The sequence below is a fragment of the Ruegeria haliotis genome, assembly GCF_013377785.1.
Classification (GTDB): domain Bacteria; phylum Pseudomonadota; class Alphaproteobacteria; order Rhodobacterales; family Rhodobacteraceae; genus Ruegeria; species Ruegeria haliotis.
The window spans coordinates 168,463-225,822 of sequence record NZ_JABXWT010000003.1 but is presented as its reverse complement, the minus strand read 5'-3'; the positions used below and the strand labels follow the sequence as shown (position 1 = coordinate 225,822).

Here is a 57,360-nt window from a genome sequence, read left to right as displayed (position 1 = left end):
GATCTACACCGAAGTTTGTGCAGCCTGCCACGGCCTGAGATACGTGCCCCTGCGCGATCTGACGGCGCTGGGTTATTCGGACGAGCAGGTCATCGCCTACGCGGCCGATAACTTCGAAGTGTTCGACCCCGAGCTGGACGACTTCCGCCCGGCTATTCCGACTGATCACTTCCCAATCAACAACGGTGTAGGCGCACCTGACCTGAGCTTGATGGCCAAGGCACGAGCGGGCTTTCACGGTCCTTACGGGCTGGGCATCAACCAGTTGGTCAAAGGCATGGGGGGCGCAGAATACATCGCCTCGTTGCTGCACGGCTATACCGGACACGAAAAAGAAGAGGCAGGCGCGGTTCTTTATGAAAACACCGCCTTCCCCGGCGGCTGGATTTCAATGGCCCCACCGCTGTCGGATGAACAAGTCGAGTTTACCGATGGTCACGAGAACACCGTCGATGCCATGTCTCAGGACGTTGCAGCGTTCCTGATGTGGGCGGCTGAGCCCAAGATGATGGATCGGAAGAACGCCGGTTTTGTTGGGGTGATCTTCCTGACCGTGCTTTCGGTTCTGTTGTATCTGGTCAACAAACGTCTGTGGGCACCGATCAAGGGTCGCAAACACTAAAGCGTCTTTGATCTCAGAATACTGGAACCCCCGCGCCATACGGTCGCGGGGGTTTTTCATTGCAAACGGATGGTCCAATTGACCTCGGGCCAACCTTCCCTTCGGATCCGTTAACCAAGTGAGAGGTCGCTATACGTCAGGCCATCAACTGTGTCGCAGTGGCGCCGGTAATCGTTGCCCGCACAATCTGCCCCTCGGCCTGAGGCGTATCAAAGCTGACCTCGGTAAATTGCTCGGTGCGGCCCATATGGGCGTTTTCCATCAGAATGTGATGCGACTTGCCGATCTGGGCGTCCAAGTGTTTGGCGACCTGAACCGTTCCTGCTGTGCGCAGTCGCGCCGCACGTTCCTTGATGGTCTTGCCGTTCACCTTCTGTGGAATGCGGGCTGCAGGCGTTCCTTCGCGCTTGGAGTAGGGGAAGACATGCAACCAAGTCAGATCGCACTCGGTCACAAGCTTCAGAGAGTTCTCGAAATGGGCATCAGATTCGGTGGGAAACCCCGCGATGATGTCGGCCCCAAAAGTCATATCAGGGCGCAGCCTGCGCGCCTCTTCGGTGAAACGTATGGCATCGTCGCGCAAATGGCGGCGCTTCATCCGCTTCAGGATCAGATCGTCCCCATGTTGCAGGGACAGGTGCAGATGCGGCATCAGGCGCGGCTCGGACGCGATGGCTTGCATCAGGTTCTCATCCACCTCAATCGAGTCGATCGAACTGATGCGCAGGCGCGGCAGATCAGGCACCAGCTTCAAGATTCGCATAACCAGATCACCCAGCTTGGGCTGTGCCGGCAAATCCGCACCCCAAGAGGTCAGGTCAACACCGGTCAGAACAACCTCGTTGTACCCTTTGTCGACCAGGCGTTTGATCTGATCCACAACAACACCTGCGGGGACGCTGCGCGAGTTTCCACGGCCATAAGGGATTATGCAGAAGGTGCAGCGGTGATCGCAGCCATTCTGAACCTGCACATATGCGCGTGAGCGCGTGCCAAACCCGTCGATCAGATGGCCTGCGGTCTCGGTGACCGACATGATGTCGTCGACCTGAACCACTTCGGTCTGGCCAATGAAGTCTGCGGCCATGCCTTTCCAGGTTTCAGGCTGCATCTTTTCGGTGTTGCCAATGACCGCATCGACCTCATCCATCTGGGAAAAGGTCTGCGGTTCAGTCTGCGCGGCACAACCCGTGACGATCAGGCGCGCGTTGGGGTTTTCACGCCTCAGCTTGCGAATCTCTTGCCGGGCTTTGCGCACGGCCTCAGCGGTAACGGCACAGGTATTCACGATCACCGCGTCCTGCAGGCCCGCCTGCTGCGACAGCTCTTTCATCGCCTCGGTCTCATAAGCGTTCAGACGACAACCCAGAGTGGTGAATTTGGGCGGGCTCATCCCAGCGACTCCAGGAATTCAGACGTGAGCGTACCTGAAAACACGTGACAGGTCGGTCCGGTCATCCAGACTCCGTCTTCGCGCCAATCAATCCAGATCGTTCCGCCGTCAAGTTCGATCTGCACCTTGCGTCCGGTCAGTCCCCGTCGCGCGGCAGCAACAACCGTGGCGCAGGAGGATGAACCAGAGGCCAGTGTGATGCCCACTCCACGCTCCCAGACGCGCATGCGAATGTGGTCCTGGCCAATGATCTGCGCTACCTGAACATTGGTGCGCTCGGGGTAGAGCGGATGGTATTCATACCGCACGCCAAATTCTTCCAGAGGAATGGCCTCAGCATTCTCGACAAAGAAAGTGCAATGCGGATTACCCATTCCGGTCGCTGTTGGTGTGCCTTCGATCGGCAGCTCCAGCGTATCCACCTCTTCAGCCAGCGGAACCTCGCGCCAGTCCAACTGCGGTTGACCCATATTGACCGAGGTCAACCCGTTCCCAGCATCGCTGGCAAGCAATGTGCCCCGTTCGGTCGTCAATGTCAGTTCTGATTTACCGGCTTCATCCATCAGAAACCGCGCGATGCATCGGCTAGCGTTCCCACAGGCCGCCGAGGTCGAGCCGTCGGCGTTGTAGAACACCAGATGCGCATCTGCATCGCCATTTTCGATGACGGCCAGCTGATCGAAGCCTACACCGAACTGACGATGTCCAATTGCCTTGGCCAAAGCCGGGGTAACCCCTGCCTCCTGTGCGCGCGCGTCTACAATGACAAAGTCATTGCCCAGCCCGTGCATCTTCATGAAGGGCAAACCGGTGTCGTGTATCTGTTGCATGGCGGGCATATAACGTTGGTTAGGATATGAATCCACCCTGTCGCGCAGATTCCTGAAAAAAGGGGTTGACCCCCTCGCGTCACCTGCCTAATTAGGCCGCCTATCGGGGCGCTGATAACACTTAAAATATCAGCGAAACGAGGCGCAAAATAAGGTCTTGAACCCGGTTGGGGAATTGCTTTAGAGAGCGCCACGGATCAACAGATCCAAAAAAGAGTGGGCCGTTAGCTCAGTTGGTAGAGCAACTGACTTTTAATCAGTGGGTCGCAGGTTCGAATCCTGCACGGCTCACCACTTTTTTCAAAGGGTTAGCAAGAATAGGCGGGAATTTCTCACGTCTACAGCAACCACCTAGCAACCACGCGGCATAGATTGACGTAGAAACGTGTAGAAAACCGTTTCGTCGAACGCGTGGATTTCCTCTTTTGGTGAGTCAGTAAGGTATTGTTATTTTGATGCTTTTTGACAATTCGAAGAGTTTTTGGTACACTGACAAAGTACAGAGCGGCAAGTGACTGTCGCGTGCAACTTCCAAAATAGCACAGATAATTTGTACTGCGACGCTTAGAAAAGCAAAGCTTTGTCCGCCTGTACGTCATCACAACAATCAAAATCCTCAAAAAGCACAGGAGCTTTCCATGACGGACAGCAAAATCTCTTCGCATGTCAAATTGACAGCAGACATGTCCCCCGCTCAGAAGAACCAAGTATTGAACGACCACTTTCGAAAGACAGGTGAAGGTGGGGTTGTCATGATCTCAATGGGGGTACATCTGCTCGGCAGAGCCACCGTTGACATGATCATGAAACAACTCGCCGGAGACGCGGGTGACAAAAGTGTGGAACCCGGCGGAGAGCATGACGTTGGTTCAATCAAGGTCAACAATCGAACCATTGATTGGGAAATCAACTACTACAACAAAGACCTAGATGATGAGTCGCCTGACCCGACTGATCCACAGCAGACAACAAGGTATTTGGCGATTTTGCTTTCTACAGAGTACTGACTCATATGGCTCGTTTCCAATCAAGGAGGCGAGCCTAATTCCTTTTGCGTAAGCTAAAGTGCCGTCCGCGCTAGCTACTTACGAACGTAATCACTTCATCACCACCATATTGGTAGGTGAATCCAATGAGGTACTCTTGTGGTACTTCATACTCATGAGCGTATGACAACTGTTTTGCGAGGCGGCTTGCTTCTCCGGACTTTACCCATTTTTGATTGGGGTCTAGGCCCCGTAAACACATATAGAAAACAGTTCTCAAGTCATCTTCTTCGGAATCCTTTCGAAAGCGACCGCCGTTAGCTACGACCCGACGTTCCATTTCTTCTTTTAGGGCTGAAACCCAACCAGCGTTGTGACACTCGTCAACCAACTGATAAACTAGCCGCTTCAACACACTTTTGGCGTGATAGATGGGCGGCAACCCCATCTCTTCTTTCAGACCTTTGTAGAACTCTACAATCTGAGTAATTTCGACCAAGATGTCATCTATCACAATAGTGAACTCTTCGGTGCTTTCGGGAAAATCTACAAGGACTGCGTTCACGTCGAAATATGACCAATTGGGTTTCTTGTTGCGCGTACTCATGGAAGTCTCAATCATCCTACATTTAAGTTAGCACCACTATATTGCGACTTTTAAAAGTCTCAAGCAAATTTCTCTGATTCGGCAAATTCAGCTAACCTATTGATTATGAAGGTTAAATCATGATCGCTTTCTGTGGATTTTGTAGGATGCGTATGTCACCCTTACTGGGAGGGCTGAGTGTCAATTTCTATATCGGCAACCCAGCCTCTAACCACTGAAGGAAAATCGAAATGACCCAATCTATGGGACTAGGAGAGGTTTGCCAGGTCAAACCTAAGGGAGCGCTGGCTCCAGCTTTCTTGTCGGAAAAGCAAGCCGCATCTTACCTCAATATGTCAGTGCAATGGCTTAGGAAGTGTAGGTCGAACGGAACAGGGCCGACTTGGATGAAGTTTGGCCAAGCTATCCGTTATCCAGTTGCAGGACTTGAATACTACATCTCACAATCGAACCGAAAGTTCACTGGGGAGGATGTTGTCAAAGCTGATCAATGCCTCAAGACATCCAGAGATTGGAAAACCAACTTTGGTACCCGAGGTCGCGAGCACAGCTAGACCAGCACCGATTGAACACCCCAACAACTGCAATGTTGTAGATAATTGGTAGCAGGCTGACCGGAAACACTGAGGAACAACGCGCTTCCGGTCCGCTTGCACCAGATAACCCAAGTCAGTCTCAGACAATGACGTAACGGTCGCCAGTGTGGCCGATGTCTCAGTCGTGCCTGACGGACACTGAAAGCTACTACCAATGAAATCTAAGAACCAAAACTCAAAGGCCAAACCGGAACTAAAACGGACGGCCAAGAAGCAGCGCGAGAAGAAGGAAAAATGCAGTCATGCTTGTAAGGGAATGAAGAACACTGAAAAACAGTCTAAACAGTGGGATAAACTATCTAAACAGGGCACTTCTATACAGGATATAGACACTTTCCATCCTGAGACTGTCCTGAAATTCCCCAAGTATGACAATGATGCTGACCACAGCAAAAAGCGTCATCTCGAAGATTGCAAGAAGCAGAAAAAAACCATCTACCGGTGTTTTAAGTACCGCGTGTTTAAAAACACCAACAAAGACGATTTCTTAGCACTCGCTGGCTGCAAAAAGTTGTTCGCCGACCACATGCCCGCGTGTGATGTATACGCACGGTACAGACTCGGCAGACTTTTGATAGATGAATTTCAGAAACTGCTTCCGAAGTTGATATACGACCGCAACTCGAAAATGTTCATGGTAACCATCGTAGATGACAAACACCACGTCAACGAACGCGGTGGCACCTTTGAGGTGAGCGCATTCAAGGAAAAAGTTCAGTCGGCAATTCGCACGTATACATCCTTCGATGCTGTCGGAGTGATCGAAGTCCACCCTTTTGTGAACTACCCGTTCGAGAGCAAAGGTAAGTCAATCTCTCTGCACGCCCACCTGATATGCTGGGGGCGCGATGCCAAAGAGCTTAAGGTCCTCAAGAAGCGCGCTAAGGGTTTTAAAAGTAAGATCACCAGACTGCCAATTCACTCCAAGAAAATCGACAAAATCGAAGGTCATGTAAGTGGAGCTATACGGTACCTGCTCAAACCGCATTGCAAAGGAAAGGCGGTTGATCCTCGTAAGTTCGGTAAAGGTGAGCGATGCTTATACAATTCACGCGGGTTGAAACTACCCCATCATCTGCGTTTGTTTGAATTTGGGGCAAAGCTCCCGATTGTGCAGACAGTCTTTGGCGTAAACGATGGAGTAGCTGTCAGGAAGCGTGTCGTCGCCAAACTTGAGAGCTGGCACAAAGAAAGACCGGGCACCATGATCGAGCTTGAGCATCGAGTTTATCCGCTGTTTGAGACGTTCTTGGCAGATGACAAAAAGCTTAAGAACTATAGGCCGTTTGTCGTTAACTGGCGCAAGCCTTCACGGTGCAAGAAATCAAAACGTTAAAATTCAAGGCGGGGGTAATACCTCGCCTATAATCATATTTGTTGGACGGCCTGATGGAGCTCAAACCGGCCATTCCTACGCTATGCAGCTAAGGCTGGTTGGATCCTAACTTTGCCTGATACTGCGCTTCACTTGAGTGGCCGGTTTTCGGGAGACGTTGAGAACTTGCCAGAATCGGTCTCTGATTTACCGATCAACTAGCAGACTCCCGCCAAGAATGGATCACAAACAGTGATGGGTGTTGCTGACTAATTCTCTTCCGACCAAAAAATCTCACCGGGTCCATTCGTGCCCGGGAAGGCATATCCGAGTATCGTAACCGAGTTGACTACATCAATTATCAACTCACAAGTGCCAGTCTGAACTTGGGTCAAGAAGGCAACGTCTATCGGATCAATGAGCGACTTTTTCGACCTACGCTCCATATACTTCAAACGAGACGCGCCGGAGCCATTCGGCAAACCCCAAGACCCATGACAGAGTGCATTTCTCAGTTTAGCACCATCCCTCAACCTTTGTTCAAGTTGATCTACGTCTGCAACAGGTTTCGATGGATGGGCTTTGACCGACTTGATAAAGACGTCCGTCAATGGCCCCAAAGGATCGCTCAATGCCTTTTCCAGTTTGGCAATCCAGTCATCCGTTTCAGTCGCTATCTTGTCATCGGGAACTGGCACCGTTCCGGTAAAGAAGAAAATTGCGCGGCGCAATGTGTCTTCCAAGAAACCAAACGTCGCGACAGTACGCCCTAGCGCCTCCCAAAAGGCTGCATCATGGTTCTGCGTTGGAAAAAAATCGGGCAAATGCTCTTCGTCAATCAAGTAAGACATCTTGTATTCTCATCTGGAAACTTCAGCCCGACACTCGAAGAAAAAAGTTCTACTTTCAACGCCAATCTAATCAGTGGGAAAACTGCCATCTGCGTATCCCAATGCGCGCTGGTCTCTGGACTTCCTAGCTGACAGCTTCGGGGCATCCCGGAAATTCCGCATTCTGGCGCTGATAGACGATTGCACCCGCGAAAACCTGTGCCTGATTGCTGACACCAGCATCTCCGGCGCACGTGTTGCGCGTGAGCTGGATGCGCTGGTGCGGATCTACGGTAAAACACCAACCGCGGCTCAAATCATGGCAATGTTGCACTCCAGTTTCTTACTGCTTCAATCAATGCCTGAAACTTACTCGGGTTGAGAACAAAGTACCCGCCAGCCGCAGGAATGCTCCACTTGATCGCTGTATCAATTGCCAAATCAGCCTTCCGCCCCACCCAACTTAAGCAAGATTTCAAAGCATCCGTAAGCTTCTTTAACGTAGATAAAATTAATGACTTGTCCGGCTCCTCAGCCTCGGCTTGTTCGGCGATTTCATCGACCGCCGCCCAAATGATTGCATAGTTTTCTCGTAAGGAAGATGGCAGCTCAACTTCTTCGGGGGGGTTGTTTCCACCTATCCCTAGCCGACTGTCAGAGATTACTGCAGTCCGGTCTTTTTCTAGCTCAGACAATGATTGCCTTACAGAAAATAGAGCCTCGATTTTCTCTATCTCCCGAGCCACGTGTGCGGGCCCCGATTTCCAATCTTGATCAGATAGCGTTGAAGCAATCAAACCGCTCAGTTCCCAAGGCATAGGCTTGCCATCGTGGATTGCCTTGAACCATCTTAGCCAAAACCCCCATACGCCTTTGTCAGAAACAACTAGATCATCCAGGTTCGAGTAGTCACCCAAGACACTACTTGGGCGTCCATTAACGTCCCATAGCGGGGGCCACTCTCCTAAAGCCGCTACGTCTGATTTGGCTAGTTTGGCCGCATTTTCAGCACCAGCCAACCAAGCCAACTCCCAGAAACCTCCCCCATATTCAACTGAAGGGTCTGGCTCACTGAAGCCGACTGCCCAAGCTAGAGCATTGCTAATTGCATTCTCGGCAACTTCCCTTCTGAGAGATCCTGCCGGTGGCTGTTCATCTCCATACAAAACTTGATTTTGACTTGGATGCGGTGAGGCAAAAAACAACTGATCATTGTAAATCTGTTGGGCCGAACCTGCGTAGCTCACACTACCAAACGCAAAGCGTGCGGCTTTCCTAGCAGCGCCCAAATCGAAACTAGCAACGGTAGCAATGAGTAGGTGGTGCAACAACCGTAGAGTATTTTCTTGATCAAATGGCGCTTCCCCAATCGCTGCAGGAAATGATCTTAGAGCCATACGTGCTACAAACCGAACCCGAGTTTGTCGATCTTGTTGTGATAGCCAAGATCTAGCGCTCTCAGCGTCAATAATCTCAATCAAAATGCATTCCTATTGAAGAACCTCGACAGACTTGAACCCGTTTGCGTTTGGTGTTTCTCGCCAATAGTACTGCATGGGTTTCAAGCCTTTGGCTTGCTCTATCTTTGTAGATTGCCTCGTTAACCACAATCAACAACGTCGGATCGACGGCAAAAACTTCATACACGCAGACTGCCATTCATCGCTCCGAAGGATATAAACTGTGGCACATCACGCTGAACTAGTAGATGGTCGCGACACGCAACGCTGATCAAGAATACAGTAGTAACGCTACTTTTCGAAGCGATGCTAGTTTCTGAAATAGAATTGTGAGGCTGCGAAGCATGCGGGTATGTTTCGCGGTGTTTTGGCAATGTGACCGCGGTGATATTTATGGTTTTGCCATCTCGGTAAGTATTTTGCAGAACGCATCAATGCCGGTAGTTGCGTCTGCCCACCTCGCAAATTCAACCACATCCATCCGTCTTTCACCCGTTTCGGTCTTGGCGACGAACGACTGAACCGTGCCTAAACGTTCAGCAAGTGCAGCTTGAGTCAATCCTGCTTGGAGCCTGGATTCTCTAAGGCCAGCTATCAAAATTTGATGCTCTCTGGTTCTGAGGGATTTCAATGTCAGGTGCCGTATTGATCAGTCGTTGGCGACCTGATAATCCCAAGTTAGAATAATCCCATTTTGGAATAAGGCTGCCTAACTTGCTGAGAAATTTACTTACATTCCTTCTGCTTGCTTTCGCAAATATTGCCTCTGCTCAGACAGCAACGGAGCGTCACAACCTAGAAACTGCATACCGTTCCCTCGACCAAACTTCGCGCGAAACGGCGCAATTTGAGCTTCAACATCAGAACTTGTACTTACAGCAGATTGACGGCCTCTGGGGTGCTGGAACTGAGCGGGCTCTATTGGCCGCGTTGTTTATGTTGAACGAGGTTGGAACGGAGGTTTCGGTAGAGACGGAGACCGACGCACAACATTTCCTCGACTTCATTATAGCTGGTTCTGCACAAGGTCTCATTTTTGGTGAAGCTGATGAGCCTGATGAGAGTATCGGCTTGCCAAATTGGCTGGCAAACCACCTATCGTTTGACGCAAAGATCGCTGATTGGCGACATGCAACTTACCAGATCAAAGTCGCGTCTGCCGCAAACTACTACACCGCTTTGATTTCATCCGATGCCCAAGTTCAGCACCTGATCCAGTCCGGACAGTTGCAGATGATCGCGGAACGCATCGCCCCATGCATGGATGAAATGATCGAATTCGGTGTGCAGACCGGGCAAAAACGCGTGTCTGATCCTGTCTACCCTGATTTTTCGCAGGTGTGTGCAGCTTTGGTTCTTCAATAGACCCCAATACTTGCTGGTCTTTATCTAGTCCGAACCTTCTACCCCACTAAAACAGGATACGAAATGAAGTTCTTAATCGGCGCGGCCGCCATGATGGTCTGTTTCTATTTGGGCCAATCTATGCTTCGCAGTGGAATGCAGTTGAAGAGCAATGGTCATAAGATTAGCGGCTGGTTCCGCATAATCTGTTCAATCCAGTTCATACTAGGTCCACTGATCGGCATGGCGATGATTTTGTCCGCCAAGTAGCCACTGACCAACGAAATGGCCGAGCACAAGGGTGCATTGTGACTTGTGCTCGGCCGGGATTGATCAAGCCTCAAGTTCTGCACCCCGCTGAAAATGCGAACCAAGATTGCCACGGTGCACTAGCAGAAACCTCTGGCTCGAACAAACAGTCAATTCAGACATAAAAAGAGTAGTGAACGATGGCCTTAACAACCTGCTACGAATGCGAAGCAAAAATCTCCGACCAGGCCGCAGCCTGTCCCAACTGCGGCGCACCGCAACATGCGATTGAAGACAATGTATCTACGAAAAGCACTGCACATGAGCTTGTGAGGGTAGTGGCGGGTTTCGTGGTCGTGAGCTTTATCTTGACTTATGGCTTGAACTGGTTGTCCCAAGGTGAGCCGCCAAACCCTGTTGAAATGGTCACGGACCTCTTGCGACAAATGGATTTTGAAGTCGGCGATCTGGATTGCGAGAGTATCCACGATGAAGTCATGGCGCTTTCCAAAGAGCATGCAATTCAGAATAGTGGTGTCACGATGCAGGCCCTCGTGAACATATCGACGGAGTCTCAGTCGCCAAAGGAAGTCACATGCATAGGTCGCGCGACTTGGTCGAATAGCACCAACAGCAGGGTCGAATACTCAAAAACATACAGGGACGGGCAAGCTTGGCTTGAGTTCCAAGAACTGTTGTTTTGACGCCTCGCGTAGCCTCAAATGCTTTCGCACGAATACAAGGTAGCGAAAGTGCTAAGCCATTGTTGGCAGAGAGTAAGTGCTGAGCGGCATTCTAACGCGCAGAGCATGGTCGTTCAGCAATTTCACATAGCATTGCAGCATTGCCATTAAGTTTGTGCGTCAGCGCCGCGTCTCGTCATCTCAATTGGACAAAAGAGCCCTTTGCTGCCTTTTCTGTCGAACTTGGATGCTGTCAGTGCATTAGGCAGCTAGCAGTGCAAAGCAGGCCTTGGATTCCAGCACTTACTGCAGGGAGTAGTCATTCGCTTCATCCGCACAATACGATTCAACCCTTTCGAAAGCGAACCTTAGGCTCCAGGCTTAGGGCCACCGTCTTCTTTTTTGACCGGGCGTGGTTCACGGACCATCATTTGCTTTTCCTTGTGTTTTTTGGAGGTTTGGCAGGAGGCTTAGGTCGTGGCTTAGGTTTGGCCGGTGGAGACTTGCCTTCGTTCATAGCGCCGCTGCGGCCTTTTATGATTGGGTCGGGTTCTTTAGCCACGCGGAATTCTCCAATTTCGCATCTATTCCTAAATTACATTGAGGAACCTTGGCGCTATTCTCAAGTAAAAACCAGTAATTTAGTGTCTGCGGGTTCTGGTGCGTCCGCATGGTTAACTTCATGGTGCATAGATGTGATATTGATTATCCTTTCGATTCTGAAACGGAGCGTGCGTTGTGTCAAAGAAGGACGATGACAACCGAAATTTAGTCTTCGCTGAGGCCTATCGGCTTAGTGAACGCCGGCTTGAATCGCAGTTTACTTCCGCCCTTGCTGCTGATGGGCGCGCCATGGGATTTGCAGGATTATCCGTCGCAGCCGCCGCAGTATTGTGTGGGTTGGCCACAGATGCGCACGCCCCTATCGCACTTATCGTTGGCGCAGTCTTTCTGGTCATCGCAGCAGGCTTGTCTGCTTACAGCGCGCGGCCCGTGGATTTCTATTCCCCAGGCGCTCAATTCAATGATCTTGGCGATGATATGGAGAAGAACATCGATTATTCTGCTGTTCTTAAGGAACTTGGCGACTTCAATGACAAGCATTCATTGGCCAATGATAAACTTCTTGCTGGAAATTCCCGGTTTTTGAAAACGGCCATCTTTTGCGCTTTGCTGGGGCTCACAATCTCAATTGTGCCCCAAATACCGTCCGTTATGCATGACGCGAAAATAGAGCATGATGCGGAGATTGCTCCGGTCGAACCTGTCAGTGTTGCGCCGCAAGAATAGCGTTCGCCCCTAGGATGTAGACCTGCCCCATCTGGTCGCTTAAGGTACCTAGATTGTTAACTACTTTCTAGAGAGAACGCTATGTCAGACCCACGTGCATTTTTAAGCTTTGATTTCGACCACAATGCCAGTGACAAACTGCTTTTTGCAGGGCAGTCCAAGAACTCAAAAACACCCTTTTCCGTAGAAGATTGGTCTGCCAAAGCCTCAATGCCACAAGCACAGTGGGAAGCCTTGGTGAGCGCCAAAATCAACAAATGCAATATGGTGATTGTTCTTGTGGGCAAGACGATGGCGAGCGCAACGGGTGTTGCCAAAGAAATCGCGATGGCCAAAGACAATAATGTCCCAGTTTTTGGAGTCTATGTGGATGGTGCCAATACCACCAGTAATCTGCCCACTGGGCTACCGCGTGGGCGCGTCATTTCTTGGAGCTGGGACAATATTGCGTCTGCGATTAACCAAATGATGGGCGAAAAGAAGAATAAGTGAGCCAGTTATGAGAAAAGCACTTGTTGTTGGCATTAACGACTATCCCAATGCTCCACTTGATGGCTGTGTAAATGACGCCAATGCAATGGCAACGACCCTCGAGTACAACGGTGGAGGGTCGCGTAATTTTGCAGTTGAGGCGTTGCTCTCACCGGGCAATGAAGTTACGCGCGCTACACTTCGGGGTGCCATAGAAAAACTGTTCAGCGGTAGCCCTGATATGGCTCTGCTTTACTTCTCTGGTCACGGGTTCATCAAAAGCGACGGTGGTTATCTCGTCACAACGGACGCTCAGCAATACAGTGAAGGGTTGTCGATGAACGACGTCCTGCAAATCGCAAATGCCTCGAGTGCCCGCAACAAAGTTATCATTCTTGACTGTTGTCATGCCGGGGCCTTGGCAAAGCCGAATCTGGCGGGCTTGTCGATGACAACGTTGTCTGAGGGTTTAACAGTCCTGACGGCCAGTGCTGATGACGAGACTGCACTAGAAATCGATGGTGCTGGTGTATTTACCTCGTTGCTGGTTGATGCGCTTCAAGGTGGAGCCGCCGACATTCGCGGCAACATTACACCGGGATCTCTTTATGCCTATGTGGACGAAGCGCTGGGAGCATGGGATCAACGCCCGATCTTTAAGACCAACGTCTCTTCTTTTGCTGTTTTGCGCACAATTGGCCCCAAGGTCCCATTGGATACGCTTCGCAAGCTCACAGAGTATTTTGAGACGCCAGACACACATCACGATCTGGACCCAAGCTATGAATTCACTGAAGATTCGGCGAATCCCGACAATGTCGCAATTCTGAAAAACATGCAGAAATTTATGGCTGTCGGCCTTGTTTTGCCAGTTGACACCGAACATCTTTACTTCGCTGCTATGGAATCCAAGGCGTGCCGCTTAACCGCATTGGGATATCAATATTGGCGACTGGTGGCTGAAAAAAATCTTTAAGGCCAATCCGAAACGGTAGGTCTTTCCGAATTTTGGATGCCCCAAAATTGTGCAGCCATTGTATGTTCAATGACAGCACTGACTAGCTTTGCCGAGGCGTCATGAAGGTAAGTCGAAGGTCCGGTTTGGGCGTCCATTCGATATTGCGAAGTCCGGTATCTGCGCAAAGCTGCCATCCGTGATGTTTGCTGCTGCAAGTAAAGCGAATGTCTGCTTGGTGGCCACAGGCCCACGTCATTCAGAGCCTTATCAGACCTTAGAGGTATAAGTTCACCTCGCTTAAGCCGCACGTCGCGAACCGCACAAACCGGACACTCGCATGAGCCATGCTGGAACCGGGAAAATGCTGGGTAGGGACACGGCAAATGGTCCAGTAAAGCCGCGACACCCCTGCCGCCCGCCTATGCGGCGCGGCGATCATGTGTGCAGCGCCATTTTTGGGCTCAGCCTCATCGGGTTTGGCCTGCTCGCACTGTCAGGCTCACGCTCGATCAGTGCGGAATACCCGGCTTGCATTCCGGCGGGATTTCAGGCCAAGGATGGGCAAACAACCTTGAAGGGAATGGAAATGAAACGGATCGTGGCGCTCTTGCTGTCGGGCGTGTTGCTCGCATCCTGCTCGGAAATGAAGGATTATTACCCGGACGCGCAGACCGTTGAAATTGACGGGCGCAGCTTCTTTGTTGTGGCGCGGCCCGCCAATGGCGCGGGCGTCTATCTGGCCGGGCCGAATGAGCCGGGGTTGAATGAGGTCCTGCTGTCGTCCGACATGACCCTGCCGGTTGCCAATGTGGCGGCGATCGAAAAAGTCACGGGGTGCCCGGTGCTGCGGGAAACGATCCAGAACCAACAGGTCGGCACCACCTTCGCAGCGGTGCGCTGCAGCTGAAAAAACCGGAAAGTGGGCAAATTGAGCCCTTACGAGACTTTCACCGTCGTTCGGAGTTTCGAACATGCGGCATGTCGCGAACACTGCGGAAACCGGGCATTGGATGTACCGGTCAGGAAAGGCAAAATACCACAAACACTACCTATGAGAGAACGTAACGCGTGACTTTCATGGAAAACTCGTACTAGTGTCGCCGAAAGCAATTCGAGCAAAGCTAAGTGCCTGTTTCAGGTGGAACAAAACAGTGTCAAACAAACGACGAAATCTATCTAATGCGCAACAACTTGCTCTCATTTCACAAGTTGATCGCGTATGCCCTTTGGATGCGGAACCTCTGTTCTACACGAAGGGTCAAAAATCCTACAAAAATTACGAGATCGCGCACATTTACCCACTAAACCCGACGCCCTCGGAAGAAACTCTTTTGCAGTATGAAGAACGCCTTGGAAAAGACGTAAATGATGAAGACAATCTGATACCGCTTTGCAGCTTGTGTCACACTCAGTACGACAAGCCCCGAACAATTGAGGAGTATAGGGAGCTAGTTGCAATAAAAAAGAGGGCTATGGAACGAAGCGGACAAGAACAGCTTTGGAAAAAGCACCATATCGAGGAAGGCATACTAGAAATCGTTGACGCCATCTACTCTGATGCTGACGAGGACATTGAGGCGGAAATTATTTTCACTTCCGTAAAGGTCGACGAGAAACTCAATGACAGTATTTCCAAGCCTACTCGGAGAAAAATCAAAAGCAATGTAAGCTACTACTATACGTTTGTCAGAGAGAAGCTAGCTCTACTTGACTTGGCTGGTGATTGCACTTCCGAGATCATTTCCTCCCAAGTTAAAACGTTTTACCTCACTCAAAAAAGTAAAGGTGTTAGTCAGCAAGCTGTATTTGAAAATATCGTCAATTGGTTAGACGCCAAAACAAAATCCGAAACAAAAGACGCTGCAGAGATTATTGCCTCGTTCTTCATCCAAAACTGCGAGGTGTTTGAGTGATTTGCCCCGACAAATTTACATCTATTGACAACTCCATTATCGGAAAATCCTCCAGATTGCTCATGGACGTCGGAACAAAAACAACAGTTGGCCAGTTGCGAACTGAAACAGCCAAGCAGTTTCCAGACGTGGCGGAGTTTATCTTAGCCTTGGACACGCTTTTTGCACTCCGCAAAATCGACTTCGACGAGAGCACGGGAATAATTACCTATGTTGACTGAAATCCGTTGTAACAAATTCAAGACGGGAACTATTAAGTTTCACCCCGGTTTTAATGTCGTTCTCGGCGACCAGGCCGCCACCAACTCTATCGGGAAGTCCAATCTACTGATGATCGTTGACTTCGCCTTTGGCGGAGACAGCTTTCTTCGGCACAACAGCGATGTTCCCAAAGAACTGGGGCATCACGACTATCGCTTTTGCTTCCGGTTCGGAGACAAACTTGTCCACTTTGTTCGAAACACCGCCACACCAAACCTAGTTCACCAGCTATCGGAGGATTCGGAGGATGAGACACCTATTTCAATAGAAGACTATAGAACCTTCCTGAAGGCTGCATACTCTTTGGACGACGTGAAGCTAACATTTCGATCCATAACGTCTCCTTTTTCCCGTATATGGGGTAAAGACAACTTAGATGTGAAGCAACCGCTACATTCACACGCCAAAGAAACGTCCGCCAGTCGGATAGACAACCTGATTAAGCTCTACAAAAAGTACGACGAGATAGAAGCATTGTCGGATTCCGTGAGGAATCTCGCCGACAAGAAAAAGACGGTCAACAGCGCATACAAACAGAACTTAATTCCCAAAAGCACCAAATCAGAATACAAAAACAACCTACAATTATTGTCAGAAGTTGACGCCGAAATCAAAGACATCAAAAACAACTTGGCCAAGTATGCGATTAGCATTGGTGAAATTGTAAACCGCGAGGTTTTGGAGTTAAAAGAAACTAGAGACGCGTTGCTAGGTGAAAGAGACAGATTGTCTGCCAATCTCTCTAGGGTGAAGCGAGACTTAAGCAAAAATAGGTACATAAAGAGCAAGGCGTTCAAGAACCTTGAAAAGTTCTTTCCTGAAGCAAACTTTGATAGATTTGGTCAAATTGAAACCTTTCACTCTAAGATTGCTAGCATTCTTAGAGACGAGCTTAGGGCCAGTGAAAAAGAACTGACTAAAGGTGTTCAAGAGATCGAAAATTCTATCGCTTCCGTAGATCTAGAGATTAGCGAAGCACTCGGGAATGTCGACGAACCCACGGTCATTGTTGATAGAGTCCACGAATTAGCTGTCCGACGCAGTAACGCTACGAGAGAGATAGATTACTTTGAAACTGACAAAGATGTGACGGAAAATCTACGCGACGAACGGATGCGCCTAGCCGAAGAGAGAAACTCCATCTCGGCCCATATCTCCAACATCATAAACAACAAAATCAGAAAGCTAGTAGACGACGTTTATGACGAGCATAGAAAGAGTCCGACGCTGGAAATCGCCAACAATAGCTACAGTTTCTCTGCTGTTGAAGACACTGGGACGGGTAAAGCGTATTCCAACTTAATTTTGCTGGATCTGGCGATCCTCCAAACTACCGTCCTCCCATTTGTTATACATGACTCGGTACTCTTTAAGAACATCGAAAACGAGGCAGTGGCCCGTCTAGTAGAACTTTATGTTTCGTTCAACCGTCAGACCTTTATCGCAATTGACGAAATACAAAAATATGGCGCGAAGGCTGAAGCAATATTGACAAAACAAAAAGTGATACAGCTTTCTAATGAAAACCAACTCTACATAAAGGACTGGAGAAGCTAGCGGCAATGAGCCGCTTCTGCAACTTTTCAATGTCTGTTTTCCTAGGCAAAGCTGCCGTCAACCACTACTAGTGCTGCAACCGCAGCGAATGTCCGCTTGGGTGGCCAACTCTCCTAAATTCCGCGCCAAGCTGTCCCGATTGTTCTGTCCCTATGTCCCGAAGACCACGCCTGGCAATAGCCAAAAGCGCAGCTTTTTAGTAAGGGTTTTACCTTTGTTCCTTTGTATTTACTTGCTTCTTCGTCGAAGTCGCCGAAGATTGGAGTCGTCTGAACGACCAAAAAAACTGCGAGGCATTAATGGGTAAAGCGGGAGAGCAGCATGACTGGCCAGTGGGCTCGTCATTCAGAACTAAGGTTGTAGAAGTATTTGATCCGAACATCGTGCATCTAACCAAACTTTTAGATACAGATAACCAACATGGAGTTTATCGCGATCTGACAGATGAAGTTTGCTATGTGCAACTGACATATCGGAATGACCCGTCTTACTCCATTGTCCGGTGTATGGGGAGGCATGGAGCCAAAGAACTTATGAAGGCCGCCGGGAAACCCCCAAGTCTTCATTCGCTTTACAATCCGTTTGAAGAGGCAGGCAACGTGGATGGTGCTGCTGCTTTAGGCGACCATGAGGCCGGAGGTGGTGGGCGAACATCATTGTCCAACTGGAATGCCGAAGTGAGAGACGCAATCGGTTTGTTCTACCTAGTTTTTCCTCCAAAAGAACTTAAGCCAGAATGGCCTAGCACAAAGTTCCTGCGCGACATTAGGGAAAGCCCAGAAGTTGATGTATTGCCACGGGATCGTGTAGCAAAGGCCATTAACACGATCTACCTTCGGCACAAAACAACGGTTGATGAACTCTACGAAACGATTGAAGCTCGTGGTCGGCACTGCAGACTACGAACTTTCCCGCAAATCAATGCGGAACTACAGAGACATCAGAACGTTGCAGCCGAGGAAATCTGTGTTTGGTAACCCTCGCTGTCATCGGCTCTTGAACTGATAACCGTAGCGCGGCGAACGGCAGCTCAGTGGCCCGACCTCGCTCAGGAGTTGTCAAGTTGTCCGGGAAATTGTGGCCACCAAGTCTATTTAGTTTCGGCAAACAATATGCTTCGACCGTAGCCGCAGGTAAGAAATGTTTGCCCAGCGCTGAGACTGGGCATCTTAAGTGTCCATCATCATCGAGCTTTGTGTCTATCCGATAGAGCCACCAACAGCATTGCCAATTGCGTTGGCCGCAGCCAATGCAGGATCGCTGTCTACGTGTGCATAACGCGCCGTCGTTTGGGTTTGCGTATGGCCGAGCAAGCGGCCGATGACCGGGAGACCAACACCTTGGCCGACTGCAATACTTGCTGCGGTGTGGCGCAGATCATGTATCCTGATACCTTTCAGTTCTGCCGCCCCGCAGATTAACTTCCAAGGTTTTGACAAGTTAACTAGCGGGGAATTCAGCTTCTTGCCGGGAAAAACGTAAACTGAATCAGGGTCGCGGGTAGTGACCTTCTGTGATTGTAAGACCTGAAGTGCGCTATCCCCCAAGAACAGTGGTTTTGCCCCGGTTTTGCTATCGGGCAGAGAGATTCGCTTCTGTTCCCAGTTGACCCAGCCCCACTCACACTTGGCGATTTCGTTCCTTCGGGCACCTGTCAGCAATAGGAGCCTGATTAGATTGGCTACATCCGGCCAAATTGCGCCTTCATCTACCAGATCGCGCATTGCTTTACCGAGCCGTTCCAGTTCGGGGTCGGACAAGAACCGTTCCCGAGATTGCTCTTCAAACTTCTTAACATAGCGGCATGGGTTGGTTCCTTGCTCTCGCCACTCCCATGCTTCGCATCTGTTCATCAACGACGACAACAAGGCCAGCATCCGGTTTGCCAGATATGGGGTATCACTCAACGACTGATGCAAGCGGCTTACGTCTGAACGCGACACATCTACTGCTTTGGTGCTACCCAACTTTGGGCCAATGTGCCGCTCCCAGCATGAGGTATAGTCTCGGATGGTCGCGGGCTTCTTGTTGGCCAGCTCCTCGCGTTCGAATTTCTCCCATGCATCTAAAAGCTTTGGTGCGCCGCGTATGGCTAGTCTTTCTCCCTGCGGATCTGCTCCACGTTTCACGGCCGCCAATATTTGTCGCGCGTGCTCTTTTGCTTGGTCGAACGGGATTTGGCCATGAATGCCAATCGTCACCCAGCGTTGTTTGGCACTGCGCCCACCACCGTAAGAGCGGTATTTTACGACGTACCGCTTTGAGCCGGTCGGCAAAAGTCTCACGCCAAAGCCGGATAGCGTGCCATCCCAAAGATAAAGTGTCTTATCTTCGCGGCATGTGGCGTTGTCGATTTGTCGTTTAGTCAATTTCATCAGCTTTGGTTCCTCAAAACAGCCACAGCAACCACCTAGCAACCACCGGGCATAGCACTTTGTGACAAACAGTATGAGGAGAGTGTGGGTGAATCTCAATAAAAACACAGGTATTTCAAATGGTTATGCACCAATATAGCGCAACGTAGAAAACCGTAGAAAAGCCATTTGAACTAACTTTTAATCAGTGGGTCGCAGGTTCGAATCCTGCACGGCTCACCACTTTTTCAATGGGTTAGCAAGAATAGGCGAGATTTCCTCACGCCTACGGCAACCACCTAGCAACCACGCGGCATAGATTGACGTAGAAACGTGTAGAAAACCGTTTCGTTGATGGCTTGTGTTTTCTTTTTTGTTGAGGTCGTAAAGCATTGTTATTTTGATGCTTTTTAACACTTTGTAGAGTTTTCGATACACTGACAACCTACAGCGCGGCAATTGCACAGTTGCATGCAAATTCCCGAAGGCGCAGAAAAGCGTAGCTTTGTTTGCCTGTACACAATCAAAAAACTCTAACTCAAAAAGCACAGGAACTATCCATGACGGATAGCACTCTTTCAACGCATGGCAAGTTGACGGCAGACATGTCACCCACCCAGAAGAACCAAGTTTTGAACGATCATCTTCGAAAGACGGGGGAAGGTGGAATTGTCATGATCTCTATAGGGGTAGGCGACGTCGAGAAGCACGCCTTAGACACTCGGGCGACGACCGTTCGGCTCGTTTCAAAGGCCGTATTCTCACCAAAACTGTTTGGCTTATGTGTGTCGATGGACCAAAGATCTGGGTGAAAGCGCCGACCCAAAAATCTGCCCGTTCGGCTTTCAATGGAAAAGTGGTGCCGCTGATAGGACTCGAACCTACGACCCCATCATTACGAATGACGTGCTCTACCAGCTGAGCTACAGCGGCAACCTTGTTGGCATCTGCGCAAAACGCTATCGCAACCGGATGCGACGGCTCGTTTAAACGCTCAGAACACTGTGCGCAAGCCTCGATATGGCAACGCCTCTTGCGCCTTTGTGCCGAAATTCAACCCGCTTTCCACAGATGTAGATACTCGGACCATCTCGTTTCATGAGAAAACAAACCTCATCAACGCGATAGGTGATCTGGCAACAGGGATTCAGATGAAGCTTGACGCATAGTCAATATTTCGGTATTTCATGAAATATGACAAAAGAAGTTACTGACCAACTGGCAATTCTGGGCCACCCGCAGCGCATCACCGTGTTTCGCATGTTAATGCGACGGTATCCTGACACGGTTCCTGCCGGAGAGCTGGCATCCGAGCTGGGTATCAAACCCAGCACCATGTCGAACTACCTCAACGCGTTGCAACGATCGGGGTTGGTGTCTCAGAAAAGGGAGGGAACTTCCCTGCTCTATTCGATTGAAATGACGGCCGTGCAGCAGATGCTGGATTTCCTGATCGTCGATTGTTGCCGTGGTCGCCCGGACCTCTGCATGCCATTCACTCAGGGTAATGCCCCCATAACAGACCGGACATTCAACGTGCTGTTCATCTGCGTGGGAAATTCAGCCCGCTCAATCTTTGCAGAGTCGCTGCTGCGCGACATCGCAGGGGAAAGGTTCAACGTGTTTTCCGCTGGCACGAAGCCCAATTCCGATCTGAACCCGTTTGCCATGCAAGTATTGAAGGACAAGGGGCATGATACCTCGGCCCTGCGATCCAAGCATATCTCGGAATTCATCGGGCCGGATGCGCCGGAAATGGATTTCGTCTTTACCGTCTGCAATCAGGCCGCAAACGAGGATTGCCCGGCGTGGGATGGCCAACCGATCAGCGGCCATTGGGGCATGGTCGACCCAGTCAGAACAAAAGGCACCGATGCCGAAAAAGGCCTGGCTTTCCAAAATGCCTATGGCGCGCTCAAGCGCCGGATCGAGGCTTTTACTTCATTGCCGGTCAAAAGCCTCGACCGGATTGCGTTGCAAACTGCTGTCGATGACATCGGCAGATCGCCTGTCGAGGACATGAAATGACAACCTACGCTGTGAACGGTCTGGGTCGGATCGGAAAGCTGGCCCTGAAGCCGCTGCTGGAAAAAGGAGCCCGGATCGCCTGGATCAACGATACGGTCGGCGACCCGGAAATGCACGCGCATCTGCTGGAATTCGACAGTGTTCACGGGCGATGGGATGCCACGTTTGAGCATGACACGGATAGCGTCACGATCAACGGCGCGCACCTGCCATACATCGGAACCAAGGACCTTAATGCGCTGCCGCTGGACGGGGTTGATGTGGTCATCGACTGCACCGGTGTCTTCAAGACCGAGGCCAAGCTAGAACCCTATTTTGAGGCTGGCGTGAAGAAAGTCGTGGTCTCGGCCCCGGTCAAGGACGGCCCAACCGCAAATATCGTCTATGGCGTCAACGAGAATACCTTTGATCCGTCCGCGCATCACATCGTGACGGCGGCCTCGTGCACCACCAACTGCCTTGCCCCGGTGGTGAAGGTGATCCATGAAAATCTGGGAATCCGTCACGGGTCCATGACCACGATTCACGATGTGACCAACACCCAGACCATTGTGGACCGCCCGGCCAAAGACCTGCGTCGCGCGCGCTCGGCATTGAATTCGCTGATTCCGACCACGACCGGATCTGCCACCGCCATCACACTGATCTACCCCGAGCTCAAGGGCCGTTTGAACGGCCACGCCGTGCGGGTCCCGCTGCTGAACGCCTCGTTGACCGATTGCGTCTTTGAAGTTGAGCGTGAGACAACGGTCGAAGAAGTGAATGGCTTCTTCAAAGCCGCTGCCGAGGGCGATCTGCACGGTATTCTAGGCTATGAAACCCGCCCACTGGTATCGACCGACTATACCAATGACAAACGGTCATCGATCATAGATGCACCGTCGACCATGGTGGTGAACGGCACCCAGGTAAAGATTTACGCGTGGTACGACAACGAAATGGGCTATGCGCATCGTCTGGTCGATGTGGCGCAGATGGTCGGGAACACGCTGTGACCGAAAGGCACGAGGGTCTGTCAGCGTATATCGCCGTCACGGCGGCTTATTGGGCCTTCATGCTGACCGATGGTGCGCTCAGGATGCTGGTGCTGCTACATTTTCACATGATGGGCTTTTCACCCGTTCAGCTGGCCTATCTGTTTGTGCTGTACGAGATCGCCGGGATGGGTACGAACCTTGCCGCCGGCTGGATCGCAGCGCGGTTCGGGCTGACCCTGACCCTCTATGCAGGGTTGGGGCTACAGGTGGTGGCACTTCTGGTGCTGACACAGCTCGATCCCACCTGGGCCATACCAGCCAAGGTTGTCTTTGTCATGATCGTACAAGGTGCTAGCGGAGTGGCCAAGGATCTGGCCAAGATGTCCTCGAAATCCGCCGTGAAGCTACTGGCCCCACCCGAAGACGGAGCGTTGTTTCGTTGGGTCGCCATCTTGACCGGGTCAAAAAACGCCGTGAAAGGGCTGGGCTTTCTGCTCGGTGCAGGGTTGCTGGCAACACTCGGATTTACATGGGCCGTTCTTGCCATGGCCGCGGTTTTGTCCGTGATCCTGATCGCGGTTTTCCTGTTCATGCCGCCTGGCCTGCCCAAAGGGCGCAAGGGTGCAAAATTCTCTGAAGTGTTTTCCAAATCGGCCAATGTGAACTGGCTGTCTGCGGCGCGGGTCTTCTTGTTCGGGGCCCGGGACGTGTGGTTTGTGGTCGGCATCCCGATCTATTTCTACGCGGTGCTTTCGGACGGAACCGAGGATGGGAACCGGGCCGCCTTTTTCATGATCGGTACCTTCATGGCGGGCTGGATCATCCTTTACGGGGGCGTTCAGGTCAGCGCACCACGAATATTGCAAGCCTCTGAGCGCTCGGAAGGTGACCTGATCCGCGCCGCACGCAATTGGGCGGCGGTGCTGATTTGCGTTCCTACCGCCCTGACCGCCGCTGTTTTGCTATCATCTGGCCCTCAGCCCTGGCTGACTATGACACTGGTCATCGGGCTTTTGGCCTTTGGCGCCATTTTCGCGATCAATTCCGCACTGCACTCCTATCTGATTCTGGCCTTCACACAGGCCAAGCGGGTCACGATGGATGTCGGTTTTTATTACATGGCAAACGCCACCGGACGGCTGATCGGCACCCTCCTGTCCGGTTTGACCTATCAGATCGGAGGGCTACCGTTGGTGCTGGGGACTGCGACCGTCATGGTGGCGCTGGCGACGTTGACATCCGAAAAGTTGAACGCGGAGGACATTGGGGCCGTGCACTGAGTATTTTCGATTGAACTCTAGCGAAGCTCTGGCCACGGTGGTCGGTATTCTGATCGAGGTCTCAGTGATGTTATCGCTGGTCACGTTCGCCAACCGCACCCGATTTCCTAAGGCTGCACGACAGATGAGCTGGCGACCCCGGCAGGATTCGAACCTGCAACCTGCCCCTTAGGAGGGAACCGTTCATAGCGTTATTCCTTCTTTGATTTCTGTTGCTTGGGTGTTTGTACAGGGTCGTCCTGTACATGGTTTGTACGAAAACGGGCCCTGACATCGGCCTCATCCGTCTCCGCATGAGCGTAAATGCGCATAGGCAAATTGGGGCCTGACCAGCGGCCAGCCTTGGCCGCTGTGACCGGATCGACCCCCTGTCGCACAACCAATTCTGTAAAGAACCCGTGCCGCCCTGCTGGGTGCGAGGAAAGGTACTTGATGCCCGCACGCTTGCAGATGGTCTTCCATCGGGTGTTGTAGCCAGTCGAGCTGCCATAGCCGAACACACGCGGTTTCATGAATTTGCCAGTCTTGCGGTTCTTTGGCCGTTTCGGTGGCAGGGCCAGCAGCTCGTCCATCATTTCAGGCGAAACAGTTATCCAGCTTTCAGGGTGGCCTTTCTGAGCCTTCACCCTGACCTTGTTTTCGGCGGGCCGCAGATCGTCTGGCTCCAATGACACGGCCTGATCGATCCGCGCGGCCGTCTCGAACATGAACCGGACCAATGCGGCGTTGTAAGTATCGGCTGCCCGACAGAAGGCTTCTATCCATTCCCTGTCCGCTGGAGTGCGCTCGACGCGGCTTGGCTTCCCTCTGCGCTTATCCTGCGCAATCCGCTCAAACCTGTCATAGGGCTTCACTCGGATCAGAGGTGTTCCAATCAACTCGTGCGCGTTGTTGATCACTGCACTAGCAGGCGTGACAATCTCCCGCCACCACGTGTCGGTTGAGGCCATCGGTTTCCATTTTGGTCCGAGCCCCTTCAACAATGCGCCCGAGATTGCATTCAGCGGCGTATCGCCAATTTCTTGCACAATCGGAATGAGCCTTTCGGCATCATCTTTCGATGCGTTGTACAGCAAGATAGCATCAGAGAATGTCTTGCTGACTTCGTCGCCGACCACATGGCGGCGTATCTGTAATTCTGTCTCAAGCGTTATCCAGTCCCGCGCGCCTGCTTCTGTAGATGCCTTAGTGCTTCGCCGGTATGGGCCTGCGATGCGCCTGCCGTTGTACTCGACCCAACCCTTTGCCCAATAGAAGCGACCCCTCTTGTAGATCTCGAGCGGCATGCCTGGCCTCCTTCAAAAATCGTATCGATCTGCGCGGGCGTGATCAGCATGGTCCGCCCAAGCCGATAGAATGCGCCGGTGTCATTTGCCCGTTCGCGCAAGGTGCGCTCGGAAATTTCAATCTCTCGCTCAGCCATGATCTCAACCCATTGAGCTGGGGTTTTGCCAAGTCCCAGGATTTGCGAGCTGTCTGATTTTTCAATTTCTGCCATTTCATTCGTCCTTGTCCGCTAGGTGTGAATAGGTTTGCCGCATGGAATCGCTTGTTCAGCACCATCTGACGTGTTCAGATGGGATTAACCGTAATAGTTCGTCATTTTTTGCGATATTCGCGAAAAATTACGAAGTCGTCAATTGGAAATCGAAGATGGCGCAAAAACATGCTGATTTGTTTGCTGCTATGGGTGCGCGTCTGACCATTGCTCGCAGTGAAGTCGGCATTTCGCAGGCAGCTATGGCGGAGGCTATTGGCGTCTCCCCACGCGCCTACCATAGCTACGAGAAAGGCCAGCGCGGCATTCCAGTGGAGGCCCTGATAGCAATGGGCGAACGGTTCGAAGTCGATGTGCCTTGGTTATTGCTAGGTACAAACGCCATCAGAGCCGGACACGACTTCAACGCACTCAAAGAGATTGAAAGCTCGCTGGATCAGCACCTCAACGCAGAGGGTATCAAGATCAAAAGCGAAAAACGCGGGGCAATCGTAGCGCGCTGGTATGAGTCGCACGTCAAGGGTCGTGAAGTAACGGATGACGACGTTCACACATGGATCGAGCTTGTTAGGGAGTAGAGAAATGAAGAAACCGAGCGAAAACTGGAAGCGTATCCGTCGGGCGGCTTTGGAACGTGCACAACGAACCGCAATCGATCCGCTGTCGCCGATATACAACATATATTCGGGCGTCTGTGCCCTGTATCTCGCGGGCTTTCTTCATTTCAAATTCTTCGACTACGGCACCGATTTCAGTTGGTTCACAGCATGCCTAATCATCTGTGTTGCCGTGGCGGGCGTTCTTGTCCCAGTGCTAACAGGCTCAGTTCTTACCTTGCATTTCGCGAGCAAGAAATTGGAGCATTTGATTGTTGAGTGAGCAAAGCAAAAAACTTCATTTCAGAACTCTTTGGGCATGTCGGGAACTACCTAGTGCGGTTGAGACTAGGCTCCAACTTGTCTGTCCGGGAGGCCATTTCGCGTGACGTTCGGAGTTTTCATTCACCGGACAGACTCAGTCTACGATGACGTTCCATCGGAACGATATCAGTTCCCGAAAAAGTACCTGACCCGTGTGCAAAAGTGCGAAGGCGACTGGATCGTCTATCTTGAACCCACGAAGGTGAAAAACACCAAAGGCTACTTCGCCGTCGCCAAGGTACAAGAGATCATAGCAGACCCTCGCAGCGCTGATATGTATTTGGCTATCATCGAATCCGGGACCTATCTCGACTTTGGCGACCCGGTTCCATTCCGGGATACTGACGGCATCATCGAGCAAGGCGTCTTGAATGACCTTGGGAATATTTCCGGACGTGCTCAGGCTGCGGTACGGCCGCTTTCGGCAGAGGATTTCGCCCGCATCGTGGAGCGCGGGCTTGGGCAAGACGATGATTTTCTGCCTCGCGTCGATCAGACAAATCAAATGCCCGGCTTCCAAGACTCGCAGATACCTTTTCAGCATCTCGCAGCGCGGGATCGCGTCAATCAGTTGACCAACCGCGTCGTGCGCGACCGCAACTTCAGAAAGAATGTTCTTCGCGCTTATGGTGAACGTTGTGCGATCACCGGGCTGCGCCTGATCAATGGAGGCGGACGTGCCGAAGTTGAAGCAGCCCATATCAGGCCAGTAGAACGCGACGGCCCCGATATCGTGAGCAATGGGCTAGCGCTGTCTGGAACAGCTCACTGGATGTTTGACAGAGGTTTGGTCGGGCTGGCTGATGATTTTTCCATTCTAGTGTCGAGGCAAAGCAACGACCTGGAAGCCGTGACAGCGATGATCAATTCCTCAGGTAAGCTCTTGATACCTGAACGTCCGGCCAACCGACCAAGAGCTGGATTTATGACTTGGCACCGAGAGAATTGCTTCAAGCACTAATTGTATAAAGTCACGCTCTGCCAGGCTCGGAGCTGATGTCTGGGTTGCTCCAGGTAGAGATCTACAAATCAACAGTCTCGCCATGAGAACAAGGTACACGAGCTTGGCTAAGATGTGCCCGCAGTCTAGGGTGACCTGCATTACAGAAAAAGAGATATTAGGTTAAGGGGTTCAATTTGTATCCAGGCGGAATTAGCGACAAGCAAGGCAATCGCTATGAAGAATTATGGACAATTCTTCATTTCCTACGTGTTCTGCGGGGCGATCATCAGGCAATTACTGTCGAGAAACTCGGAAAAGAAAACGACGGCTTCGAATTTCACATCGAAGACAACGACGGAAAGCAGCAGTGGTTGCAATCCAAAATCAATGCACGCGGGGGAAATTGGACGCCCAATGCACTGAAATCAGCTGGGATATTGGGAGCGTTTCAAACCCGCCTACGGAACCCCGACTGCGTATGCCTCTTTGTGTCTCAGGATGGGACCAATCTTTTGCGCGAGGCCTGCAATGATGCGCGCGTTGCCGGGAAACTCGAAGCCTTTAAGGACAATGCGTCCGAAGATCGCACTTTAGCGCTCGAGACCTTTGCAGGTAGCCTGACCGGTGAGAATGCTGAGAGCATTGCTTTTGATCATATGTCGCGCTGCTACTTTGAGAATGCATCTATGGCATTTCTGGAAAGCACGATCGTTGATCTGACCAACTTTCTGTTTCGCTCTCCTGAGCACGCGAAAGACCTTGCGGCTGGGTTTCTTGCAGAGAGCATCAATCGCCGAGTTACTTCAGAGGATGCGCGCAATTGGGCGAGGAATGCGGATGTCCTCGGGCTCCGGCCAGAACTTGATCCTACTGCCTTTCAACGGTTGGAAGAAGCCAATGCAGCATATCTTGCGAGCCATTCGACGAGGCGTTTTGGGCAAGATGAGCTTGATCGAGGCTATGCTTCCGAGGTTCTGGAGCAACTAGACAAAGGCACATCTTTGATCGTTGTCAGCGGGACCGCAGGATCGGGAAAAACCGTGGCAGTGCGTCAGCTGCTAAGCCAAGCGGTGCTTGCTGGGGTTCATTCGATGGCGTTGCGATTGGACAAACGCCTTGACGCAAGCACTACGCAAGAACTTGGTGAAGTAAACGGTTTGCCAGAAAGCCCGGTGGCTTTTTTGGCTCGTTTGGCACAAGGTGCACGGTCCGTTTTGATCATCGACCAAATCGACGCCGTTAGTGAAATGTCGGGGCGCAATGCAAGTGTGCGGGACGCACTATTCGCGACCCTACGAGAAGCCGCACTTCACCCTAATCTCCACTGCGTACTTGTTTGTCGAGACTACGATCTTGACGGCGACGACCAATTTCGTGCGTTGCTGGGTCGCAATCCGACAACAAACGAGAGTCGTGTCACCGAGCGCGTGCAGATCGAACCGCTGAACTGGGAGAGCGAAGTCGCGCCACTGCTCGCAGCCCACGGTTTCGGCGAGGTCATGACACAAAGTCAGAAGCGTCTGCTATCGTCACCACTCAATTTGTCCCTGTACCTGTCAATCGAAAAGACTGATTTTCGCCCTGATACACAAGCTGAACTTTTCGACACACTGCTCGACCAAATACAGAAAAAAAACCCTGCCATGGCGCTGACGGAAGGGCTGCAGGCAATGGTTGACTGGATGAATGAGCGGCACCAATTACGTTGTCCTGACTTCGTGCTGAGACCCTTTGCTGGATTGAAAGACTGGCTGGCGTCCGAAGGCTTGGTCGTGGCAGATGGCCGAGCATTGCTCTTTATGCATGAAAGCCTTTTTGACCATCTCTTCGCCGCAGCATTCTTACAGCAAGGCCGAGCCCTCGTTGACTTCCTGGCGGAGTCTGAGCAAAGCCTGTTTAGGAGGACGCAGGTCCGACAAATCCTTCAACAAGCTAGAAGCTTTGATTGGGCCTGGTATCTAATAAACCTGCGCGAAATTCTATTTTCACCGGATATTAGGCCCCACATCAAGTTGGCAGTTGCCAAGTGGCTATCACAGCTTCCCGATCCGACAACCGACGAGTATGAACTCGTACTTGCAACAGATAATCCCAAGGTGTTTTTCAGCACCGTTGTCAGCAATGCTTTTCTAAACGAGCCGCATTGGATACCGATGCTGGTTGAACGCGGTTTCATTCAAGATGCTCTAACGTCAGATGTGGCGCACAGGTCCAACCATATGTCGTGGTGGTTTGCCCGCAACGCTGGCCATCATCCCGAAATTGCCGCTGAGGTAATGCGCAGCTGGTGGCAAGAAGACGCCGCACGCACAGACGCGCTTGTGGATTGGTTTGGTCTGGTGGACCGCAAAGGAGGTGACGCAACACTGGCTCAGCTCCTTGTCGATGTTCTGGCAGCGCGGCCCAAGCAACTGTTCCAGGGCGGACGTGATCGTATCGGTATGCTTTTAGTGGGCTGGGTCGAAGGCGTCCCCGAAGGGGTCGATCTGATCCTTGCAGAGTTAATGGCTTGCTGGTTTGACGCGAACCCCAATTCGCATCCCTTCGTCTTTGATGCGGTGAAAGAACTGGACCTACACCATTTTGGACAGCTCGCTGAAAAAAATCCAAGCGCGTTTCTCAAGGGTATGATGCCAACGGTTCTAAGAACTCTGGAAGTCCTTGAAAAGAGTGATGATCCAGCTGACAAATGGCGATTTTCTTCACGGTACAAGAATGATCTCGACGATCTACTTACGATCATTTTTTCAGCTTTCCGTGCTCTTGCTGAAAATGAACCGGAAGTTTGCGAGGAGATTTTGATCCAACTTGAGCCTTGTCGTCATCAGGTAGTTACACATCTATGGCTGGTTTGCGTGGCTCATGCCCCCATGCAATTGGCTAAGCACCTGGATCAACTCGGAAAATGCAACACCTTGCTAACCTGCGGGTATCATGGCGCAGAACACATTGCATTCGCAAAAGCGGCGAAAGCACTGGTGGAGTCAGGGGCATGTCTGGCCGAGCAGGTCGAAACAGTGTTTCTCAATTCGAAATCAGAACACCGGCGTGCTGCGCAATACCTCGCACGTGCGCGGGAAGAGAACGATGATCGAGCCATGTACAAACGCTGGGCGATCGAAAGTCTTCGCGAATCTGGGAAGGCTGAGTGGGCCATCATGAGTATGATGGGATCGGACAACCTGTCTGAGCGTGGCAAAGTTACATTCCGGCAGTTGCAGCGGAAGTTCTCAGAGATACTCCCTCCAGAACCGCGAACCTCTGGCGTACGGCAAGTAGTGTCACCTCTTTCAAAGGCTGCGACTGAGGCGATGACAGATGAACAGTGGCTTTCAGCCATCCTGAAGTATGATTCAGACGAATGGAGAGGTAGGGAGACCGGAAAAACCGTTGAAGGTGGCGCACGAGAACTCGCGCATATGCTATTTGAGACTGCAAAGTCTGACCCGATCCGCTTCCTAAGCTTTGCCATTCAGATACCAGAAGACGCCTATTCCTCATATCTCACATCATGCATCGAAGGTGTAAGCCGCGCAGAAGAGATCAACGTTGATTTGGCAATTCCTTTGGTTCTGGAATTGCACGATACCCGACGCGACTCGTGCGGGCGGCAGCTTTGTGAGCTGGTCTCCAGCCACCCCGATTTCGCTCGTGATGAAGCCGTTTTGCGGATGGTTCTTTGGTATGCGGAGCATGGCGGGGGTCCTCAACCGGGAGAAGATGATCTCGAACAAGCGCGAGAACGCGTGATCAAACACGACCAAATCGTGGACTCTGGGATGGGATTGATCGTCAGCGGTGATGTACATACAAAGACCTGTGCATGGGTAGCCATCATGCGGGCTTTGTGGCTTGAACCGCCACGACTTGATATTGTTTGGCCGGTTTTATCGGACGCAGTGGACGTCGAGCCATCCTTGACTGTTCGCATGCGAATGCTCGAAGTCTTTGGCCCTCTATATAATCTAAGCCGAACGTACTTCGATGAAGCTCTGCAAAGGCTGATGACCGCCCGGGGCGAGGATGATAATGGGCAAGAGCTCTATCCACTGGCAGGATACACCGGTTTCGATCTTGCTAGGTTTATTTCTTATAATAACCCTGCTTCAGCGCGCGGATTTATTGAACGCATGATCGCTTCAGGTGATGACCTTCTCGATCATGTCGGATCGTGGTGGGCAATGGTTCACTCCCTAAACCATGAACTGGACACGGCCTGGATCGAGACGATCAAATCCAGATCGCCACAGCATCTGCGGCTTTGGGTAGAGTTACTATCACAATGTGCGGCCACCACCGAATTTCGAAACTTCGCAATCGACGAACTGGGTGCCTACTTCGAAGACGAAGATGATGAGATACGCAAAACCGCCTCCGGAGTGTTTAGAAGGATCAAACCAGAAGAGTTTCGACACTTTAAAGAATTGGCAAATTGCTTTGTATCGTCTCGCGCCCTGTTGGATGGCAGTTTTGGTTTCTTCCACTTGCTGGAAGAAGCAAATGGTGAAGTCAGCGAGCTAGTGTTGAGAGCAGCAGAGGTATTAATCACTGACATTGCGGAAAAGGGCGACCATATGGGAGCGCGGGGCCTCGACCTTCATCAACTTCAGGATTTGTTACGCTTGGAATACCTTGCATCTGAGGGGCACGTTGAACGGCGCAAACGAATACTCGACTTAATCGACCAGATGATTGAGTTCCGGCTCTATGGGGCGGAAGAGTTGCTTACGTTGGGCGACAAGTAAGCGCGCAGGGCTAGGAGCCATTTTAAGAGCCGGCCTTGCTCACGCTAGCTCAAAACCCGTATTTCGCCCTCCATGGCAGACCTTAAAGGGTCAGACATTGGACCATGGAAGTCTAACGACCCCCACCGCTGTCGCTATTGTCGATTACCATTGAGAGGATACTCTGATGAACCAGCTTGAAGAGCCAATGCACCCCGGCGAAGTCCTGAAAAAGCTATATCTTGATCCCCTGAACATGGGGGCAATCGCGTTTGCGCAACGTCTGGAAGTGCATCCGAAGCGGATTGAGCGATTGATCAAGGGGGCAGCCGGGATCACGCCTGACATAGCGTTAAGGCTCGCCCGGGTCTTCAACACAACCCCGACTTACTGGGTGAACCTGCAGACAAATTATGACATGGCTCAAGCCGCTCAAGAAATCGATGTCTCCAACATCGAACCACTCATCGAAGCTTAATTCACCAGCAATGCGCGGCCCGAATTTGGCCGGGCCGCGCATATTTTCTTTAACGCTTGCTGCGATGCTTTGTTGGATCAGCAAGGCGGTACTTTTGGCCCTTCTCCTCAGGAGGCGGAAGAGGTTCATTCCGAGTCACCGTGCGCTCTACACCGGTCCTGCCACCACGCGGGCCTGTGATCTCGTACTGTCCTGAGCGTGGTGCCTTTTGACCGGGCTTGAATAGCTTGTCAGACATGTGAAACCTCCATCAGTGCGGGAGGAATTTCTGAAAAGCGCTTCCCAGTAGCGATTTCGCTGACACGGCCTTGGTTTAGGTCAAAGTCTGCTGCTATGCGATGTTGATAGTCGCCCTTCGCTATTCGGGCCTTAATGATAGCCACCTGTTCAGGTGTCAGGGTCTTGATAGTAGCCATTTGGCGTACTCCTTGGCGCAAGTTAAAAGATTTGCCCTAGAGTCCCGAACCGTCTATCCCTTGTTTACCACCACAAGAGTGCTTCGGTCTCCGGAGCCATGAAGAGTAGATGCGCCTGTATCCAATCTTCATGTTGTGAAAAGCGGGGTAGCCTTGCAGGGCACCCCGCTTAATTTCTTAAGCAGCGTCCTCCATCAGCAACGGTCGAACCTGCTTTGCGCCCACAAATTGCGACAAAAGCCTATAATTCTTCATCTCATGGCGAATGCGGCCTGCAATGATCGCCGGGTGAACCTTGGCTTGACGCGACAGTGAAAGGACGTTCTGGACACTGGGACGAGAACGCACGGGATGATCCAACCAAAGGTCAGAAGGTACTAGAGCCTCCTGCGCCCATTCATCGGCCTCACGTTCTCGTTCGTCGTCGCGCTCGTGATTTCGTTCACGAAGTTGCAGATCGTCTATGAAGACTTCGCTGTCTCCGTTCGTGAAATGTCGCCCCAAGTGCGCAAGTTCATGCAGCAAACAAAACCAGAAGTTATCCAGCCTGTCATATCTGATTGTCATGCCCACAACTGGAACACCATCAACAGTCCACAGTGCAGCTCCGTCCAAGTATGTCTTTGGCAAATGCGATGCTACGACTAACGCAACCCCATGCTTGGCGAGCTTTTCTTTGGCAAGCTTTGGTCCTTCGTCAAATTCGCTTAGACATGCAATCTCTCGGAGAAAATCAAGTGTAATTGTTCCAGGCTGGAATACCCCTTCCAGACCCGCATTGCGAGCCTTGCAAAGGATGTGCAGGCACCACGCCTGCAACGCGTGGACATCCGTCTTGGCGTTTGCCCGTGCGCCGCCACCTTGACGGAAGAGAGCCTGGGGCAAGGCTTGCTGGCCGCCCACACAGGCTACAAGCCTCTGCACAATTTCTTCGGCACGATCTTTGATATCAGCTGACTTTTCAATCCAGCCCAGTTTTGCCATCTGCACCAATGGAAACTGCTCGATATCAATTTCGTCCAGAGTGTTCGGTAACCCATTGCCATCCCGTATCAAAACATCGGCAGGGATGCCCAGATGTTCGTTCAAAGCTCTGATCATTTTCAACGTCAAACTTCTTTTGCCGCTAAGCACTTCAGATGCCTTCGACCGACTCCCAAAGATTGGTGCCAAATCACTTTGTTTTATGTCCATTTGTTCCATACGGAACTTGATCGCCTCTATGGGATCAGGCTGGTCCATGGGGAATTGACGATCCTCAAAAACCTCGATCAGCGTCGCTAATATGTCCAACTCATCATCTTGAGATTGAGTGCGATCAAGGTCCATCAACGCTTCCACGCGCGCAAGCGCAGCTGTGTAGTCCTCATCGGAATGAATTGGGCGAATCCTATGTTCGTTCATGATCACACTTCCTCCGCGTTAATTTGGTCATATTCCTTGTGCGTCCCAAGAAATCGGACAAACCCTATTCCCTTTGCATAGTCGAACTTCAATATCAGTCGATATTTGTTCCCACATACATTGAAGACCACACGTCCACTCTTCAGGATACTTGCGTTGCGGTACTGTGCCTTAACATCCGCTGGTGTTTTCCATTCGGCGCGGTGCGCCTCTGACCACCACACATCCAGCTGCGCTTTCGCGTCAGGAAAGCGTTTGGAAAATGCGATCAGCTTTGGTCGGGCTATGATCCTCATCGTCTAATTACTCCAGCGGTCCCAAAGTGTCAATAAGTAATACGATCCCTATAAGGGAGCAAATAGCAGATTCGCAACTAAGCGGCAAGTTAAGTGAGCTTTTAGGATTCTTGATCAGCTCTTGACCCAAGTTCGACTATACAACCGTAAGGTGCTAAGAGTGAAGAGCCATACACCAGATATCGTTGGATCCCACATGAAAGCACAATATATTGAAGTTCTGTTTCTTGATCTTAGTGCTGCAGCCACAGCCCGTAGAGGGCCTGCGCAACCAGTATGAGGGCAAAACTTAATGCGTCATCCCTCGGTCCATCTCGACTTCACGCTCACCTAGCTCTGTTTCAACCTCTCTTCGGCGGCTTTCACTAATTTCAAGCTGGTCTCGAGTTGCGTGCGCAGCCTCCCGTAGTTCGAGCCCTCGCTCAACAAGCCGTGCAACGCAGCCACGGACGCCGTTTGCGATTGAATGAGCACCGACACGCAGGCGGCCAACCCATCCATCTGGTTCTGCATCTTGGTCGTCGAGCGTTCCTCTAACCCGCTCAATTCCTTTGCTGAGACCTCGCAGACCGTCACCAACCGCTCGACGCAGGCGAGCAAGTCGCGTTCCAAGGCTGTCAGGGGTGTCGTCATCTAATCCTCCTCGATCTTGATGCAGGTCACTGATCTGCCGCCCAGTGTGCAGGTCCTCAGCCGCGTCTTGGTCGGGTCCAGCACCAGCCAGGTCCCGTCCTCCCTGTCGATCCGCGTCAAGCCCAAGTCCGTCATCTCTGAGCTCGCCAGCATCAACGTCCAAAGCAAGCTCGCGGCCATCATCGAGACGATCCCCACCAAGAGCGCCCCCGTGATCAGCCAGGGCGAGATCGTCAGCCAGCTCTTGTTCTGTTGCAGAAAGGTGCGAGTATCGGTCTCGATTGTACGCTGCGCGTTGGTCGCAATGCTGTTCAAATCGGTCCTGAAGCTCTCCAGCTGCGATGCCATCGAGGCGGCGTAGTCCTGCCGGATTGTGTCGAGCTCCGCGTTCAGTTTCTCGCTCAGCCGGGTCGGCTTGCCAGTCTTCATGGAAAATCTCTCCTTTCAGCCGCCAGCGCTCGCCAGTCTCGGGGTCGCGGGCGGTGATGTAGGCCTTGCCGGTGCGCGGTAGGTCGAAGCCCGCGTCAGTGAGCGCGTCGATCATGGTCGCCCTGTCCGTGATCATGCCCATATCGATCTGATCCTGTATCCAGGCGTGCAGCTCGTCCCGGCCCTGCGCGCGGGTCGGGGCCTCGATGATGTCGCGGACGTCCCGCGCGCGATTCACATCCATCGGATCGGCCCAGCCGTGGCGCTGGTTCATCACGTCCCGCAGGCTGTCATAGGCGTCCTGATAACCGGGCGGCGCGATGTTAAGGCTCTTTCCCGTCGTCAGTTCCAGGCGCGGCGTGCAGAAGTGGAGCTCGACGCGGTCTTCGTGGGTATGTCGGACCCAGAGCACCTCATATTGCTCAGGGTCCAGCCCCGCGAAGGCCAGATGTTCGAAGTGGTCCATGACCTCGGCCTGCTGTTCCTCGCTCGGGGCGTCGGTGGCGGCAAAGCTGATCACGCCCGCACGGTAGGTCCACTGGTGGCGGCTGGCGTCGATCAGGGCCTCGGTGCGGTCGGGATTGCCGCGCAGGACCTCGGGCAAGGGTTCCCGCGTGACGGTCATCGGCTGGCCGTCTGCATCGCGGATCAGGTCGCGGTTGTCGTCATAGGCCAGCACCCTGTCCGCGACGAGGTAGCCGACCGGACCCGTGCCCGCGCCTTTGCCATTGCGAAAGAACTTGATCAGCATCTGCGGGACGCCTCGATGATCTGGGCAAGCTGGCGTTCGATGGTCAGCAGACGCCGGGCAACGGTCAGCGCGTCGAGATCAACGCGCCCCGCCAGCATCGCGCGGTTCAGCCAACGGGCGATCTGGTTGAGGTTGCCGCCGATGCGCCCGACGGCCAGCACCAGCGCCGGATCAACGCGGGGGATGGGCTTGCGACGGCGGGCTTCAGTGAGGCCAAGCGCCTCGCGCAGCAGGGTCGCAGCAGGCAGGCCAGCGGCCTCCGCCTTGGCACGCAATTGGGCCTTCTCTGCGGCGCTACACCGGAAGACGAAGGTCTCGGTCAGCGGCTCTTTGGTGCGGGTTTTGCCCGCGCCGGTGGGGTTCGAAGGGGAGGCTTGCCGCCCCTCGCAAGGTCCCGTGTCAGCAGCGCCAGCGTATGACAAGGGTCGCCTTGCTGTTTGCTCTTCGGTGGGATCGGTTGCGCTCATGATCTGAGGCCTGCGGCTTGAATTTGCGCCTTTGTCACCAGCTTTGAAACCAGCAACGCAGTCACTTGCGGGGCCGTGATGTGTTTGCACAGCGGACTGCGATCACTGATCCAGCATGCGAGCCGCGCATGGTGATTGGCCTGCAATGCCGCTGTCTTTTCTCGGTCTTCCGCCTGCTTCTCAACATAGGCCTGCCAGCGCCGCGTCTGGAACCAGTTGTCGGAAAAGCAGACCTTGGAGCGAGTGAAATCTGCGCTGTCTCTGGCGTAGGCCTGCACCGCCTGCAGCAATTCCTCCGGTTCGATCCCGTTTTTCATGGCTTCTTCGATCTGGGCAAGGCACGCCGCTTTGCCGCGCAATCGGTCGGGCGGATAGGTGGATAAAATCTTCTCAGCTTCTTCATCCGCCACCGCCTCGCGCTTGCGCGTAGGTGGTTTATGGATGGTTTTAGGGTGGTTTGGGGGCCGTGGTGGCCCCGGTACCCCGGCCACAGTGGCCCCCGTACCGTGGCCAGACTGGACGGGGGCCACTGTGGACCCCGTCTCAATCTCGGGCTCTGCGGTCGGTTCCAGCGCCTCGACCTTGGCCAGATCGATCCGGTAAACGACGGTGAAACCGTTCTTGCAGGTCCGTGCTCCCGTCTCGACAAGGATGCCTTCCTTCAAAAACCCGCGGACGGTTCGCTTGACTGTTGTCTCTCCCACCTCGGTATGCCGCTGGATCGTACCCTTGGAACACCAGATGCCTGAGCCATCGTCGCTCGCCTTGTCGGCCAGAAACATGATGATCTGCTTGCGTGTTGCACTGCCGAACTTGCGTTCCGCGCATGTGTTTGCGACCCGCCAGCTCATTGGAAGGCCTCCAAAGACGCAAGGACGTGCGAATTTTGTACAGCTTTTGTACGAGATTTCCGCCGTTTCAGCAGAATTCGATCCGAAAGCTCACGGGAGTTTCTGCAAGCTTCTGCACAAAGCCCTGTAAATAAGCCATATTTTAAAGGTGTTTTTGGTGACCCCGGCAGGATTCGAACCTGCAACCTGCCCCTTAGGAGGGGGCTGCTCTATCCAGTTGAGCCACGGAGCCGCGCAGCGCCTTCTGTACCTTGGTTTTTCCAGGTTGTCATGACCTTTGCACAACAGTTGTACAGATCACCCTGTTCACGCTACCATCAGGCAAAACAACAACGCAGGTGCCCTTCGTGACCACAGAAACCAAACGCCCGCTTACCCTTCGCGATGTCTCGGAAGCGTCCGGAGTGTCTGAAATGACGGTCAGCCGGGTTCTGCGCAACCGAGGCGACGTGTCGGACGCCACCCGCACCCGCGTTCTGGCCGCCGCGAAAGAGCTGGGATATGTGCCCAACAAGATCGCCGGCGCGCTGGCCTCTAGTCGGGTGAATCTGGTGGCGGTCATTATCCCGTCGCTGTCGAACATGGTATTCCCCGAGGTTCTGACTGGTATCAATCAGGTTCTGGAAGACACCGAATTGCAGCCGGTAGTCGGCGTCACGGATTATTTGCCCGAAAAAGAAGAAAAGGTGTTGTACGAGATGCTCTCGTGGCGTCCGTCTGGTGTCATCATCGCCGGGCTGGAACACACGGATGCGGCGCGGGCGATGCTGGATTCCGCCGGTATTCCGGTGGTCGAGATCATGGACGCCGACGGCAAACCCGTGGATGCGATGGTGGGTATTTCGCACCGTCGTGCCGGGCGCGAAATGGCACAGGCGATCTTGAAGGCCGGGTATAAGCATATCGGCTTTATGGGCACCAAAATGCCACTGGACCACCGTGCGCGGAAACGGTTCGAAGGCTTTACCGAGGTTCTGGGTAAGCATGGCATCGAGATCGAAGACCGCGAGTTCTACTCTGGTGGATCCGCGCTGGCCAAGGGGCGCGAGATGACGCAAACCATGATGGAACGATCACCTGAATTGGATTTCCTATATTACTCCAATGACATGATTGGTGCCGGTGGGTTGCTGTACCTATTGGAACAGGGCATCGACATCCCGGGGCAGATCGGATTGGCCGGCTTCAACAACGTGGAGCTGCTGCAGGGATTGCCGCGCAATCTGGCGACCATGGATGCGTGTCGATTGGAAATTGGCCGTCAGGCGGCTAAAATCATCGCGGAACGGTTGGATGATCCGGATTCCGAGATTGAAACGCGCGTCACTCTGACCCCGAAGATAAGCTATGGCGACACGCTAAAGCGGCGCTGAGTTCGTGGTGCTGCAACAACTGGACAATCGGGCGGCGCGGGCGCTGTTCATGGAGCGCCATGCCTTGCTGGAACCTCCGGCAGGAAATGCAAAGGGTGCGGACCTGCTGCAGTTGATCCAGCGTCTTGGCTTTATTCAGCTGGACAGTATCAATACGGTCGCCCGCGCCCATGACATGATCCTGTTTTCGCGCAGGCCCAGCTATCGCAGCACCAACCTCAAACGCTTGTACGAACGCGACAAGGCACTGTTTGAACACTGGACGCACGACGCAGCCGTTATTCCGATGGAATACTACCGACATTGGCACCTGCGTTTTCAACGCGATGCCGAGCTGCTGAAATCGCGATGGAAGAATTGGCGACGCGATGGGTTCGAGCAGCAATTCGAAACGGTTCTGCAACATATCCGCGATCATGGCCCGGTCGGTTCATCCGATGTCGGGAAAGACGAAAAGAAAGGCTCGGGTGGCTGGTGGGATTGGCACCCCTCCAAGACGGCGCTGGAGTTTCTATGGCGATCGGGCGCGCTGACTGTCATTGGCCGCGATGGGTTTCAGAAACGCTATGACCTGACGGAACGGGTAATCGATACACATCTGTGCCCCGGCAACTCAGTTTGTGACGCAGATGAGACCGTGGATTGGCTGTGTAATGCCGCAATGGACCGGCTTGGGTTCGCCACCTCGGGTGAACTGGCCGCATTCTGGGATACGGTTAGCCCGGCCGAGGCCAAAAACTGGTGCGCAAACGCCTTAAAGCGCGGGGCGTTGGAAGAAATCGAAGTCACCTGCGCAGATGGGCGAGTGCGAAAGGTGATAGCCCGTCCCGGGCTCTGCGACGAAGCCGCGGTATTACCCGCACCTTCGGGACGGATCAGGGTGCTTAGCCCATTTGATCCAATGTTGAGGGACCGGAACAGGGCCGAAAGATTGTTTGGGTTCCACTACCGGATCGAGGTTTTTGTGCCCGCCACCAAAAGGACCTATGGCTATTATGTCTTCCCGCTGATCGAGGGTGACAAGCTGATCGGACGGATCGACATGAAGGCGCATCGGGATTGCTGTGCGCTGCGCGTCAAAGCTGTCTGGCCAGAGCGGGCTGTGCGCTGGTCGGACGCACGCAGCCAAAGGTTGCAATCGGAATTGGATCGAGTTCGGCGATTTGCCGGGCTGGATCACGTCGAGTTCGCCTCGGACTGGCTGAAAGACCCTAAATAGGCCCTATTGAGCGTCAGACAATGTCAGTTGGATCGGGTCCAACCCCTCAATTCCACCGTCGATCACATCCCCGGCCACAACCGGCCCCACCCCGGCAGGCGTGCCAGTCAGGATCAGATCACCCGGGCGCAGATGGTAGAACCCGGAAAGATGGCTGATGATTTCGTCGATCTTCCAGATCAACTCATCCAGCTTCGCATCTTGTCGAATCTCTCCGTTGACGCTCAGGTGGATGCGTTTGTCGTCATCAGGCGACCAATCTGCTGTGCGGGTCAGCGGGGCGAACACCGCGCCATTCTCGACATCCTTGCCCAAATCCCACGGCCGTTGCTTGTTACGCTCGCGGATTTGCAGGTCACGGCGGGTCATGTCCAGCGCACAGCCATAGGCGTAAACCGCATTCCACGCCTCGGCGCTATTGGCACGAAACACAGGCTGGCCAATGGCCACGGCCAATTCCATCTCGTGGTGATAATTCCCGGTTCCCGGTGGGTAGGGCACGGTCGCCCCCGACAAAATCGCATTCGGGGCGGACTTGGTAAAATAGAACGGCGCCTCGCGATCGACATCATGGCCCATCTCCGCCGCGTGGGCCGCGTAGTTTCGACCGACGCAGAATATCCGCCCAACAGGATACTCGGACGTCTCACCCCGAACAGGTATGGTGACAGGTTCCGGAAGTGAAAACAGACTGTCGTGCATGACGATCCCCATTTGCTTACGCAAAGCGCACCTTAGTGCACACTTTGCCACTGACAAGCCTTTGTCGCAGCCGGTTTCTGCCTACATCCCCAGATTGTTTCGGCTGGAACCTGCTTAGTTCCGCCCATCGATCTGCTGACCATTCCCTGACGCACGGCTATGCGCCTTTATGGCCGCCAATACCGGTCAAGCCATTTGGGCACGGAACATGATCAGCCGAACACAGCAACGAGAGACCGCTCCAGCAGTCTGCGCCTCCGGGATCGAGGATGTTGGATTATCCATAAAACGCGCTATCTGTGGGGGTAGTGATGCACCTGAACACATGCTGCAATCTCACACAACTGGACGCGGCAGATTTATTCGGCAACGCCATCCGGCACTTAAGAAGGCCGGGGAAATGCAGCACGACCAAGCTGACTCAAAGACACCTCTTGCGGACATAACCACAAGTTCGCAGTCGGGTACGACCGTTTCGGAGAACACAGGCGCAAGGTCCATCCCCCTGGATCCTTCGCACCTGTTTACGAGCCATTTTTTCGGCTTTGCAGTTCCTCCGAAGCGCGGGCCGGACCGTCGGACAAAACGCGACGCGGTCGGCCTCGGGCCAGGTACATAATCCAGTCCTGGTCTGGCAACCCCGCCGGAGATATCCCCCTATTTTCTCCGGCGGGACCTTTCAGGGGGATCAGGTCTCCAGATCTTTCAATTCGTTCAGCAGGTCCAGCAACAGTTCATGCTTTTTAGGGCCAAGAAGCGTGCGAATACGTTCCGCTTGTTCCACGCTGACAGCCAGATTGTCATGAATGATCTGTACGCCGCCCTTGCTGATCTCGACAATCTGACGACGCCGGTCCACCGGATGGCAACGCCGGGCGATCAATCCCTTCTGTTCCAGCTTTTGCAGAATACGCGTCAAGCTGGGTAAAAGCAGGCAGGCACGCTCGGCAATGTCAGTCGGTTCCTGCGGGCCTTCTTCGTTGAGAACGCGCAAGACACGCCATTGCTGCTCGGTGACGCCTGCGTCTGCCAGCAATGTTCGAATGGGCCCCATAACCTTTTCCCGCGCGCGCAACAGCGCAATGGGCAAAGATCGTGACGTCAGCGGGAGTTCGTCGGTCATACCGAATCTTCGCCGATATCTTGTCCGCACGCAAGCAATCTGCCGGATCAGCGTCCCAAGTAATGAGAATTGACCTTGTCAGTCTATATCTATCACTGAACGCAAGGGCATCCGCGCCTACGGGCTTGAGGGATTGCGAGAGCGGCTGCGCAATCACATCACTTGGTCCAACGATCTGCATGACCGGCTGGCAACTGAGCCGGATCTTGAGATCGTCACACCGCCCATGTGGTCGCTGTGGACTTTCCGCTACGCGCCCGCTGGCAGCACCGATCTGGACGATCTGAACCTGCGTCTGGTGAACGCCATCAACGATGACGGACGCATTTACCTGACGCAGACCCGCGTAGACGGAGATCTGGCGATCCGCTTTCAGGCTGGCTAGTTTGACACCACCGAAGATGATGTGAAGATGGCCCTTGACGTCATCACCGAAATCGCCCGATCCCTGACGGATTGAGACAGGAGGACCACAGATGGTTGCCCCGAAAAATACCTTTAAACAGGCTCTGATACAGGGCCAACGGCGGATTGGCTGCTGGATGAGCTTTGCGGAACCCATCACTGCTGAGATTATGGGGACCGCCGGGTTCGACTGGCTGGTGATCGATGGCGAGCACGCGCCAAACGACATACGCTCGATCCGGGATCAGTTGATGGCGCTGGAAAACAGCCCATCGCATCCGGTGGTGCGCGTCCCGGTGGGTGAGACCTGGCTGATCAAAATGGTGCTGGATGCAGGGGCGCAAACCGTGCTGGTGCCCATCGTCGAAAGCGCCGAACAGGCGCGCGAACTGGTGCGGGCCTGCCGTTATCCGCCCGATGGCGTGCGCGGGGTTGGGGCGATGGCGTCGCGGGCGACGATGTATGGCGCAGTGGATGACTATATCCAGACCGCAGATCAGGAAATCTGCCTGCTGTTGCAGGTGGAAAACCGCGCCGGGATCGCTGCGCTGGACGAGATCCTACAGGTGGACGGCGTTGATGGCGTCTTCATCGGTCCAGCAGATCTGTCAACCGATATGGGCTTTCAAGGCAACAGCGCCGCACCTGAGGTACGCGAAGTCATTTCCGACGCGTTGAACCGCATCAAAGCTGCGGGCAAGGCACCCGGTATTCTGGGCACCAATGACGACGCAACGCAGACTTATCTGGAGATGGGCGCGCAATTTCTGGCGGTGGGTATCGACGTGATGCTTTTGACCCAGGCATCGCGGGCGCTGGCGGCACAATGGAAAGCGAAATAGCGCATCAGGCGCGCATGGCTGCCGCGGCCTGCGCGTAACCACCCGAAGCTCCGTCAACGAAGTGCACATGATCATCGCGCGTGGCCGAGGGAACAAAGCACGTCATCATCGCCTCGTTCTGCGCATGCAGGCCGTATCGGATCTTGCCCCGCCCGCGCGCCTCTTCCAGCATATGTTCAATCTGTGACAGGGTGGTCGGGTCGCAATCCAGCGTCATCTTCAGCCCGTCATCGAATTTACGAAAATCCGCATTGCGGCTGACCATGCGCTTGTAATGATTGGGTGCAAACTGCCCCAACCGCTTTCCGGTCAAAAACAACAGAGCGATCAGCAGATTCTGTCCCAACAGCAATAGTTTTTGCACCACCATGTTCCGCCCAGCGCGCGCAACATGCGCATCGAGATCGAGACCCGGTGGCGGCCAGGTCATGGGCGGGCCGTCGGCAGGCACCGGGTGACCTGCGCGCTCCAACCCTTCCGATGCGGACAGGACAGATTGCGCCAGATCAGCAAAGTCGCTCTCGGTCGCGCTTGCTGTGGGCTGCACGACCAGCGATACGATCCGGCCATGCCGCGCCGGGCTGTTGGACCAACGACAGGACAACCCTTCCAGATTGGGTTGTGCCCCGGGCTCGGCGGGGGGCACCTCATACAGGCCATCCTTCATCTGCTCCTCGGCCCAAGCAAGACCGCCACCCGAAAACATCGCATAATCAACCCCGCTCGAGGGGGCATAACGGGCGACGCGCAAATCCTTGCCCGCCCGCCGCAACTCGGCCACCGGGACCAGAGCGGCGCGCAGAGGCATCGAAAACTCTTCTTCCGCCCAGCGCCGAAGGGCCGCCAGTGCGGCGCGGGCCTCGTCAACCGCGCTGGGAGGCACCGCAAACCCCGCTCCATCCCCGCCAAAGACATAAGGGAACAGCTTGCCACCCATCGCGTTGATCATGGCCGAGATGACGGCAGCCCCGACCATATTCACCGTTTTATATCGGCCACGCGCAATTTCGCCGGTGGAATCGACAATATCCGCAACGCCCAGCACCCAATCCTCGGGCACAGCTGTGAACTGCGCGGGATTCGCCAACCGGGTGAAGTCGCGCAGCAGGGGAAGATTCTCGTAAAACGCAGAATGGAGGTCTTTCATTATCCCCCTCGAAAATAGATGTCTGACCGGATGATAGTCTGAATGTGATCGCTATCCGTCCTCTGCAACATACTACACGTGCTTGTGCGATTTGCCATGACATGCCAAGCATTGCCCCAAGAACCATATGGGGGCGTTTCATGAAGGCAGGGCTGGTGGTGTTGTGTCTGGGCTATGTGCTCAGCCAGTTTTTTCGCGCGTTTCTGGCCGTTCTCAGCCTGGACCTTGAACGCGATGTGGGCGCCACGCCAGAGGATCTGGCCTTTGCCTCAGGGCTTTGGTTCCTGGTGTTTGCAGGGATGCAGATTCCCGTTGGCTGGGCGCTGGACCGGATCGGCCCGCGCCTGACAGCCGCTGTTCTATTGCTGATCGGGGGGGCCGGTGGCGCCGCAGTGTTCGCCGTCGCAACATCTCCACTACATATCAGCCTGGCCATGGGGCTGATCGGAATTGGCTGCTCGCCGGTTCTGATGGCATCGTATTACATCTTCGCCCGCGAGTACCCTCCGGCCAAATTCGCCACCCTCGCAGCGTTGATGCTGGGCGTTGGGTCAGTGGGCAATCTTGTGGCGTCCTACCCCACCGCATTGGCGGTCGAGTTGATGGGCTGGCGCGCAACGATGGTCGGGCTGGCGGTGATTTCTGCCGCCACCGCACTGGGCATTTGGTTAAGCGTTCATGACCCGGCCAAAGTCGAATCGGAACACAAAGGATCAGTACTGGACCTACTGAAAGAGCCCGCACTGTGGCTGATCCTGCCGCTGATGCTGGTGGCCTATGCACCGTCTGCCGCATTGCGCGGATTGTGGGCCGGCCCGTATCTGAGCGATGTTTTCAACCTCGACACCACACAAATCGGAACGGCCACGCTGTTCATGGGCGCGGCGATGATTGCGGGAACGTTTGTCTATGGACCGCTGGATCGTCTGCTTGGAACGCGGAAATGGGTGATTTTCGGCGGCAACGCTCTGGGGGCTGCGACCCTTGCGGTGTTGTGCCTTTGGATTGATGATGCGGTCTGGGTATCCGTTGCCCTGCTGGCCGTGATCGGCTTTCTGGGGGCAAGCTTCCCGGTCATCATGGCCCACGGCCGCGCCTTCGTGCCGTCGCATCTGGTGGGCCGCGGTGTGACCCTTTTGAATCTTTTCGGCGTCGGTGGTGTCGGGATTGCGCAGTTCGCAACCGGGCGGATTCATGCAGCAACCGCCCAGAGCGGGGCAACCGCGCCCTACACGGCTATATTCGGCTTTTTTGCGGTTACCCTTGCCATCGGCAGCGTGATCTATCTATTCAGCCGGGATAGCGTGGACTGAATTTGACGGGATCGTTCCGAAGGGAGAGTGCTGTGCCGGACATCGAGGTGATTGCGCCCAACCTGAAACACAGCCTTTCAGGGGTGACGACAACGGTTATTCGTCTGCTGCCCATCCAGAAAAAGATGATCGGCATCGTTGCGACAGGCCCAGGCTTGCCAGATGATCTTCCGCATATCCGACTGATCAAGGTGCCATTTCTGCCCAACCGAACCCCGAAGGTCTGGCACGCGCGCCGCAATACGGAGATGCTGATGGGCCTGTTCCTCAGGACGGTTCTGCGGCGAAACCTGAAGCTTTTGTTTACATCAGCGGCGCAACGAAATCATTCGGGGTTCACAAAGTGGCTCATCTCGAAGATGGACGCGCTGATCGCCACCACGCCTCAGGCCGCGTCATTTCTCGATCACCCATCAACTGTCATCATGCATGGCGTGAATACCAAGCTGTTTCACCCTGCAAAGGACAAACAGGCGCTGCGGCAAAGGCTTGGCCTTCCCGGCGGTACACTGATTGGCTGCTTTGGTCGGATCCGGCCTCAAAAGGGAGTCGATCTGCTGGTAGACGCTGCAATTGACGTTCTGCCGTCACATCCTGATGTCAGCATTGTGTTCACAGGCCGCGCAACCAAAGAATTCGAAGGTTTTCAGCAAGAACAGGAACAAAAGCTCCGGGCTGCCGGGCTTGCGGATCGGGTGCAATTTCTGGGGGAACGCCCGTGGGAAGAGATTGTCGAAACCTACAGGTCGCTGGATTTGTTCGTGGCTCCGGCGCGTCATGAAGGGTTTGGCCTGACCCCGCTCGAGGCGATGGCATCCAGCGTTCCGGCAATCGCCTGCCACGGCGTTGGCGCCTTCAGCGCGCAGATCAAAGATGGCGTAACCGGTCGTTTGGTCGAAAAAGATGATCCCGTTGCGCTTGCCGCTGCGATGAAACAGATGCTGGCCGACCCGGCGGAATTGGCTGCTGAAGGGCACGCCGCGCGCGCGCATGTCGAGCAGAATTTTCGAATCGAGGGTGAGGCCGAAGCCATTGTCCGGGTCTATCGATCCCTTCTGAGCCAGCACTGAAGCGCAACGAACCGCATCAATTCGGCGTCAATCTTGGAAATCGGGTCCGAAAGCCCTTTTTTCTTCCGCGCTACGCAGCTATGAACGCGCGTCCTTAACTCAGGAGACATGATATGGGCTATCGCGTCGTCGTCGTCGGCGCCACGGGTAACGTGGGCCGCGAAATGCTGAACATCCTGGCTGAACGCCAGTTTCCCGTGGACGAACTTGCCGTGCTGGCAAGCCGCCGTTCGCTGGGTACGGAGGTCAGCTTTGGCGACAAGACACTGAAGACCCAGGATCTGGACACCTTTGATTTCACCGGCTGGGACATGGCGTTGTTCGCCGTGGGGTCCGCTGCGACCAAGGATTATGCCCCCAAGGCCGCGGCTGCGGGCTGCGTGGTGATCGATAACTCCTCGCTCTACCGCTACGATCCGGACATTCCGCTGATCGTACCCGAGTGCAATCCGCAGGCGATCCACGACTACTACAAGAAAAACATCATCGCCAACCCCAACTGCTCGACCGCGCAGATGGTCGTGGCGCTGAAGCCGCTGCATGACCGTGCCAAGATCAAACGCGTCGTCGTTTCGACCTACCAGTCGGTGTCGGGCGCGGGCAAAGACGGCATGGACGAGCTTTGGGATCAGACCAAGGCAGTCTACAACCCGATCAACGAGGTCGAGCCGAAGAAATTCTCGAAGCAAATCGCTTTCAACGTCATCCCGCACATCGACGTCTTCATGGAAGACGGCACGACCAAGGAAGAATGGAAGATGGTCGCCGAGACCAAGAAGATCGTCGATCCGTCGATCAAGGTCACAGCAACCTGCGTCCGCGTTCCAGTGTTTGTTGGCCATTCCGAGGCCGTGAATATCGAGTTCGAGGAATTCTTGGACGAAGACGAGGCCCGCGACATCCTGCGCGAAAGCCCCGGCATCATGGTGATCGACAAGCGCGAGGCCGGTGGCTACGTGACGCCCGTCGAATGCGTCGGTGATTTCGCCACGTTCATCAGCCGGATTCGTCAGGACTCGACCGTCGAGAACGGCCTGAACCTGTGGTGTGTCTCGGACAACCTGCGTAAGGGCGCGGCGCTGAACGCGGTGCAAATCGCGGAGCTTCTGGGCCGTGAGGTTCTAAAAAAAGGCTGAGCCACAGCACGAATCAAGATTAATGACCCGAGAAACCCCGCTGCGTCGCCAGCGGGGTTTTTTAATTTGAGAGTTGGTTCAAAGCTGGCTTTACGCACAAAGCCGGAAATCGAAAGTTCCACATCAAACAACAAGGGCTTTGCCCGTCAAACTGTGTCTCACAAAGCCCCGAGCCTATTGGGCGTTTGGCTAAAGCCTAAGCATCAACGAACGGTAGATCGGGACTTTCTATCCACATTCTTGTATGAATCGCAGCGGGCTGAAGCACCTTCTTTGTAATTTTGTTAATCACGCTGACCCACCTAGCCTAACAATAATATACTTGGAATGGGTCAGGATATGTAATTCAGACCGAATGATCAGAGTAAAAGACGCACCAACCAAGCGTTGACGGGAGGAACTCCATGACAGCTTCATCTATCGGTACGCCAGAGCAACTCCGTGATCCAAACTATTTACCGGCCTTACACCGTGCCGTTCCATTGGGGATCCAACATGTCCTTGCGATGTTCGTCTCGAATGTTACTCCGGCGATTATTGTTGCAGGAGCGGCCGGCTTTGGCTTCGGTTCGAACAGCCCGGATTTTCCTGAACTGTTGTATCTGATCCAGATGTCGATGCTGTTTGCCGGCGTTGCCACGCTTTTGCAGACCGTGACCATAGGTCCAGTTGGCGCAGCCTTGCCCATCGTACAGGGAACGTCATTTGCGTTTATTCCGATCATGATACCTTTGGTTGCCGGGAAGGGTGTCGACGGACTCGCCGCCCTTTTTGGTGGTGTGATAATCGGTGGCCTCTTTCACGCATTGCTTGGTACGGTGATCGGTAGAATTCGTTTTGCGTTGCCGCCGTTGGTCACGGGCTTGGTCGTGACGATGATCGGCCTCGCGCTGGTTAAAGTCGGCATCGAGTATTCTGCTGGGGGTATCCCCGCCAAGGCATCTGGTTCTGAAAGCTATGGGTCACTTTCAAGCTGGACGCCGGCGTTAATTGTTGTGTTTGTAACGCTAGGGTTGAAGTTCTTCGCGCGAGGTATGCTTTCTGTCTCGGCCGTTTTGATCGGTATTCTGGTCGGATACATCTACTGCGTTCTTGTCGGCAAGTTACCCTTTGAAGCGATCTCTGGTTCGTGGGAACGTTCTGCGGCTTTCGCACTTCCACAACCATTCAAGTACGGCTTTGAATTTTCCTTTGCGGCCATAATTGGCTTCTGCCTTATGGCATTTGTTTCCGCAGTCGAGACTGTCGGGGATGTTTCCGGAATTACCAAAGGCGGCGCAGGCCGCGAGGCCACAGACAAAGAGATTCAAGGGGCCACATACGCCGATGGCTTTGGTACCGCTCTGGCGGGTGTCTTTGGCGGCTTTCCGAACACCTCGTTCAGTCAAAATGTTGGTCTCATTGCCATGACCGGTGTCATGAGCCGCCATGTCGTCACGATTGGCGCCATTTTCTTGATCATCTGCGGGCTGGTTCCAAAAGTCGGCGGGATTATCCGAACCGTGCCAATCGAGGTGCTTGGCGGCGGAGTTATCGTAATGTTCGGCATGGTTGTTGCGGCAGGCGTGTCAATGCTGTCAGACGTGATATGGAACCGTCGGAACATGGTGATCTTTGCCGTTTCACTTTCGATAGGTCTTGGGCTTCAATTGGAAGTCATGAACGTCGCGCCCGGCTCGGCAAATGCGCTACAGCACCTTCCCGACACACTGCGGATTTTGGGCGCCTCGGGTATTCTCCCAGCAGCACTTATTGCCATCGTGCTTAACCTTATTCTGCCAGAGACTCTCGCCGATGAAGCCACGGAAGAAGTCTCGGGGGGTATGGCAGGCCATGGGCGAGGCACGTTGGTTAAGGACGACCACGTCTGATCCAGCTATCCGTTCAACTGCTAACGGGCTTCAACGGCGCTGAAACTTTGTGAAAATATGACGACGGAAATTCCGTTGAAATCACTGTTTGCCAACGGCTGCTTTGGGTTCGAAGCGAACATGGCATTGTGTTTCCAAACGACGTCCCGTCACCCCTGCCCCTCAACCAAGGCCTTCAGGTTATCCAACCCGCGCTCGTAATCGCCGCCGACCCATTTATCCATCATCACACCCATCCAGCGCGACATGGGGTTCAGGCCCAGTTCCGAGGTGAAACCCCAGGTGACCTGCGTCTGCTGCCCTTCGGGTTGCAAAACGAATGACGCGGTGGCGGTACCCATGGGGCCGAAATCCAGCGCCGTTCTGACGGCCTGATCCGGGGTGCTTGCGATAATTTCCTGCGATCCCGTGCCCACCTGAGGATGTTCGGAACTCCAGTTCAGAGTGTTTCCGACGCCTGCATCCGGACCGCTATAGGTCAATTTGGTTTCAGGATCGCGCGACAGCCAGGGTGACCATTTCTCGGTCTCCTGCATCGAGTTCACATAGAGAAAGATCGCCTCGGGTGGCGCAGCGATGGTGATGCTGCGGGACACTTCGGCCTTGCCCGGCAGCAGGTACGAGACCCCAATCAGAATCAGAATGAGGACGATCAGACCTCCGAGAATTCGCTTAATCCAATTCATGACACGCTCCAAATTCCAAAACAGACAGGTGGAGTATATCGAAAACGGCGCGAACTCAGAGCGCGGATTCGCACCGCAATCCTATCAGCGAAGGCAGACGCCCCTCAGACCGGGACAAATTTCTTCTGATGCGGGTCGAAACACTCCAACCCGCCCTCGCCGATATCCGTCCACAAGCCATGCAGGCTAAGCGCGCCCTCTTCCACTGACGAGGACACGAACGGGAAAGTCATTAGATTTTCCAACGAGGCCACAACCGTCTGACGCTCGAACTGGCGCGCCTGTTCCGTGCTGTCCTCAATATCCACAACCAGATCAAATTTTGGTTTCAGGATATCCATCCAACGTCCGACAAAGCTCTCTTTCGCTTCCAGTTGCGGGGCCTGACCTTTGCACATGTCGATGCAGCCCTGAACACCACCGCATTGCGAATGGCCCAGCACGATCAGATGCGCAACCTTGAGAACGGTAACCGCGTATTCGATCGCAGCACTGGTGCCGTGATGATCACCGTCCGGCGCATAGGGTGGAACGAGGTTGGCAATGTTGCGGTGAATGAAGAACTCACCCTGATCAGCCCCGAAGATCGAGGTGACATGCACCCGGCTGTCACAACAGGAAATCACCATGGCACGGGGGCGCTGCCCCTCGTCCGCCAGGCGTCGATACCAAAACTGATTTTCCGAATATGTCGTGGCCTTCCAGCCGTGATACCGTTTGACCAGATAGGTTGGTAAAGGTTTGGCAAAGTCCATTTCGGTGTCCCTGTCTTTATCGCTGTCGGATGCTCTAAACCGAATTCTAGAAAAATTCGAGCCATTATCCAAAATCGGTGCAAGGTTTTGCAAAGGAATTTACCGCCAATATCAGCCCACGCCGTGGGGGCGTAGAAATTGGGGTGAATGTGGTGGATAAGATTATCACGCTTGAGCACAAGGAATCCGTGCGCCTGGACTCGGATCGGCTGAACGGGCTGTACCGGCAACTCGGCAACAAGAATGCGCTGGACGTTTTGTGCCGCACCGTCGAGGAGTTGGCAGTGCGCCTGTCAAATTGCCAGCGGTATTGGCGACAGCGCGACTGGGATGACCTGCGCAAATGCGCCCGGTCGCTGGTGGCGATTTCGGAACAAATCGGCATGACGGTCCTGGCGCGCGTGGCTGGTGACGTGGCACTAGCAGTGGACGCTGGCGATGCGGTGGCAACAGGGGCTACGTTGGGGCGGTTGATCCGCGTCGGTGAACGGTCACTGACCGCCGTCTGGGATCAGCAGGACCTTTCTGTCTGACGGGGGTTGCAGGCAGTACGTGGGCGGCTAGTCTGGGCGCGGATTGAACCAGCCGAGACGCCCATGACCTTGTCCTTTGCACCACCCTCTGACCATTCCCTGCCACTTTATGTGATTGCAAAACCTGATCTGGAGGCTTGGTTGAAGGATCAACCGGACCACGTGCAGTCCTGGGTCGCTGCAAGCGGGTTTACCGGTGCGCTGGGTCAGACCCTGCTGGTTCCGGGCGCAGATGGCACGCCCGCAACGGCACTGGCCGGTTATGGAACCGAAGGCCAAAGGGCACGCAAAAGGTTCCCTCTGGCCGCCGCGGCTGAGGTGTTGCCGCAAGGCACCTACCGCATTGTCTCAGGTGTTCCTGCCGATCAGCTGGACATGGAGTGTTTCGGCTGGCTGATGACCGGCTATGCCTTTGATCGCTATGCCGCACAATCGCCCGCCAAGGCTGCTCTGATCGCGCCCGAGCGTGTTGACACCGCCCGTATCGAGGCCATGGCCAACGCCGAGGCCCTGACCCGCGATCTGGTCAATACGCCAGCCTCGGACATGGGGCCGGATCAGTTGCAGTCGGCAGCCGAGACTCTGGCCCATGAGTTTGACGCAACCTGTGATGTAATCAGTGGTGATGCCCTGATAGAGCAGGATTTCCCTATGATCCACGCGGTGGGACGCGCGGCAGAGCAGCCCCCTCGGCTGATCGAGATGAACTGGGGCAGCAGCGGCCCGAAACTGACATTGGTTGGAAAAGGCGTTTGTTTTGACACTGGCGGCCTGAATTTGAAGCCGGGCGCCTCCATGGGTCTGATGAAAAAGGACATGGGCGGAGCGGCGAATGTGCTGGGGTTGGCCAGAATGATCATGGCGCTGGCGTTGCCTTTGCAACTGCGGGTGTTGATCCCGGCAGTGGAGAATGCGGTGGCTGGCAATGCTTTCCGCCCCGGAGACATCCTGACCTCGCGCAAGGGGCTGACGGTCGAGATCAACAACACTGATGCAGAAGGGCGCTTGGTGTTGGCCGATGCATTGGCACTGGCGGATGAAGGCGATCCGGATCTGGTGATCTCGATGGCCACCCTGACCGGCGCAGCGCGTGTTGCTGTCGGCCCGGATCTGGCACCGTTCTACACCGATGACGATCACGCCGCCGATGCGTTGGCCCGGGCCGCGCACCCGGCTGCCGACCCGGTCTGGCGGATGCCGTTTCACGAACCATATGAAGCGATGATCGAACCGGGGATTGCCGATCTGGACAATGCGCCCTCGGGCGGGTTTGCCGGGTCAATCACCGCCGCGCTGTTCCTGCGTCGTTTCGCAGGCGAAAGCAGGTACATGCATTTTGACATCTATTCCTGGCAACGTAGTAAAGAGCCGGGCCGCAGCAAGGGCGGGTTGGGTCAGGGTCCGCGCGCGCTGTTGACTGCGTTGTCCGAGATTCTGGACCTATGACCCGACAACGCATCATCCAACCGGTGGTCGACCTGCTGCGTCGCCCAAACGGCCCGCGCGACCGACAATTGCTATATGGCGACACGGTAAAGGTTGCCGAAGCGACAGAAGGTTGGAGCCGCGTTATCTCGGACAAGGATGACTATTCCGGCTGGCTGTTGTCAGATCAATTGGGGCCAGAAGTGCCCGAGACCCATTCGATCGCCGCTCCGGCAACGCATGCGTATGAGCAAGCTGATATGAAAAGCCGCGATCTGACCTCGCTGAGCTTTGGCAGTAAGGTGCAAGCGCTGTCCGAACACGGCAGATTTCTGGAAACCGAACTGGGGTTTATTCCCGCAATCCATACCGCTCCGATCTCAGGCAGACAGGCGGACCCGGTTTCTGTGGCCGAGCTGTTTCTCGGTACGCCTTATCTGTGGGGCGGCAACAGCCGGTTCGGTCTCGATTGCTCTGGTCTGGTGCAGGTCGGATTGTTGGCCTGTGGGTGTGCTTGCCCGGGCGACAGTAGCGATCAGGAACGGGAGTTGGGATTGGTCGTGCCGGAGGGGTCGCCCGCCAAACGCGGCGATCTTTTGTTCTGGAAAGGGCACGTGGCGTGGGTTGCGGGGGACAATGTGTTGCTGCATGCCAATGCCCATCACATGGCTGTTGCGTTCGAACCCATGGATCAGGCCATCGCACGTATTTTGGCACAAGGCGACGGCCCTGTGACCGCACATAAACGGCTTTAATCCGGGGTAACGGCGCGGATCAGTGTACGCTCCAACACCCGCAGAACGGTCCGCAGATCATGCCCGCGCTTCAGGATGCGCCCGTCCATGCCGACAACGGTGTACATTCCTTGTTTTGACCGCAGGCGCGGGTCTTTTTCGACACGGTAAATCGGATGCTCGGCCGTACGTCGGAAGATGGAAAAGACGGCCATGTCGCGCAGGTTTGAGATACCATAGTCTCGCCATTCTCCGGCAGCGACCATTCGGCCATATACGGACAGGATCTGAGACATCTCTCGCCGGTCAAAGGCCACCGGCATCTGGGCCGGGCTTGCAGAGAACCGGCTGGGAGGCTGCATGTTCATACCTCAGCCTTGCCGGAAATCGCATTTGAATCAAGCCCGATGCGCAATCACGTGACATTTCGCGTGCGGGTGTTACCGGCGCCCGACTTGGCGACAGATCAGGATGACAGGCAAAAGGCCGACCGCCAGAATGACCAGCGACGGCACCGCCGCGCCCTCCAACCGCTCGTCCGACGCCAACCGGTAGGCCTGCACCGCCAACGTGTCAAAGTTGAACGGTCGCATGATCAGCGTCGCTGGCAATTCCTTCATCACATCGACAAACACGATCAGCAAAGCAGTCAGCAGCGACGGCGTCAGAATCGGCAGATGGACGCGCCGCAACGTCCCCAAAGGCGTTTGCCCCAAAGACCGCGCAGCAGCGTCCATATTCGCATGCACCGTGCTCTGCCCGCCTTCATAGGCGCTGAGAGCGGCCGCGAGGAACCGCACCATGTAGGCCGCAACCAGCAGCCAGATCGAACCTGTGACCAGCAACCCGGTCGAAATGTCGAAGGTTTCTCGCATCCACGCATCCAGCGCATTGTCGAACCCGGCAAATGGGACAATCAACCCCACCGCGATGACACCACCGGGTACCGCGTATCCCAACCGCGCAAGATAGGCTGCAATTGATGACACGCGCCCCGGGCGAAGACGTTGAAAGAACCCGATACTGATGGCTGCGCTGACGGTGACGACCGCCGCCGTGCCGGCCAGGATCAAAGAGTTCTGGATAAAGCCGAGATAGCGTTGCGACAGCAAGTTCTGTTCCGATTCCAGCCCCATAATGACCAGAATGACCACCGGTAACAGGAACCCGAACAGAACCGGAACGACGCAGAGCACAAAGGCGCCGGTGGCCCTCCACCCTGTCAGATGCGCCGCGGGTTGCGCCATGTGCTGTTTGCCGGTCTGGTAGTATTTTGCCCTACCGCGCTGGGTACGTTCGGCCACGGCCATGAGCAAAGCAAACATCAGCAGGCAAAGGGCCAGTTGCGCCGCCGCTGCCCGGTCGGCCATGGAAAACCAACTGGTGTAGATACCGGTCGCGAAGGTCTGCACACCGAAATAGGACACGGTGCCGAAATCGGCGATGGTTTCCATCACCGCCAGCAACACGCCGCCCGCAATCGCCGGGCGCGCCATCGGCAGTGAGACGCGCTTGAAAGCCAGCCAAGGATTGTTGCCCAGCGCCCGTGCGGCCAGAAAGGCGGTTGCGCTTTGTTGCGCAAATGCCGCCCGCGCCAACAGATAGACATATGGGTACAACACCAGAATCAGCATCACGGCCGCGCCTTCGGTCGAGCGGATTTCGGGGAACCAGTAATCGCGCGGCCCCCAGCCGGTCACGTCGCGCAGTGTGGTTTGAACAATACCGGGGTGATCCAGGATGAAAGTATAGGCATAGGCCAGAACATAGGCCGGAAAGGCCAGTGGCAGGACCAGAGCGATTTCCAGAAACCGAACGCCCGGGAAGCGCGTCATGGTTACTAGCCAAGCGGCCCCGGTACCAATGCAGAACGTACCCGCCGCAACCAGAGTCACAAGGATCAATGTGGTCACGGTATAGCGCGGCAGCACCGTTTCCATCAGATGCGAGATCGTCTCTGTCCCGCCCGTAAACGCCGCCAAAACGACAGCTAACATAGGCAACAGGCAGGCCGCTGCCACAACAGAAGCGACTCCGGCCAACAGCCGGGTGCCCCGCACGCCGCGATTGCGCGATCCGTTTTGTGAGTATTCGATCTGGGCCATTATCCCGGCTTATGGCTGGCAAACACAAAGGTTCTGCCTTTAATCGACCAAAAAGCTCGGAAACGCCAGTGTGTGAGACAACAAATCTGCGGCACATACTGCCGCAGATTTGGCAGACCCTTTAGTCGTAGACGCGCTGATCCTCGATCACCAGACCGTCCTTGGGCAGCGATCCGGGGGCCACAACCTCGACCGCGCCTTTCAGTTTCAGGACCTCGGCCACGGATTTGGCATAAGCCATATCATCCCCGCCCGGGCTTTCAATCTGAACGGTCATCGTGTCCATCTCACCCTGACGTGCGGCGATGACGCGAGCCTTGACGATTTCCGTGTGTTTCTCGACCAGCGCGGCCACCTGTTCAGGGCGTACAAACATGCCCTTGATCTTGGTGGTCTGATCGGCACGACCCATCCAACCCTTGATGCGCATGTTGGTCCGGCCACAGGGCGAGACGCCCGGCATGATCGCGGACAAGTCACCCGTAGCAAAACGGATCAGAGGATAGTCAGGATTCAGAGAGGTCACGACAACTTCTCCTACCTCACCCGGGGCTACAGGTTTTCCAGTGCCCGGGGTCACGATCTCGACAATCACATGCTCGTCGATGATCATTCCCTCCATCGCTGCGCTTTCATACGCGATGTTGCCCAGATCTGCTGTGGCATAGCATTGCAGGCAGGAAATGCCGCGATCAGCATAGTCCTGACGCAATGACGGGAACAGCGCACCACCACCGACGGCAGCCTTCGAGAAATTCAACGCCACGCCCATCTCATCAGCCTTGTCCAGGATCACCTTGAGGTAATCCGGCGTCCCTGCATAAGCGGTGCAGCCAACATCGCGGGCGGCGGTCACTTGCAGCTCGGTTTGCCCGGTTCCGGCGGGCAAAACAGCCGCACCAACCGCACGAGCGCCATTTTCAAAGATCATGCCAGCGGGCGTCAGATGATAGCCGAAACAGTTCTGAACAATATCTCCCGCGCCAACGCCGGCAGCATTCAGAAACCGTCCCATGCGCCACCAATCATGATCTGTACTGCCCGGCTCGTAGATCGGACCAGGGGATTGGAATACGTGGTGGAAATGCCGCGCAGGTTTCACCGTAA

Annotated in this window: 54 protein-coding genes, 3 tRNA genes and 2 pseudogenes (2 of these 59 cut by a window edge); 35 read left to right on the top strand and 24 right to left on the bottom strand. The window is 54.2% G+C overall.

Annotated elements, in window-relative coordinates:
- Window positions 1-622, top strand: partial view of a cytochrome c1 gene (locus tag HW561_RS09620; RefSeq protein ID WP_176864093.1) — the 3' portion only. Its footprint begins 161 nt before the window's first position; 622 of the gene's 783 nt are visible here — the last part of the coding sequence; the start codon falls outside the window, past its left edge; its stop codon occupies window positions 620-622.
- Window positions 623-758: 136 nt separating this feature from the next.
- Here HW561_RS09620 and mtaB read toward each other — a convergent pair whose 3' ends face one another.
- Both mtaB and dapF read right to left on the bottom strand, forming a co-directional pair.
- Window positions 759-2,015: a tRNA (N(6)-L-threonylcarbamoyladenosine(37)-C(2))-methylthiotransferase MtaB gene (gene mtaB, locus HW561_RS09615; RefSeq protein WP_176864091.1), complete on the bottom strand. Its 1,257-nt coding sequence runs from the start codon at window positions 2,013-2,015 to the stop codon at window positions 759-761.
- Complete coding sequence (gene dapF / locus HW561_RS09610; protein ID WP_176864089.1) at window positions 2,012-2,854, bottom strand: diaminopimelate epimerase; 843 nt, start codon at window positions 2,852-2,854, stop codon at window positions 2,012-2,014. The genes mtaB and dapF overlap by 4 nt, the downstream gene beginning before the upstream one ends.
- A gap of 209 nt (window positions 2,855-3,063) precedes the next feature.
- Between dapF and HW561_RS09605 the strand changes: the two genes are divergently transcribed.
- A tRNA-Lys gene (locus HW561_RS09605) sits at window positions 3,064-3,139 on the top strand.
- 344 nt (window positions 3,140-3,483) lie between these two features.
- Window positions 3,484-3,852, top strand: coding sequence for a DUF3768 domain-containing protein (locus tag HW561_RS09600; protein WP_235962851.1), 369 nt, complete (start codon window positions 3,484-3,486; stop codon window positions 3,850-3,852).
- A 70-nt stretch (window positions 3,853-3,922) separates the two neighbouring features.
- On the opposite strand, the gene HW561_RS09595 is transcribed toward HW561_RS09600, so the two are convergent.
- Window positions 3,923-4,438 carry a hypothetical protein gene (locus HW561_RS09595; RefSeq protein WP_176864087.1) on the bottom strand — a complete coding sequence of 172 codons (516 nt, stop codon included), beginning with the start codon at window positions 4,436-4,438 and terminating at the stop codon, window positions 3,923-3,925.
- Between the two features lie 230 nt (window positions 4,439-4,668).
- On the opposite strand from HW561_RS09595, the gene HW561_RS24280 reads away from it, so the two are divergent.
- Both HW561_RS24280 and HW561_RS09590 read left to right on the top strand, forming a co-directional pair.
- On the top strand, window positions 4,669-4,992 hold the full coding sequence (locus HW561_RS24280) for a helix-turn-helix domain-containing protein (RefSeq protein WP_408015368.1): 324 nt from the start codon (window positions 4,669-4,671) through the stop codon (window positions 4,990-4,992).
- 196 nt (window positions 4,993-5,188) lie between these two features.
- Window positions 5,189-6,370, top strand: a complete 1,182-nt coding sequence (locus HW561_RS09590; protein WP_176864085.1) for a hypothetical protein — start codon at window positions 5,189-5,191, stop codon at window positions 6,368-6,370.
- A 248-nt stretch (window positions 6,371-6,618) separates the two neighbouring features.
- Here the strand turns inward: HW561_RS09590 and HW561_RS09585 are convergent, their stop codons facing one another.
- Complete coding sequence (locus HW561_RS09585; RefSeq protein WP_176864083.1) at window positions 6,619-7,200, bottom strand: hypothetical protein; 582 nt, start codon at window positions 7,198-7,200, stop codon at window positions 6,619-6,621.
- Between the two features lie 97 nt (window positions 7,201-7,297).
- Here HW561_RS09585 and HW561_RS09580 point away from each other — a divergent pair.
- Window positions 7,298-7,477, top strand: a pseudogene (locus HW561_RS09580) (IS3 family transposase); the annotation flags it as partial.
- A 19-nt stretch (window positions 7,478-7,496) separates the two neighbouring features.
- On the opposite strand, the gene HW561_RS09575 reads toward HW561_RS09580, so the two are convergent.
- Together HW561_RS09575 and HW561_RS09570 are read right to left on the bottom strand one after the other, a co-directional pair.
- Complete coding sequence (locus HW561_RS09575; RefSeq protein WP_176864081.1) at window positions 7,497-8,660, bottom strand: hypothetical protein; 1,164 nt, start codon at window positions 8,658-8,660, stop codon at window positions 7,497-7,499.
- Window positions 8,661-9,030: 370 nt separating this feature from the next.
- Window positions 9,031-9,237, bottom strand: a complete 207-nt coding sequence (locus HW561_RS09570; protein WP_268952739.1) for a helix-turn-helix domain-containing protein — start codon at window positions 9,235-9,237, stop codon at window positions 9,031-9,033.
- Window positions 9,238-9,353: 116 nt separating this feature from the next.
- Here HW561_RS09570 and HW561_RS09565 point away from each other — a divergent pair, with 116 nt between their 5' ends.
- The 10 genes from HW561_RS09565 to HW561_RS09525 all read left to right on the top strand — a co-directional run bounded on the left by HW561_RS09565 (window position 9,354) and on the right by HW561_RS09525 (window position 18,342).
- On the top strand, window positions 9,354-10,004 hold the full coding sequence (locus HW561_RS09565; RefSeq protein ID WP_176864077.1) for a hypothetical protein: 651 nt from the start codon (window positions 9,354-9,356) through the stop codon (window positions 10,002-10,004).
- Between the two features lie 428 nt (window positions 10,005-10,432).
- Window positions 10,433-10,936: a zinc ribbon domain-containing protein gene (locus HW561_RS09560; protein ID WP_176864075.1), complete on the top strand. Its 504-nt coding sequence runs from the start codon at window positions 10,433-10,435 to the stop codon at window positions 10,934-10,936.
- Window positions 10,937-11,653: 717 nt separating this feature from the next.
- Window positions 11,654-12,205: a hypothetical protein gene (locus HW561_RS09555; RefSeq protein ID WP_176864074.1), complete on the top strand. Its 552-nt coding sequence runs from the start codon at window positions 11,654-11,656 to the stop codon at window positions 12,203-12,205.
- 81 nt (window positions 12,206-12,286) lie between these two features.
- Window positions 12,287-12,697 (top strand): TIR domain-containing protein, encoded by a 411-nt coding sequence (locus HW561_RS09550; RefSeq protein WP_176864072.1) that lies wholly within the window; start codon window positions 12,287-12,289, stop codon window positions 12,695-12,697.
- 7 nt (window positions 12,698-12,704) lie between these two features.
- Complete coding sequence (locus tag HW561_RS09545; RefSeq protein ID WP_176864069.1) at window positions 12,705-13,652, top strand: caspase family protein; 948 nt, start codon at window positions 12,705-12,707, stop codon at window positions 13,650-13,652.
- A gap of 319 nt (window positions 13,653-13,971) precedes the next feature.
- Complete coding sequence (locus tag HW561_RS09540; protein WP_176864067.1) at window positions 13,972-14,541, top strand: hypothetical protein; 570 nt, start codon at window positions 13,972-13,974, stop codon at window positions 14,539-14,541.
- A 244-nt stretch (window positions 14,542-14,785) separates the two neighbouring features.
- Complete coding sequence (locus HW561_RS09535) at window positions 14,786-15,547, top strand: ABC-three component system protein (protein ID WP_176864065.1); 762 nt, start codon at window positions 14,786-14,788, stop codon at window positions 15,545-15,547.
- Complete coding sequence (locus tag HW561_RS24275) at window positions 15,544-15,768, top strand: ABC-three component system middle component 7 (RefSeq protein ID WP_408015367.1); 225 nt, start codon at window positions 15,544-15,546, stop codon at window positions 15,766-15,768. The genes HW561_RS09535 and HW561_RS24275 overlap by 4 nt, the downstream gene beginning before the upstream one ends.
- The gene (locus HW561_RS09530; protein ID WP_176864063.1) at window positions 15,758-17,365 is read left to right on the top strand and encodes a DUF2326 domain-containing protein; all 1,608 of its coding nucleotides are present in this window, start codon (window positions 15,758-15,760) and stop codon (window positions 17,363-17,365) included. Before HW561_RS24275 ends, HW561_RS09530 begins: the two co-directional genes overlap by 11 nt.
- A 299-nt stretch (window positions 17,366-17,664) precedes the next feature.
- Window positions 17,665-18,342: a hypothetical protein gene (locus HW561_RS09525; RefSeq protein ID WP_176864061.1), complete on the top strand. Its 678-nt coding sequence runs from the start codon at window positions 17,665-17,667 to the stop codon at window positions 18,340-18,342.
- A gap of 222 nt (window positions 18,343-18,564) precedes the next feature.
- On the opposite strand, the gene HW561_RS09520 is transcribed toward HW561_RS09525, so the two are convergent.
- On the bottom strand, window positions 18,565-19,740 hold the full coding sequence (locus HW561_RS09520) for a site-specific integrase (protein WP_176864059.1): 1,176 nt from the start codon (window positions 19,738-19,740) through the stop codon (window positions 18,565-18,567).
- An 836-nt stretch (window positions 19,741-20,576) separates the two neighbouring features.
- A tRNA-Thr gene (locus tag HW561_RS09515) sits at window positions 20,577-20,652 on the bottom strand.
- Window positions 20,653-20,913: 261 nt separating this feature from the next.
- Between HW561_RS09515 and HW561_RS09510 the strand changes: the two genes are divergently transcribed.
- Genes HW561_RS09510 through arsJ form a run of 3 tightly spaced genes read left to right on the top strand, consistent with a single transcriptional unit; the run spans window position 20,914 to window position 24,004 of the window.
- Complete coding sequence (locus HW561_RS09510; protein ID WP_176864057.1) at window positions 20,914-21,747, top strand: arsenate reductase/protein-tyrosine-phosphatase family protein; 834 nt, start codon at window positions 20,914-20,916, stop codon at window positions 21,745-21,747.
- A complete protein-coding gene (locus tag HW561_RS09505; RefSeq protein WP_176864055.1) occupies window positions 21,744-22,742 on the top strand; it encodes an ArsJ-associated glyceraldehyde-3-phosphate dehydrogenase in 999 nt (332 codons plus the stop codon). The genes HW561_RS09510 and HW561_RS09505 overlap by 4 nt, the downstream gene beginning before the upstream one ends.
- Window positions 22,739-24,004, top strand: a complete 1,266-nt coding sequence (arsJ, locus tag HW561_RS09500) for an organoarsenical effux MFS transporter ArsJ (RefSeq protein WP_176864053.1) — start codon at window positions 22,739-22,741, stop codon at window positions 24,002-24,004. Before HW561_RS09505 ends, arsJ begins: the two co-directional genes overlap by 4 nt.
- Before the next feature lie 191 nt (window positions 24,005-24,195).
- Here the strand turns inward: arsJ and HW561_RS09495 are convergent, their stop codons facing one another.
- Window positions 24,196-25,290, bottom strand: a complete 1,095-nt coding sequence (locus tag HW561_RS09495; RefSeq protein ID WP_176864051.1) for a tyrosine-type recombinase/integrase — start codon at window positions 25,288-25,290, stop codon at window positions 24,196-24,198.
- A gap of 253 nt (window positions 25,291-25,543) precedes the next feature.
- Between HW561_RS09495 and HW561_RS09490 the strand changes: the two genes are divergently transcribed.
- From HW561_RS09490 to HW561_RS09470, 5 genes are all read left to right on the top strand, one after another.
- Window positions 25,544-26,080: a helix-turn-helix domain-containing protein gene (locus HW561_RS09490; RefSeq protein ID WP_235962849.1), complete on the top strand. Its 537-nt coding sequence runs from the start codon at window positions 25,544-25,546 to the stop codon at window positions 26,078-26,080.
- Window positions 26,081-26,084: 4 nt separating this feature from the next.
- On the top strand, window positions 26,085-26,381 hold the full coding sequence (locus tag HW561_RS09485; RefSeq protein ID WP_176864049.1) for a hypothetical protein: 297 nt from the start codon (window positions 26,085-26,087) through the stop codon (window positions 26,379-26,381).
- Window positions 26,382-26,624: 243 nt separating this feature from the next.
- On the top strand, window positions 26,625-27,383 hold the full coding sequence (locus HW561_RS09480) for an HNH endonuclease (RefSeq protein ID WP_328803270.1): 759 nt from the start codon (window positions 26,625-26,627) through the stop codon (window positions 27,381-27,383).
- Window positions 27,384-27,559: 176 nt separating this feature from the next.
- Window positions 27,560-32,110 (top strand): ATP-binding protein, encoded by a 4,551-nt coding sequence (locus HW561_RS09475; RefSeq protein ID WP_176864045.1) that lies wholly within the window; start codon window positions 27,560-27,562, stop codon window positions 32,108-32,110.
- A 166-nt stretch (window positions 32,111-32,276) separates the two neighbouring features.
- Window positions 32,277-32,567, top strand: coding sequence for a HigA family addiction module antitoxin (locus tag HW561_RS09470; RefSeq protein ID WP_176864043.1), 291 nt, complete (start codon window positions 32,277-32,279; stop codon window positions 32,565-32,567).
- A gap of 230 nt (window positions 32,568-32,797) precedes the next feature.
- Here the strand turns inward: HW561_RS09470 and HW561_RS09465 are convergent, their stop codons facing one another.
- The 7 genes from HW561_RS09465 to HW561_RS09435 all read right to left on the bottom strand — a co-directional run bounded on the left by HW561_RS09465 (window position 32,798) and on the right by HW561_RS09435 (window position 38,046).
- A complete protein-coding gene (locus HW561_RS09465; RefSeq protein ID WP_049833082.1) occupies window positions 32,798-32,983 on the bottom strand; it encodes a hypothetical protein in 186 nt (61 codons plus the stop codon).
- A gap of 177 nt (window positions 32,984-33,160) precedes the next feature.
- Window positions 33,161-34,387 (bottom strand): ImmA/IrrE family metallo-endopeptidase, encoded by a 1,227-nt coding sequence (locus HW561_RS09460; RefSeq protein ID WP_176864041.1) that lies wholly within the window; start codon window positions 34,385-34,387, stop codon window positions 33,161-33,163.
- Window positions 34,388-34,389: 2 nt separating this feature from the next.
- Window positions 34,390-34,683, bottom strand: coding sequence for a type II toxin-antitoxin system HigB family toxin (locus HW561_RS24270; protein WP_176864039.1), 294 nt, complete (start codon window positions 34,681-34,683; stop codon window positions 34,390-34,392).
- Between the two features lie 289 nt (window positions 34,684-34,972).
- Entirely contained in the window at window positions 34,973-36,496 is a 1,524-nt protein-coding gene (locus HW561_RS09450) for a relaxase/mobilization nuclease domain-containing protein (protein WP_176864037.1), read from the bottom strand.
- The gene (locus tag HW561_RS23900; RefSeq protein ID WP_235962848.1) at window positions 36,490-36,963 is read right to left on the bottom strand and encodes a plasmid mobilization protein; all 474 of its coding nucleotides are present in this window, start codon (window positions 36,961-36,963) and stop codon (window positions 36,490-36,492) included. The genes HW561_RS09450 and HW561_RS23900 overlap by 7 nt, the downstream gene beginning before the upstream one ends.
- A complete protein-coding gene (locus tag HW561_RS09440) occupies window positions 36,960-37,814 on the bottom strand; it encodes a hypothetical protein (RefSeq protein WP_176864035.1) in 855 nt (284 codons plus the stop codon). Before HW561_RS09440 ends, HW561_RS23900 begins: the two co-directional genes overlap by 4 nt.
- 155 nt (window positions 37,815-37,969) lie before the next feature.
- A tRNA-Arg gene (locus tag HW561_RS09435) sits at window positions 37,970-38,046 on the bottom strand.
- 115 nt (window positions 38,047-38,161) lie between these two features.
- Here HW561_RS09435 and HW561_RS09430 point away from each other — a divergent pair.
- Window positions 38,162-39,187 carry a LacI family DNA-binding transcriptional regulator gene (locus tag HW561_RS09430; protein WP_176864033.1) on the top strand — a complete coding sequence of 342 codons (1,026 nt, stop codon included), beginning with the start codon at window positions 38,162-38,164 and terminating at the stop codon, window positions 39,185-39,187.
- A 4-nt stretch (window positions 39,188-39,191) separates the two neighbouring features.
- Window positions 39,192-40,406, top strand: a complete 1,215-nt coding sequence (locus HW561_RS09425; RefSeq protein WP_176864031.1) for a winged helix-turn-helix domain-containing protein — start codon at window positions 39,192-39,194, stop codon at window positions 40,404-40,406.
- Between the two features lie 3 nt (window positions 40,407-40,409).
- On the opposite strand, the gene HW561_RS09420 is transcribed toward HW561_RS09425, so the two are convergent.
- Complete coding sequence (locus HW561_RS09420; protein WP_176864029.1) at window positions 40,410-41,108, bottom strand: fumarylacetoacetate hydrolase family protein; 699 nt, start codon at window positions 41,106-41,108, stop codon at window positions 40,410-40,412.
- A 688-nt stretch (window positions 41,109-41,796) separates the two neighbouring features.
- Window positions 41,797-42,231, bottom strand: coding sequence for a homoprotocatechuate degradation operon regulator HpaR (gene hpaR, locus HW561_RS09415; RefSeq protein ID WP_176864027.1), 435 nt, complete (start codon window positions 42,229-42,231; stop codon window positions 41,797-41,799).
- Between the two features lie 109 nt (window positions 42,232-42,340).
- Between hpaR and HW561_RS09410 the strand changes: the two are divergent.
- A pseudogene (locus HW561_RS09410) lies at window positions 42,341-42,691 on the top strand (aspartate aminotransferase family protein); the annotation flags it as partial.
- Between the two features lie 16 nt (window positions 42,692-42,707).
- Entirely contained in the window at window positions 42,708-43,478 is a 771-nt protein-coding gene (locus tag HW561_RS09405; protein WP_176864025.1) for an HpcH/HpaI aldolase family protein, read from the top strand.
- Between the two features lie 4 nt (window positions 43,479-43,482).
- Here HW561_RS09405 and HW561_RS09400 read toward each other — a convergent pair whose 3' ends face one another.
- Window positions 43,483-44,625 (bottom strand): DUF3095 domain-containing protein, encoded by a 1,143-nt coding sequence (locus HW561_RS09400; RefSeq protein WP_176864023.1) that lies wholly within the window; start codon window positions 44,623-44,625, stop codon window positions 43,483-43,485.
- A 140-nt stretch (window positions 44,626-44,765) separates the two neighbouring features.
- Here HW561_RS09400 and HW561_RS09395 point away from each other — a divergent pair, with 140 nt between their 5' ends.
- From HW561_RS09395 to HW561_RS09380, 4 genes are all read left to right on the top strand, one after another.
- Window positions 44,766-45,938 carry an MFS transporter gene (locus tag HW561_RS09395; RefSeq protein WP_176864021.1) on the top strand — a complete coding sequence of 391 codons (1,173 nt, stop codon included), beginning with the start codon at window positions 44,766-44,768 and terminating at the stop codon, window positions 45,936-45,938.
- Between the two features lie 32 nt (window positions 45,939-45,970).
- Complete coding sequence (locus HW561_RS09390; protein WP_176864019.1) at window positions 45,971-47,008, top strand: glycosyltransferase family 4 protein; 1,038 nt, start codon at window positions 45,971-45,973, stop codon at window positions 47,006-47,008.
- A 113-nt stretch (window positions 47,009-47,121) separates the two neighbouring features.
- Window positions 47,122-48,144 carry an aspartate-semialdehyde dehydrogenase gene (locus HW561_RS09385; RefSeq protein ID WP_176864017.1) on the top strand — a complete coding sequence of 341 codons (1,023 nt, stop codon included), beginning with the start codon at window positions 47,122-47,124 and terminating at the stop codon, window positions 48,142-48,144.
- Window positions 48,145-48,548: 404 nt separating this feature from the next.
- Window positions 48,549-50,015 (top strand): uracil-xanthine permease family protein, encoded by a 1,467-nt coding sequence (locus HW561_RS09380; RefSeq protein WP_176864015.1) that lies wholly within the window; start codon window positions 48,549-48,551, stop codon window positions 50,013-50,015.
- A gap of 149 nt (window positions 50,016-50,164) precedes the next feature.
- Here the strand turns inward: HW561_RS09380 and HW561_RS09375 are convergent, their stop codons facing one another.
- A complete protein-coding gene (locus HW561_RS09375) occupies window positions 50,165-50,701 on the bottom strand; it encodes an SRPBCC family protein (protein WP_176864013.1) in 537 nt (178 codons plus the stop codon).
- Window positions 50,702-50,805: 104 nt separating this feature from the next.
- Window positions 50,806-51,456 carry a carbonic anhydrase gene (locus tag HW561_RS09370; RefSeq protein WP_176864011.1) on the bottom strand — a complete coding sequence of 217 codons (651 nt, stop codon included), beginning with the start codon at window positions 51,454-51,456 and terminating at the stop codon, window positions 50,806-50,808.
- A gap of 143 nt (window positions 51,457-51,599) precedes the next feature.
- Between HW561_RS09370 and HW561_RS09365 the strand changes: the two genes are divergently transcribed.
- The 3 genes from HW561_RS09365 to HW561_RS09355 all read left to right on the top strand — a co-directional run bounded on the left by HW561_RS09365 (window position 51,600) and on the right by HW561_RS09355 (window position 54,169).
- On the top strand, window positions 51,600-51,989 hold the full coding sequence (locus tag HW561_RS09365) for a hypothetical protein (protein WP_176864009.1): 390 nt from the start codon (window positions 51,600-51,602) through the stop codon (window positions 51,987-51,989).
- A 63-nt stretch (window positions 51,990-52,052) separates the two neighbouring features.
- Window positions 52,053-53,435, top strand: coding sequence for a leucyl aminopeptidase family protein (locus HW561_RS09360; RefSeq protein WP_176864007.1), 1,383 nt, complete (start codon window positions 52,053-52,055; stop codon window positions 53,433-53,435).
- The gene (locus tag HW561_RS09355; RefSeq protein ID WP_176864005.1) at window positions 53,432-54,169 is read left to right on the top strand and encodes a C40 family peptidase; all 738 of its coding nucleotides are present in this window, start codon (window positions 53,432-53,434) and stop codon (window positions 54,167-54,169) included. Before HW561_RS09360 ends, HW561_RS09355 begins: the two co-directional genes overlap by 4 nt.
- Here the strand turns inward: HW561_RS09355 and HW561_RS09350 are convergent.
- From HW561_RS09350 to HW561_RS09340, 3 genes are all read right to left on the bottom strand, one after another.
- A complete protein-coding gene (locus HW561_RS09350) occupies window positions 54,166-54,516 on the bottom strand; it encodes a DUF2794 domain-containing protein (protein WP_176864003.1) in 351 nt (116 codons plus the stop codon). The two genes, HW561_RS09355 and HW561_RS09350, sit on opposite strands and share 4 nt — an antisense overlap.
- A gap of 72 nt (window positions 54,517-54,588) precedes the next feature.
- Entirely contained in the window at window positions 54,589-56,253 is a 1,665-nt protein-coding gene (locus HW561_RS09345; RefSeq protein ID WP_176864001.1) for an ABC transporter permease, read from the bottom strand.
- A 121-nt stretch (window positions 56,254-56,374) separates the two neighbouring features.
- Window positions 56,375-57,360, bottom strand: partial view of a phenylacetate--CoA ligase family protein gene (locus HW561_RS09340; RefSeq protein WP_176863998.1) — the 3' portion only. It continues 232 nt past the right edge of the window; 986 of the gene's 1,218 nt are visible here — the last part of the coding sequence; the start codon falls outside the window, past its right edge; its stop codon occupies window positions 56,375-56,377.

Excerpts from the sequence above, each read along its gene's own strand:
- mtaB (WP_176864091.1), bottom strand. The coding sequence starts at position 2,015 with ATGAGCCCGCCCAAATTCACCACTCTGGGTTGTCGTCTGAACGCTTAT.
- dapF (WP_176864089.1), bottom strand. The coding sequence starts at position 2,854 with ATGCCCGCCATGCAACAGATACACGACACCGGTTTGCCCTTCATGAAG.
- HW561_RS09600 (WP_235962851.1), top strand. The coding sequence starts at position 3,484 with ATGACGGACAGCAAAATCTCTTCGCATGTCAAATTGACAGCAGACATG.
- HW561_RS09595 (WP_176864087.1), bottom strand. The coding sequence starts at position 4,438 with ATGAGTACGCGCAACAAGAAACCCAATTGGTCATATTTCGACGTGAAC.
- HW561_RS24280 (WP_408015368.1), top strand. The coding sequence starts at position 4,669 with ATGACCCAATCTATGGGACTAGGAGAGGTTTGCCAGGTCAAACCTAAG.
- HW561_RS09590 (WP_176864085.1), top strand. The coding sequence starts at position 5,189 with ATGAAATCTAAGAACCAAAACTCAAAGGCCAAACCGGAACTAAAACGG.
- HW561_RS09585 (WP_176864083.1), bottom strand. The coding sequence starts at position 7,200 with ATGTCTTACTTGATTGACGAAGAGCATTTGCCCGATTTTTTTCCAACG.
- HW561_RS09560 (WP_176864075.1), top strand. The coding sequence starts at position 10,433 with ATGGCCTTAACAACCTGCTACGAATGCGAAGCAAAAATCTCCGACCAG.
- HW561_RS09550 (WP_176864072.1), top strand. The coding sequence starts at position 12,287 with ATGTCAGACCCACGTGCATTTTTAAGCTTTGATTTCGACCACAATGCC.
- HW561_RS09545 (WP_176864069.1), top strand. The coding sequence starts at position 12,705 with ATGAGAAAAGCACTTGTTGTTGGCATTAACGACTATCCCAATGCTCCA.
- HW561_RS09540 (WP_176864067.1), top strand. The coding sequence starts at position 13,972 with ATGAGCCATGCTGGAACCGGGAAAATGCTGGGTAGGGACACGGCAAAT.
- HW561_RS09530 (WP_176864063.1), top strand. The coding sequence starts at position 15,758 with ATGTTGACTGAAATCCGTTGTAACAAATTCAAGACGGGAACTATTAAG.
- HW561_RS09525 (WP_176864061.1), top strand. The coding sequence starts at position 17,665 with ATGGGTAAAGCGGGAGAGCAGCATGACTGGCCAGTGGGCTCGTCATTC.
- HW561_RS09520 (WP_176864059.1), bottom strand. The coding sequence starts at position 19,740 with ATGAAATTGACTAAACGACAAATCGACAACGCCACATGCCGCGAAGAT.
- HW561_RS09510 (WP_176864057.1), top strand. The coding sequence starts at position 20,914 with ATGACAAAAGAAGTTACTGACCAACTGGCAATTCTGGGCCACCCGCAG.
- HW561_RS09505 (WP_176864055.1), top strand. The coding sequence starts at position 21,744 with ATGACAACCTACGCTGTGAACGGTCTGGGTCGGATCGGAAAGCTGGCC.
- HW561_RS09495 (WP_176864051.1), bottom strand. The coding sequence starts at position 25,290 with ATGCCGCTCGAGATCTACAAGAGGGGTCGCTTCTATTGGGCAAAGGGT.
- HW561_RS09490 (WP_235962849.1), top strand. The coding sequence starts at position 25,544 with ATGGAATCGCTTGTTCAGCACCATCTGACGTGTTCAGATGGGATTAAC.
- HW561_RS09485 (WP_176864049.1), top strand. The coding sequence starts at position 26,085 with ATGAAGAAACCGAGCGAAAACTGGAAGCGTATCCGTCGGGCGGCTTTG.
- HW561_RS09470 (WP_176864043.1), top strand. The coding sequence starts at position 32,277 with ATGAACCAGCTTGAAGAGCCAATGCACCCCGGCGAAGTCCTGAAAAAG.
- HW561_RS09465 (WP_049833082.1), bottom strand. The coding sequence starts at position 32,983 with ATGGCTACTATCAAGACCCTGACACCTGAACAGGTGGCTATCATTAAG.
- HW561_RS09460 (WP_176864041.1), bottom strand. The coding sequence starts at position 34,387 with ATGAACGAACATAGGATTCGCCCAATTCATTCCGATGAGGACTACACA.
- HW561_RS24270 (WP_176864039.1), bottom strand. The coding sequence starts at position 34,683 with ATGAGGATCATAGCCCGACCAAAGCTGATCGCATTTTCCAAACGCTTT.
- HW561_RS09450 (WP_176864037.1), bottom strand. The coding sequence starts at position 36,496 with ATGCTGATCAAGTTCTTTCGCAATGGCAAAGGCGCGGGCACGGGTCCG.
- HW561_RS23900 (WP_235962848.1), bottom strand. The coding sequence starts at position 36,963 with ATGAGCGCAACCGATCCCACCGAAGAGCAAACAGCAAGGCGACCCTTG.
- HW561_RS09440 (WP_176864035.1), bottom strand. The coding sequence starts at position 37,814 with ATGAGCTGGCGGGTCGCAAACACATGCGCGGAACGCAAGTTCGGCAGT.
- HW561_RS09420 (WP_176864029.1), bottom strand. The coding sequence starts at position 41,108 with ATGCACGACAGTCTGTTTTCACTTCCGGAACCTGTCACCATACCTGTT.
- hpaR (WP_176864027.1), bottom strand. The coding sequence starts at position 42,231 with ATGACCGACGAACTCCCGCTGACGTCACGATCTTTGCCCATTGCGCTG.
- HW561_RS09405 (WP_176864025.1), top strand. The coding sequence starts at position 42,708 with ATGGTTGCCCCGAAAAATACCTTTAAACAGGCTCTGATACAGGGCCAA.
- HW561_RS09400 (WP_176864023.1), bottom strand. The coding sequence starts at position 44,625 with ATGAAAGACCTCCATTCTGCGTTTTACGAGAATCTTCCCCTGCTGCGC.
- HW561_RS09395 (WP_176864021.1), top strand. The coding sequence starts at position 44,766 with ATGAAGGCAGGGCTGGTGGTGTTGTGTCTGGGCTATGTGCTCAGCCAG.
- HW561_RS09385 (WP_176864017.1), top strand. The coding sequence starts at position 47,122 with ATGGGCTATCGCGTCGTCGTCGTCGGCGCCACGGGTAACGTGGGCCGC.
- HW561_RS09380 (WP_176864015.1), top strand. The coding sequence starts at position 48,549 with ATGACAGCTTCATCTATCGGTACGCCAGAGCAACTCCGTGATCCAAAC.
- HW561_RS09375 (WP_176864013.1), bottom strand. The coding sequence starts at position 50,701 with ATGAATTGGATTAAGCGAATTCTCGGAGGTCTGATCGTCCTCATTCTG.
- HW561_RS09370 (WP_176864011.1), bottom strand. The coding sequence starts at position 51,456 with ATGGACTTTGCCAAACCTTTACCAACCTATCTGGTCAAACGGTATCAC.
- HW561_RS09360 (WP_176864007.1), top strand. The coding sequence starts at position 52,053 with ATGACCTTGTCCTTTGCACCACCCTCTGACCATTCCCTGCCACTTTAT.
- HW561_RS09355 (WP_176864005.1), top strand. The coding sequence starts at position 53,432 with ATGACCCGACAACGCATCATCCAACCGGTGGTCGACCTGCTGCGTCGC.
- HW561_RS09350 (WP_176864003.1), bottom strand. The coding sequence starts at position 54,516 with ATGAACATGCAGCCTCCCAGCCGGTTCTCTGCAAGCCCGGCCCAGATG.
- HW561_RS09345 (WP_176864001.1), bottom strand. The coding sequence starts at position 56,253 with ATGGCCCAGATCGAATACTCACAAAACGGATCGCGCAATCGCGGCGTG.